Consider the following 57,671-nt stretch of genomic DNA (forward strand, 5'->3'; position numbering starts at 1 on the left):
AGATGCAATAGATATTCAAATTGTTCAGAGAGTTCTACCGAAACTACGTGGGTCAGAGGAAGTTATGAAATCTTTAATAGGTAGCTATGAACCTGAAATAGATGAAATTATTCATTCCCAAATTGTTGAAATTTTAACTAAATATTCATTAGTGTCTGAGTTTTCTCGTACAAGACATGAGTTACTGAATAAATCCAAGGAGCTTTCAAGACATGGATACACAATTTAGTGTGAAGTTTATTGAGAATAATAGGAAAGAGATTGTTTGTGAGTATTTTTATGAACAATCAAATCCTAACTATTTGAAAGATGCAATGACACTAATAGAGAATATGAATCTAATGATTTCTTTTGAGGCTCCAGAAGGTTATAAGTTATATATGGATGGTATTGATCATTTACCTGATTACAGAGTGTTTGATGATTTGAAAGGTAGTTTTGTAAAACCATCTACTACTCCTTATGTTTTATATGATTTTGATGCAAAAAATTCTCAATATCCTTATATACCGGGCACATACTTTTTAACAGTAGTAAGCCCTAATGGTGAAGAATATAATGCAAGACTAAACGTTTTATCAAAACAAGTTGACGAAGATCAGCATCAATTAATGGTTTCAGACATTGAACTTTTTTTGAAAGGTTTGTCAATGGACTTTTCGGAGAGACGAAGTATCTATTATCACCAAGCACTTGAACTTTTTGGGTCCAAGATGGCGGATAAATATACATATATCCTGAGTAATAAAAATAAAATCATAAACGGATTACTTACCATTTCTAAAAACCGAAGGTATACAGTAAAAAAAACATACCCTGTCGTTCACAGAGCAAAAGCAAAAAGAATCGATCATCGATCGATGAAATATTTAATTACACATCCTGAACAGCAGTCAACGATTCAAGCTCCCCAGTCTATGATTACTTATCAAACGAATGAAAATAGCTGGTTGAAGTATTTTATCTCTACAATTTTAAAATATGTAATAGAAATGAAAAAAATATGCGAAATTCAAAGAGAAGAAAAGTATATTGAATTAATAAAAGAAGTTAATGATTTACATTTTTACGTTCAACAATTTTTAAATGAAAAATGGATGCTAGGGTTAAAAAAAGAATTCTCCAATCCTGTTCCAATGGTCTTTTTAACAATAGGTAGTTATAATGTTTTTTATAAGGTTTATCGATATTTAAGAAATGAAGAAGCAGAAATATACACGGGCTCTTCTATGCAATTTCATTACAAACGTACAGATGTATTATATGAAATATGGGGTTATTTAAAGTTAATAGAGTCGCTAATGAAAACCGAAAGTTTTCTTTTAATAAAAAATTGGTTTAAGTTAAATCGAAAAAAATTAGATGATATTATCGTTCCTAAGTCTGGCGAGCACGATTTTATAGAACTGCAAAAAGAGAACATTATTTTACGGATTTATTATGATGAAATATTACCGAAAGCAAAGGAAAACGTTGGTGCTAATCGCACATTATATAATCTTAATCACAATAGACCAGATTGCAGAATAGATGTTTGGAAAGATGGTTCATACAAGGGTTCTTTAGTCATCGATTTCAAATACAGAAAAAGATATGCGCTCTGGGATGATCAACTTCTAAGTGAGGACAAAGAAGCAACGAAGGTTATGAAACAATTGGTTTCCTACGCCGAAGGAATGAAAACAAACACGCTTGTTCTAAATGGGAAATATAGTAGAGAAATAGATAGATATCCCGTATTGGAGGCATGGGCAGTCTATCCTCAAAACTATGATCAAAGCAGCCAACAATATGAATTAAATGATTATGACATCCGTTTAATCGATTTAACGCCAGGAAAAGATAGAGGTCATTTTGAAAAGTTATTGATTAAGAGAATAAATGAATTGATTGAAAGATAAATAAGACAATATATTAAAAAGATAACGTTAGGTCATGCTCTCTGTTTAAGCCTAGACTACAAAGCCAGAAACAGTTTTAAAAGGTTTCTGGCTTTTAATCTGCCCTTGTTAAAAATAATAAAAACGTGTGATTTTGCATTCTCCATGTACCTTTATATATGTAGGTGAAATAAAAATGGAATTTTTTGCGACATTAAAGCGGAACAGTATTCTGAATAGGAGGAATTAAAATGTTGAAATTCATACAAGAAATTATTAATGCAGAAGGATTAAAGGTGGGATTGGACTATGAAATCGTATCTTATCTGACAATGGATGACGATTTAGAGTTCTTTTCAATAGATGAATGGTACAAAATAGATAGTTTAAATTATTTTCAAATTGCGCGAATCAAAGAAAATCACTTTCAAGAAATGAAAAAGTTACTGAGAGATTTGGAACCATATCCACTAGACATTAGTCCGACTCCAGATGTAGAGAACCCAACATTCTACTTACTAAAAGATAAAATTAACGTATCAGTAGCCATTCTATTCGGCCTTGGTGTCGTTCAAATATTAAGAGGACAATATAAAGGTCAATTCATGCTTTACAACTCAACGAAAATGAACGAATCCGATTTAATAACAGAAGATACTTTCGACGAAATGCTCAAGCTTAAACTCTATTTTCAATACATAAGCCCAATAGGTTACCACGATCAAGGAATTGAATATTTATTAAATAATAATTGGAATAACGCCAAGTTCCTATTCTATTCCCGTCCAGATGAAGTACGAAAGAAATTTAAAGAAATTTTTGATACTACCAAACAAAGGAAAGAAGTAATTGAGGTTATAAATGCGTCAAATACCCCCGAGTGGATAAATAGTGAGCAAATGTATCAATTATTGACCTATATAAGTGGATCTTCAACAAAGTTAAAGGCAATTAAAGAGTTAAAAAAAATAGAAGGTTGTTATCAGCAAGATACAACTAAAAAGAATTCTCCTTATTTTGCACCATCAGATAAAGTGTTTACAAATTTATGGGATAATGAAAAGAATAAACGCTTTTTAAAGGCTCGCCATATTACAAATATGAGGCAGTTACTTGAACATCAAGAGAGATATTTGCAAAAATGGAGTCAAATAGGTATGCATGATAATTTAAGTGGTTTGGATGCAGATGGATATAAATATAATGAGGAAGAATGGTAAGGAAGACGTGTAAATAGTAAGTGAAGCCAGAGGATAACATTCCCCGAAATCCATTAGGTATTTCCATTCTTAATAAAAATATTTTATTTTACTATTTACAATACTAACTTTGTGTATTACACTTACATAAAGAATAAGTTAGTCATACACAAACGAAACTGAACTCAAAGGAGAGGGTATTAATGAGTTATGTAAATCTTAAAGTAATGTCAGCAACAAGTAAGGTTGTGGAAGCATTAAAAGCTCGTGGATTTTTTGTGGAAGAAGTAAATGGTGCGATTGCCTTTACAAAAGCTAGTGCAAGAGGGGATCAGGCACAGGTATCACAAATATTAAATCGACTTGGGATTCCGTTCATGGTGATGTCTGATTGTTCAGTAGAAATTTTAGTCAACAAATTGCCTGTTAGCATTTTTAATAAAATCTTCAATTTCGGTGGAGCACCGTTTCGTGTAAGATTTGAAGAGCGACATGCAACATGGAGATACTTTACTTCTAAGCGATATGGTATGAGAGTTGATGCACTGGACTTAGAGTACAATATGGCACGATTTGTGAAAGCAGCAAACTTAGCGGGGATTAAAACATTTTCAGGTTGTAATGGACATTCGAAAAATTCACCAAGATTCCAATTGTCAGGTGCATTTTATGGTGCATGGTTTAAAGTAATACAGCAAAAGTACATGAGTGATTTAAAGCTAAACTATACTTGGAAAGTTGTATATCAAGGTTTTACTCAAGCTGAACTTCGTGCGACAGATAATTTAGAGTGGAACCAATCATTGATTCATCAAGACACACTGAAAATGGCTGAAGTATTAGAGAAGTACGCAGTAGAAATTCGAAAAATGAAAAAGCTTACTTTCTCAAAACACCATTTAGAATCAAGAAAACTCGTGCAGAATGGACAATACGAACTGCTTGAATCTTGGATGTATGATCAAGCAGTGAAAACGAAATAATTAGAGGCAAATCAATTCGAAAAAGATTGATTTATTTTTTAAAAACTCTCAAGTTAGTATTTGTTATACTAGTTTATAATATCGGAAATTATATAAATTAGAGGGGGATTTAATGTGGTTGCAGAAAAATTAGTGTGGAAAATATTGAATTTTGGAAGAAACTCTATGACGACTGAACAAACTCGTGATTTGTCTGTTGGAATTTTAGCAATTAGTAAGGGGCATGCATCTAAGTTACGGTTGTTAGCTGAGAAGATGAATTTGAAAGACGTTCTGCTAAAAGAAGCCTCACAACTTCCTTTAACCGAGGAGACCAAAAACGAGTTAACAAGCTCATTAGGATTTGCAATGAACCAACTTTCTTTTGGAGAATTAACAGACTTCTTCATGTTGCATGCAGAAGCCCTAGAGGAAACATCACAAGTAACGCTAGTTGATCAACTTATTTCACATGTAAATCAAACACCAAAAGGAACGATCACTGTTCCACATCAAGTGACAGAAATTGTTTCACATTATTTCAATATGCCGGCAAACAGTACACTCCACAGCCCCGCAATGGTTTTAGGATTGGCTACAACAGATTTGATGGAATTGAACGAGGATGTCATATTCTACGGTCAAGGACTAGATAACCATTCATTTATGCTAGCAGAATTACGCTTTTACATGCGTAACATAAATGTGCAATTAGCATATGGTGACGTAATTAGTAAGCCACGGTTCACCGAAGGAAATCAACTTAAGCAATTCAATTTTATTTATATGACACCGCCATTTGGAGCTAAAATTAATGAAGAGCAAGAGAAAGCAATCGAGTCCGACTCATTTGGCCGATTTAACTACTTTGGAAAGCCATCAAAAGCAAATTTAGACTTTGGTTATGTAATTAGCGGGTTGAATGCATTAAAAGATGATGGAAAGGCAGCTTTCCTCGTCCCGACAGGTGTCTTATACCGTGGTGGAGCTGATCAAAAAATTCGTGAACGATTCCTTTATGCGGACATCATTGAAGCAGTTATTGAATTGCCGGCTGGGTTACTTGCACCGTATACAGGTATTAGTACAGCACTTGTTCTATTTAATAAGAACAAACCAGGCAACCTTCAAAAGCAAATTATGATGATTAATGCAGAAAACTTAACAGAGATAGGACCCGCACGAACAAAAGTCCTAACAGAGGCAGCAATGAAATTAATTAAACGAGGATTAACATCAGGTGAAGAAGTAGCGCAAATTAGTCGCTTAATTGCAAATTCCGATTTAAAGGATGCTCAGGTCCTACCCAGTTATTATATATTTGAAACACAGATGGATTTTAAAGAATATGGTAAGGTCAAATTTAATTTGTCTGCCTTTGATGAGTTGAACGCTGTGCCATTGAAAAAACTTGCTACCCTATATAGAGGATATAATGCGTTGCCACGTAATATCGAAGAAAATGGTCCATATGCAGTTCTGAAAATAGCGGATGTCGAAAAAGATGAAATCGATTATGACGGACTTACATATTACAAAGTAGAAGAACGTACAAAAGTCGATAATTACCGTATACAAAAAGGCGATGTCATACTTTCCATCCGTGGGCAAAGTTTGAAAATAGCAGTATTTGAGCAAGAACGTGATGACGTATTATTATCGCAAAATTTCGTAGGTATTCGTTGCGGTCGTGATTTAGATCCAGATTTTTTAAAGATGTACTTTGAATCACCAACTGTTCAATTCATCTTTAACTCAAAACTGACTGGCTCAACTGTTATGAACTTACCGATTAAAGAAGTTGAGGCTTTAGCTGTTCCAGTGTTATCAGTTGAAAAGCAATCTGAGATTGTTGAGTTATATAAAGTTCAACAAAAAGAAATTCAATTGGAAATAGAATCATTACAAACGCGTTTAAAACGGTTGAAATTAGATAGTTTTAATGAAATGGGCTTAGTGAATACTTATTCATTATATAAACAGGGGGAAGATTAAATGCAAATTCAATTAGATCAACTTAAATTAACAGGAACTTTTTACAATAGTTTGAAGTCGAAAAATAACTATGATTTAGATACACAAAAAACAATTAACAATACAGTGCGTAAATTAATGGAAGTTTCAACTACATCGAACAAACCAGGAATGCTTTTAGGAAAGATTCAATCAGGTAAAACAAGAACATTTATTGGTATAATGTCATTGGCTTTTGATAACGGTTATGATTTAGTAATTGTACTAACTAAAAACTCAAATGCATTAACAAAACAAACTTATGAACGTCTTGAAAACGAGTTTGAAGAAGTTATCGAGAATGATGAAATGGCCGTGTATGATATCATGTTTATGCCTGGAAATCTTCGGAACTATGAACTTAATAAAAAGATGGTTATTGTATTAAAAAAGGAAAAGAAAAATATGGAACGTCTTGAGAAGGCATTATTTAATACATATCCAATGTTAAGTGAACGAAAAATTCTATTTGTTGATGATGAAGCAGACTTTGCTTCAGTAGCATATGAAAATAATAAAGAAAAAAACATCATTGACTTGAAAGTAATAGCAGGGCAAATTGATCATTTACGCACTGAAATTAGGGATACATCTTACTTGCAGGTAACTGCTACACCATATTCTCTGTATCTACAACCAGAAGATATGACAGTAAATGAACATAAATTTTATCAACCTAAACGCCCTGCTTTTACTGAATTAGTTCCAGTGCATGATAAATATGTTGGTGGTGAAATGTACTTTGAAAAATCACAAATTGAAGGTCATATGGCAAGCTTTTTATATCATGAGATTGATGAAAATGAATTAGATATTTTGAAAAAAAGTGATAAAAGACGTGTAAAATCTGAGACACTTTTAACGAGTAATAGATATGAAGGTATACGCTCTGCTTTAGTCAATTTTATTGTAGGTGGGTGTATTCGTAACCTACAACGAGTTGAAAATGGGGAAAAACAAGATAAGTATGCATTTATTATGCACACAATGACTTCAAAAATAGCTCATCAATGGCAAGAGGATATTGTACTTGAGATTGAAGCTAAACTTGTAGAGGCGATGAATAATAATGATCCTATTTTTCAGGAACTGCTAGAAACAGCTTATGAAGACATCTCACGTTCCCAAGTTGAAGGAGCTTATTTCCCTGAATTTGAAGAATTATTTAACAAAGTGTGTGAGTCATTAGTGCAACAAGAATTACTAATTGAGGTTGTGAATTCAGAAAAAGATGTGAATAATCTATTAGATAAATCGGGTCAATTAAAACTTAGAACACCCCTTAATATATTTATTGGCGGCCAAATTTTAGATCGTGGTATTACAATTGGTAATTTAATTGGGTTTTATTATGGGCGAAACCCACAAAAGTTCCAGCAAGATACGGTTTTACAACACTCTCGAATGTACGGTGCTAGACCATTAGAGGATGTAGCTGTCACACGATTCTATACAACTCAAAAAATTTATAATGTGATGCATCGTATGCATGAGTTTGATACAGAATTACGAAATGCATTTGAGAAGGGTGCCAACGACGGAGAAGTGGTATTTATCCAAAAAGATCCAGAAAATCAGATTCTACCATGTAGTCCAAATAAGATTATGCTCTCAAGTGTTAATATGCTAAAGCCCTTTAAGCGATTAGTACCAGTTGGTTTCAATACACTGTCTAAAACAAAGATGGAACCTAAAATTAAGAAAATTGATGCACAGGTTGCATCTTTACTAGCAGATGCTACAGAATTCCATGAAAATGACAAGCTCTGTTTCTTAACAGATATGAGCAAATGTATTACTCTTCTAGGGGAGATTTATGAAACACTAGTGATGGAAGAAGGTTATGAGTGGGACTTAGATATGTATAAATCTTTAATTAACTACATGTCAAAAGAGAACAAAACGAGGTTTAATGGGAAGGCATGGCTAATTATTAGGGAAAATCGTGACATTGCTCGTTTTAGACGTTCTACAGGTCGTTTTGAAGATGCCCCTGATACAGCATCTGGAGCAAAGAATGAACTTAATATAGCGAAATCAATTGCATATGATTGCCCAGCACTTATTTTAACGAAACAGCAGGGGAATGAGGAAAAAGGATGGAGAGGCACACCTTTCTATTGGCCAGTGTTAGTAGCACCTGGAAATACAGTTCCAACAGTTTTTGCAAATCGTTCAATTAAATAAATACTAAATAGAAGATTTACAATTGGATATAATTAATTAAAGTGTTTTAATATATATTTTAATCATTTTTACACAGTTTTATTAGCGGTCGTTGTCAATATAGTTGTCGCATTTAGCTAGTCTAGTATTTTAAAAATACATGTTCTTATTATCTTTTAACCCCTCATTCAGTCAAAGCTACCGCGCTGCGCTTGCTGGCCTGTTGATTGGAATGGAAAGGAAGAGCGTTCTTTCCATTCCAACCAACAGAGTAAAGGGGCGATTACGGTTTAACCAAAACCTCTTTTTGAGCTCCTTCTCGCATGGGATTGAGCGCTACTTGTTCATGCGGTGCCCAGTTTCTAGTTTCGCGTGTCCATCGCTCTGGATGCTTCTCTTTAGCTGTTTCGTACACATCTTTTCGATTTTCTAGTATCGCGACGTGCGCTCCCGTATGACATTGCACGGGGGTTACATAATTGAGCCCACTGTGTAAATGAACTTCATTGTACCAATGGACGAATTGCGCGGACCACTTCCTTGCTTCCTCTAGCGTTCCAAACCCCTGATGTGGGAAGTCAGGGCGATATTTGAGCGTTCGAAACATCGCTTCTGAATATGGATTATCATTACTCACACGTGGTCTTGAAAAGGAACTTTGAATCCCCAGTTTTTCCAGTAACACGAGGAATGTCGCAGCTTTCATCGGGCTACCATTGTCGGAATGTAAGACAAGTGGTGCGCCTTTAATTTTTTCCTGGATTACGGCTTTTTGCACGAGTGCTTCCGCATATTTTGCTTCTTCTGTTTCCCATACTTCCCACCCGACTACCTTTCTACTAAACAAGTCTAGGATCAGATAGAGTCGATAAAATAAACCTTTTACAGGCCCACCAAGCCAGGTAATATCCCATGTCCATACTTGATTGGGAGCCATTGCTAGATGACTTTCTGGGATTCTTCGCTGTGGCTTTGCACTACGTCCTCGGTGATCTTGCATTTTTTCTTCTTTTAATACTCGACTCGATAGATAGTTGATTCGGAGGCCAGATAGATTCCTTTATCCGCCAGCTTCGGGACGATTTGTGTGGGCGGTAAATCCACGTACTCTGTTTGCTTTACACCGGTGATAATTTAGTCCCTTTCTTCCGGTGACAGTTTATTTTTAGGAACGGGACGTTTCGTCAGTGGACGCTGATCCACCTTCACACCACCATCCGCCACCCAGCGTTCATAGGTACGAACGCTTATATGGAGCTCCTGACAAGCCTTCGCTAATCGTGCCCCATTTTGATTGGCTTCTTGTATTAATTTAACGGCTAGTTCGCGATTTGCCGGGTCAATCATTCGTCCTCGTCGTCCCCCAAAATCGCTTGGGCCTTTTTTTTCCTTCTTCTTTGGAGATTTTCGCCACCGCTTCATTATTTGGTGGCATCATGCGCTTAATGATTTCTGCTTTTTGTTCTTCCGTATAACGTGTTCCTTTTTTTCTTGTCATCTCGATCGACCTCCGTGTAATTTACTTTATCATACCACGTCAGCCTCGTACGACATCTATCCTAACAGAGGGGGGAATTGACGGATGGATAACAAAGCAAGCTTTTTGATGCACCAATCATAATAGGTGTCGATAATGAGGATAGGGATTATGGTCTCTAATAACCCTTGTGCGAGTAGTCGTATATACTCAAAACATTTATACCCTTCTCTAATATTTTAATGTATAATTTACAGGGATTGGTGGTTTTATTAGGGTGAAGGTTATGGATAATTCAGGTTCACTTTCTTTCAGTATAAGAATGAATATATATAAAGTGCTGTTTTTATGAGATGGAAATGAAAAAAGTTTTCATACAATATTAATCATTTAAAACTTCTCTTTGGTCAAAAGAAAATCATGTTATATTGAGGGGGAATATGACTTTATTTGATAAAGGAGTAATTTTTATGATGCAACACTAATGGATGGAATATTATTCAGTTTGGTTGAGTTTTATAGATCAGTAACTACAAGTGATTGAGTAAAGTTCTATTGAGATAGAGGGAGGATATAATGGGATTAAAAGTACACCAACTGGCTTATCAATTAAAGATATCAGACTCTCAATTAATTTTTTTAATAGAGAATTTATTTATAAATAAAAAGTATGAATCTGGCACTGATTTAACAGAAAATGAATTGAAGGTTATTTATGAATGGACGAAAAAGAACAATGAATTCTCTAAACCACCATCGCCTCCTCCTAAAAAGGAAAAAGAAGATAAATCTAAAGGGTATATGGATTTTGTCGTTAAGAATACAGAGGTTATCTTGATTGATACAAGCTCATTGCTACAACAATCGAGTATAAATTTTTTGAAAAATTTGAAGGATGCATTATTAAAATATAATCAAAAAATAATTTTACCTCTTAAAGCCTATGAAGAATTACAAAAGCATCAAAAAAATATTAACAATCCAGAACTTTCTGCAAGGTCGATTGATGTGTTAAAATTCTTGGTTAAATTACAAAAACAAAATTTATTAGAGCTTTTTGGGGACGATAAACTCGATAATTTTGCAGATAATGTTTTCCAAATGCAAATTACCCGCCTGCGTGTAAATAAATCCGTTTTACTTATTACAAATGATATTAATTTAGGGAAAGATATTTTACAGTTGAATGAATCTAAATCTGTAAATGGAAAGAAAGTATTTGTACAAAAAGTGAATCGATTTGGCTATTTTCAACGAATTCGTACAGAATATGAACAAAAGGAGAAGGATGATGGCTCAAAGTCCAATAGATCGCCGAGGCATTCTATGGAAAAAAAATTTAATTTAGCAACTAAAGTAGTTTCCTACTCTAATGAAGTGATGAGTTATTCGACAAACATAGTGGAAAATACGGTTGTTTATGATGTGCGGAAACGACCTGTAAAGTTAATAAAAGAAATTGGTAAAGGTGGAGAAGGTAGCGTTTATTCCACTAGTGAATTGGGGATTGTTGCTAAAATCTATAAGAAAGAAAAAATTACAAAAGAAAAATTTGATAAATTAGAACTAATGATTAGTAACAAAATAGAATATGAGGGGGTATGTTATCCTAAAACGCTTTTGTTTAATGATAAAAATGAATTTGTTGGTTATACAATGCCACAAGCAGAAGGAAAAGAATTGCGTCACTTCTTATTCGTTCCTAAAAAAGTTTTTGAAATGCGTAATCCAGAATGGAAGCGAAAAGATTTAGTTGAGCTATGCTTAACTATTCTTGATAAAATAGTGTATTTACATAGCCGAAATATTATTTTAGGGGATATTAATCCATTTAATATATTGGTAGTTTCTTCGAAGAAAGTTTATTTTGTAGATGTTGATAGTTTTCAAGTAGAGGGATTTCCTTGTCCTGTAGGTACTGATAATTTTACCGCTCCAGAAATTCAAGGGAAGAACTATAAAGATTTTTTAAGGACATTTGGGAATGAACACTTTGCTGTTGCAACGCTAATGTTTAGCATTTTATTTTTAGGTAAGTCTCCTTACAGTCAGACTGGTGGAGAAACGAATGCGAATAATATTAGAGGTATGGACTTTCCTTACACTTTTAAGGAAGAACGTGCGGATAATACACCTAAAGGACAATGGAGATATATTTGGAGCAATCTATCATACAGTACGAAAAAAGCGTTTTACGAGACGTTTCAAAAAGGAGAGCTACATTCCGAGGAAAAAACAAGACTGACTGCAACTGATTGGCAAAAGGTAATGAGAAAATATTATCAGGAATTAAACTCTGGAAAGTTAATCGAACAAGATGAGATTGCGAATGAAATTTATCCGAACCGCTTTAAAGTAATTGGTGATGCAAAAGATAAATTAAAAGAATGTAAAATTTGTCGACAGTCGTTTTACAAAGGAACCTTAAATCAGGGCATTTGCCGCAGTTGTTTAAATAAAGGGGAAGAATATTATTGTGCGCGCTGTGATAAGGAACTAGTATTTACAAATTTCGAGAAACATGTTCGAAATTTAAATAATCGTTTTAAATATTGTCGGGATTGTAATTCGTATATGAATAGTACATTTAAACGTATTACATGTACTTCATGCTATGTTGAATTTTCATTAACATACAAGGATAAAGAATTTACGATAATAAAGGCTATGATTATCCGAAGCGTTGTCAATGTTGTCGTAAAAATAACCAAAATGGATATACGTTTAATAAGCCGACGTTTACTCCACCACCATATACTGTACCAAAAAGTTCGACACCATCAACCCCTAAAAAATCAACTTGGTGCTTCTTAACGACAGTAGCTTGTGAGTACTATGATTTACCAGATAATTGTCATGAACTTGTAACGTTGCGAAGTTATCGAGACCAATGGCTAGCGAAGCAACCAGATGGAGAAACACTAATCGCACATTATTATGATATTGCACCAACAATTGTTGAAAAGTTAAAATTGAGTGTAAGATACGCTGAAATTTGTGAATGGTTAATGCATGAGGTAATAGAGCCATGTATAAGACTAATTGAGCGTAATGAAATGGAACCGTGTAAGCGACTGTACATGGATATGATAGAAACATTACAACTACTTATAGGAGATGATATTCAATGGAAAAAAATCAATTAATGCGCATGGAAGATTTATTAGATAATCCTTCTCCAAGAATTCCAATTTGCTTATGTTTAGATACAAGTTCTTCAATGTTACGTGTTGTTGGTGGAACAACAATCGATACAGGTCGCAAAGTTTACCAGGATGGTAAGCAATGGAATATTGTAGAAGGTGGTATTTCAGCATTACAAGAGCTTCAAGAGGGAGTCAACCATTTCTATGAAGCGATTGCAGAAGATGAAGTTGCACGTTTTGGTGCTGAAATTTGTGTTGTTACATTTGATTCAAGTGTTCGTACATTAACAGACTATGCGACAATTGATGTGCAACCAGCCCCCCCAGAATTAGAGGCGGATGGTATTACGCAACTAGGTGAAGGTGTTAACTTAGCACTAGATTTATTAGAAGAACGAAAAAATGAATATAAAGAAGCAGGGGTAGATTATTTTCAGCCTTGGCTTGTTCTGATGACAGATGGAGAGCCAAATGGAGATGATTATGAGTTGCAACGAGCAATTAATCGTGCAACGGAATTAGTAAATAACCGTAAGCTTACTGTATTTCCAATTGGTATTGGTAATGAAGCAGATATGGATGTTTTAGCAAGTTTCTCCCCAACAAGACCACCACTACGATTGAAAGGAACGAACTTTAAAGAATTCTTCGAATGGTTAAGCCAATCTGTATCAACGGTTTCACAATCAATGCCTGGTGATAAAATTCAACTTAATGTTGAGGGAATTAAAACTTGGGGAGAAATTTAATTTTTTGGGGGGCACACTATGTGGAAAATGATTGGTACTGCGGTTCAAGGTAGAAGCCATTTAAAACATGATATTCCTGTTCAAGATAAAGTGTTTCACTTAAGTGACAAGGTGAATGTGATCGCTCTTGCAGATGGTGCTGGGAGTGCGAAATTATCTCATTTTGGTGCGCAAACGGTTGTTGAAACGATTTGTCATGCATTAAATGAGCATTTTGATTATTTGTTTGCTTTAGAGCAAATTACAGATGCACAAACTTTTATTATTGAGCAATTATTAGATGTGTTACATCAGCTTGCCGATTTTCATAATGAAGAAGTGAATGAGTTTGCTTCAACTTTATTATGTGTAGCGATTAAAAATGAAAAAGTGTTGATTTTCCATCTAGGAGATGGCGAGATTGGCGCGATGAAGGATGGAGAGTTGGTATCCATTTCTTCAGCTTCAAATGGCGAATATGCGAATGCAACTTATTTTGTGACGTCTTCGCAAGCATCTAGTCGCTTGAAAATTTTTAAAAGTAGTAATAGCAAAAAGTTTACCTCGTACTTTTTACTTTCTGACGGAACGGCAGCGAGTTTTTATTCCAAACAACAAAATAAATTTTCGGATATTATAAAGAAGATTTGCTTACAGTCAAAATTTACGTCTGAAACAGAGATGAATGCGATGCTTGAAGAAAGCTTCGAACAATTTGTAAAGCAAAGAACATCTGATGATTGCTCGTTTGTTGCAATGACTGCAGTAAATAATAATGAGAATGTCTATATCAGCTTAAGTGAAGAGGAGCGAAAGTATTTACTTTCATCTTTTTCGGAGCTAAAGCATTGTTCGATAAAAAAGCTAGATAGCATTGTTTTTCATTTAGCTAAGCCGCTTACTTTAAAGCAACTAGGAAAAATAATGTACATAAAACCAAAATATATAAAGCAAGCTATAAACCTATTGAAGTCACTAGGAATAGTTGTGCTAAAAAAACAAAAGTATCATTTAACTTTCGAGGGTACATATGATGAGTATAACAAGTAAAAAAATAACTAATCCAAGGTTCCAGCATATTCAATTACTAGGTACGGTAGTACAAATAACTTTAAATGATGTCAAAGTATATATAATTGGAAGTGAAGTATTCCATTTTAAATATGGTGAACAAATCATTACTGTTGAATTTAATAAAACCGATAATTATTTCATGAAAGTGAATATGCATCTTGATAATATAGAGTTTGAAGTTACAAACATTCGAACTCTGACAGATTGTTTACGACTTGTTGAACAGCTACGTGTAAGTAATTATTGGGAAAATGAACAAATGCAACTTTATATTTTTATGTTTTTACGTGTTTTAGTTGCAACGATAACAGCTCAAAAATCATGGGGATATAAATTAAGTGAATTTATAGTATTTAAAGAGGAATATTGGATTGAAAGTCAAAAAAAGCTATCTAAACTGATGCTCGGAGTTTTTGAAGCAACAAATATTCCAACATCAGGATTTGTTGTAACGAAAAGAGCAGAATATTTATTAATGCTGGGTCTTAATCCAAAAGAACAATATTCTACAAGTCAGATACGACAAACTTGTAGACCACTCTTGAAGCTTATTCATCCTGATGCTCCATTAGGGAATACGGAACTATTCAAATGTATAAATGAAGCCCAACAGTATCTGAAATAATATGCTTGTTTAAGAGACTACAGTATTTTGTTTGCTGCGCTACGATAAACACTGAGAAGTGTGATGTTTATAGAATAGAAAGGAAGCAGCTATTATAGCTGCTTTCTTTTCAATTCATCTAATGTTCTCCCGCTTTTATCTTTCCAATCTGTCCAACCGTTTGAAGCACTTTGCAGTACAAAGCTAGAAGCAGCGGATGGAGTTTTAAATGGTTGATCCTTTAGAAATATATACCTGTCGTTTTCTTTTCCCAATACTCCGTCATTTAAAAGTTGTTGAATCATTTCATTATCTTATCTAATCTTGATTCAAATCCAGGAGATGATTCACTAGACATTTTAGAACCTTGATATACTATAAAACCGTCTTCTGTCCATTTACCAAAAGCTTCTGAATCACGACGAGAACAGTAAAATAGTTCGTCCGTCATTAGTCTCAAGTGTTCTATCCTTTTGAGTACCTCTATAACTCTCAAATAGGGGATATCCGACTGTACCCAGCAACAGACTAATGGTTTCAAAGATATCAAATAAGTCTTCCCTTCTCCATTCTGGAATAAAAGGATTTGTAGGGATGGTTTGATTAATAGCATTTCGGCCAGCAACCATCGCTTCAGTAAAAGCCAAATGCTCTAAAAGTTTCACGTCCGATTTTGTGAATGAATTTTGACTATTGTTGGTCACGACTAGTACCGCAACATCCCAAAAGTCTTTTCCTACATTATGTTGTTTTAATCTATCGTAACCAACTTCGGCTTCCCCTATGTATGCCTCGGTTCTAGTATCTTCATCATTGTTACCGAATAAAAAATAAAGTGCGACATTTTGAACTTCTGGTCTATTTTTTACCGTACTTAATAAACTACGTGGTATTAAAATAGCTTGAACAGTTCTATTCGTTACTTCTACAAATTTAACTCCTCCTGGATTTCCATCGGGAAGAAAAATTTGAATTGTTTTTGCTCTACTTCTTTTCATTGTCGTGCCTCCTAATCCAGTCATTTTAGTGTTTGTAAAATTCTGTTGTTAACTGCGAGCAACAGATGAATTAGAAGTAGGACAAGCTAGTTCTGTTAATACTTTCTCTGCTTTTTTCTCAAAATACCAATGCAATCTAAACCCACAAATCTCCTTCGTCCATTCAAAAACAATCTTATTAAGAGATTCCACAACATCAAAATTCAAAGAAAACTCTCCATCTACAAAAGCATTCTTCCCCTTTGATGATCTACTCCACTTGGTCATAGGCATCCGCTCAATAAGAGAAGCAACCTTTTTCAAATCAGTATCAATGACATCAACCTTCCGTCTGTATTCCTTAGCAGTTAAGTACTCAATAAAGAAGGGAGCAACTTCCTCCGCTTTCACTGGTTCAAACCAATAATCTTCACCCCGAGACAGCATATATTTCAGCAACACCATTTTATAGCTTTTCGTCATAGCTGTTTTTTCAACTTCTTCGATCCAATCCTTATACAAATCAAAAGCTTCTACTTCCTGAACATTCAATTCTCCAGCCTCTTTCAACATTCCCACATAGGAACCAAATTCCTTTCTGACATTGGAAGCGATGATTCCTGATTTCAAATGATAGTCGAGGTAGGTTGGTCGTGTTCCCATTTCTTCTTTCAATCTGAAGTATTCATAAATAATTCGCTGTTTATGGGACGCTGCTTTCCTAGCTATTTCTTTCATTAAGTCGATAATTTCTGTCTCTAGATGAAATGTACAGATACTAGGTAAGGTAGTTTGAATTGTTTTTAAGGCGACTTTTTCAGTTGAATCTGGAGTGAATACTGTTAGTTTCGTATCTGCATTTCGATAGTTACCAATTAAGTCAATGATGACGCAGTGTGATTTCCCTTCAGCTAGTCGCAATCCTCGTCCAATTTGTTGCGTGAATACTGCAATCGATTCAGTAGGACGTGCAAATAGGAGGGTGTCGACAGTCGGAATGTCTACTCCTTCATTGAATAGATCTACAGTAAAGATGATATCGAGTTGGCCGGATTCTAAACGTTTTCTAGCATTCATTCGTTCATTTCTTGGTGTAGTTCCACTCAAAGCTATAGAACGATAGCCAGCATTTGCAAAGTAATTACTTAGAAAGTTAGCTTGTCTTACAGTGGAACAGAAGCCGATTGTTCTTGTTTGTTTCCGCTCTATCCAAGCTTGTAATATTTTCTCGGCCATTTCTTCTCTTAATTGAACACGAGATAATTCTTCTTCGTCGTAGCCAGTCCCAATCCAACGAATTTGCGAGTAATCAGTGTCATCATAGATTCCATAATAGTGGAAGGGAGCAAGCCAGTTCCGTTGAATAGCATCGATAAAGTGAATGCGGATTGCTACATTTCCATCACAGATGCTAAAGACGTCTTTGTTATCTAAACGGTCAGGTGTTGCGGTAATACCTAATAGAAAATTAGGAGTAAAATAGTCTATTACTCGTTCATAGCTTGGAGCAGCTGCATGATGAAACTCATCAATTACTATTAGATCAAAGGCTTCTGAGTTAAATTGCTCTAAGTGATATTTTTGAGAAAGCGTATGAATAGATGCAAAAACAAAGTCGGCATCCTTATTTTTCTCAATAGCATTGTATAGGCCTGCTGTTTTAGTAGGGTGCACATGCAGGAAAGAAGCTTTGGCTTGGTTTAGTATTTCTTCTCGGTGCGCAACAAATAATACTCGTTTAAATTGCTCAGCGAAAAAAGCTGCTAAATAGGTCTTACCAAGCCCAGTCGCTAGAACGACGAGTGCTTTGTCATATTCATCTTGCATTGTTTCCTGCAATGCCTCTAACGCCAAAACCTGTGCTGGACGTGGAGTGAGCTTGGTCGTTTCTGTAATGTAGGGTTCTGCTTGTTCATGGATAGTAGATTCGGAAGAAGTAGGACCAAACATCACTTCCTGTTCCTCTGATTCAGACCATTTCTCACTTAATGGAACTGTTAGGTTTGCCGTTTTATAGGCGTTAGCATAGGATTCAAGTGTTTCTTTATTCAACGGAATGGTATTTTTCGCATAAAACAGCTTCATAAATTCATCCGTTGCTTCCTCGAACACAGTGCCGCTCACTTCTGCAGGTGCGTATAGATTCCATTCAATACCTCTTTGCAGTGCAGAAGCAGATAGGTTGGACGACCCTACGATTAAATGGTTGTTTATTTCTGAGCGGAACAAATAAGCCTTCGGGTGGAAGGAGATACCGCTGCTTTTATGTAATCGGATTTCTGCCCCAGGTAGCTCTTGTAGTAGCAATTCTAATGCTTGGGGTTGCGTGATATATAAGTAATCACCGACTAATATTTTTAGTTCTGTATTTCTATTTAGTGCTTCCTTTAATGTAGGAAGCACTAGCTTAACGCCAGAATTCATAGCAAAAGCAGTTACCCAGTAAATACTTGTTGCATCGGCGGAAAGCTTGGTTAAGTCCTGAATGAGATTCGACGTAATAAGCCGTAACTTATTCATCCTCAACCTCTATCAAATAAATCCCTTCCTCAAATCCACCACGCTTTTCTTTCTTAGCAATGCGGATTCTCTCTAAATCTCCATAAGTTGCCTCATGAATAGGAAGTGCTGCATGAATTAGTTCCAAAATGTCGGCTAGTTCCTCTAGTGCATCTTGGTTATTCGCCGTTTCTTGGAATTCCTGTACTTCTTCATAAAGCTTTCTCTTTATTTCCGTTAAGTGTTCGGAAGGATCGAGTGTGCGGGTAGTGAATTTGCTACCTGATTTTTCGATGACTTGTGGTATTAGATCGCGTACTAGTTTATTGTAAACTGGCATTGGACATCCTCCTTTTTCTATTATTATAGAGAAAATTAGGATTATTTGAAAGGAGAGCTCTGTGCAAGCTGTTTGTTATATTTAATACAGAAAAAATTGCATATCTTGTATAATGTAGGTACTAATCCAAAGGGGTGTTTTCATGCAGATCCAACGTGGGCAAAAGGTTAAATTAGAAAATGTAACGCAACTAGAATGTTTTGTGCGGTGGTCGACACCGAAAAAGCAATTGGAGCTCGATATTTCTTCTTTCTTATTGAAGGCTGACAATCGCTGTGAGAAAGATGAACACTTTATCTTTTATGGACAACCAAATAGTCCAGATCAATCAGTTAGTTATGCAAAACAAACACCTTTAGATGGTTCGATTTTTGTTCAATTGAATGCAGTGCCAGAAACAATTGAAAAAATAGCTATTTCCTTGTCTGTTCATGAAGGGGACGCACAAAATTTACGTTTTCAGGAAGTAGACAAATTAGAGCTTCTTATAAGAGACGCTGGTACAGGGGCTACTCTATACACTTATGCTTTTGGTGATGATTTACGACAAGAGACGGCAATCGTTGTCGGGGAGCTGTATAGGCATCAAGGACAGTGGAAGTTTAGTGTAATTAGTAGTGGATTTAATGGGGGATTGGAGGCATTATGCTTAAACTATGGTTTAGAGATGGAAGATAGCACGAGTGATATACAAAATGATGTTATTCCTCCTGTAGAAGCACCGATTGAAGAAAAGCCAAAGCCAAACCTTCAGAAAATGAATATAAATTTGAAGAAAAAGGAATCCGTATCAATCGCTAAGTCCAATAAAATTGTGGCGACTTTAGAGTGGGCGAAAGCTAAAAAAGACTTAGATTTATATTGCTTTTATGTATTGAAGAACGGTAAAAGCGGGAAAGTTTACTATCGTTCGATGGGCAATGCTAGTAGTGAGCCATATATTACGTTAGATGGAGACAGTAGGGCGGCTGGGAAAGAAACCATTGTGATTCATGATCCTTCCAAGTTAAAATATGTGTTGTTTGCATCTTATAGTGCAGTTAGCAATGGTTTTGGCAGTTTTAAAAGTATGAAGGCACAGGCTGTTGTGGACAATCAAATGGGTCAACGGATAACTAGTCCATTATATGAGAAAAATCATTTTGCCTATTGGGTGGCGATTGCGCATATTGATTTTACAGATGCTAATAATATTAGCGTCAGTCACGTAGAGCGGTATTCAAAATCTGGTTCCGAACGCTCGCCTGAGCTATATGCAGATGGCTTATTTGAGATGGACCGGGGAGTAATTGAGTTCAAATAATATTTTAATAACCTAATAGAAATATAAAAGCTGGTAGAATGAATGCTCCTTGAGCACTTGTTCTATCAGCTTTTTTACCTGGTTTAAGTAAAAAACATTTTTGTTTTATTGATAAATGCATGGATGGCCGGTGAAACATAGCGGTTTTTTAAATAAGTCAAATAGACAGTTCTTTCTAGGGAAGGTGAATCGATGCGCTTTTTTACAAGTGTACGATCTGGTAGAGCCTGTAGATAGTTTTCGGGAATTAGCGAGATGCCGAGCCCTTCTCGGACTAGGCTTAATGCTGTTTCAAAACGCTCAATCTCATATTTTATCGTAGGAATTACGCTTTCATTTTCAAAGGCATTCAACACATCTTCTCTCGTTTGAAACCCCTCACTGCTTATAATAAAGGGCTCTCCTATTAGGTCTTTAAATGTAATGGTTGCATTATTTGTTAACGGATTGCTTTCATGAAGTACTAATACTAGTTTTTCATGATATAAGGGAATTGTTTCGATATCATCCTCTTGTATAAATTGGTTAGTGATAATGGCATGTGTCTTGTAATTTCGTAACGAATTTTTTACATCATTTCCACTTAGTACTTCGGTTAGTTTGATGCGCATATTCGGAAAATCATCATTGTATTGAAGAATCACTTTGGGAATCCAATGCTTTACCGATTCAATCATGCCGAGCTGTATCTCTCCGCTTCCTATGTTCTTAACATCCTCCATCTCTTTTTTAACGCTCTCCATCTCCAATAAAAGACGAGATGCCTTTTTATATAAAATAGTTCCAGCTTCCGTTAACTCAATATTCCTCGTATTTCGATCAAGAATTTGAAAACCTAATTCACTCTCTAAGCTTTTTACCGCATTACTTAGTGACGGCTGCGAAATATGTAGTTTTTCCGCCGCTTTAGAAAAGCTCCTATGATCCACTATTGAGACAAAATAATTAAGTTGTTTTAAATCCATCTAGAACACCTCCATTATTTATAGTTACAAGCTATATATTTATAGTAATTATATATTAGAATTTATAAATAAGTTAATTTATAATTGATAAAAATGTAAATTCTTCAGTTTAAGAAAGGATGGATAGATTTGCTAAAAAAAGTGAAGAAGGATATTTGGTCGGGACGTACAGATCATCTGGAAGATAGAACAAGTTTCCGGTATCACCAAGTTATTGAGCTTGAAAAAATGGAAGCGCTTCAATCTTTAGAAAAGACCTGTGTAATTATAGGTTTTGAAAGTGAAGAAGGAGTTCGTAGAAACAAAGGGCAGCTAGGAGCGGCAAAAGCACCGGATGCATTACGATCCGAACTAGCTAAGCTACCATGGAGGCTAACTGCAGATAAACATCTAGCGGATATAGGGACAATTGAGTGTGTTGGAAATGATCTAGAAAAAGCTCAACAACAGTTAGGGGAAGCAGTAAATAGTGTGCTGAGTAAAAAAATGATTCCAATTATTCTTGGGGGCGGACATGAAACCGCTTACGGACATTATCTCGGGGTTCGAGAAAATATTGGGAAAGAAGCGAAGCTAGGAATTATCAATATTGACGCTCACTTCGATTTGCGACCATACGATGAACAGACTTCTTCGGGTACGATGTTCAGACAGATACTGGAACAGGATGAGAAGAGTAGTTATTTCGTGCTTGGTATTCAGCGCTACGGAAACACACAAGAATTATACAACAGGGCAGATGAACTAAACGTCCAATATATTTTAGAAGAGGATATGCACGATGGTCAGATGACCCAAGTGAAAACAGAGATAGAGAAGTTCATCCAAGAATATGATTGGATCATGCTTACATTATGTACGGATGTGCTAAATGCTGCATTTGCACCTGGTGTAAGTGCTCCATCACCATTTGGCTTGGATCCCTCCATTGTTCGTGCCATTATCAAAACGGTAACTTCCCATGAAAAAGCATTGTCTTTTGATATTTCGGAAGTAAATCCAATTTTGGATGAAAATAATCGAACCGTAAAGCTTGGAGCATATTTGACAAATGAAGCAATTACATCATTTTTAGGAGGAAGAAAGTATGACACTAGCACTTGATCAAACAACCACAATCTTTCTTTCCATCGCATTATTGGTTTTAGGTACATACCTAGTGAAGAAGGTTGGATTCTTAAATAAGTTCTGTATTCCCGCTCCCGTAGTAGGAGGATTATTATTTGCATTGCTCGCTACAATAGCCAAATCTCTTGATTTGTTTGAAATTACATTAGATACATCGTTACAGGGATTGTTCATGCTTACCTTTTTTACTACAGTTGGCCTGGGCGCAAGTTTTAAGCTTGTAAAATTGGGTGGTAAGCTACTCGTCATTTACTGGCTGGCTTGTGGATTTTTAGCGCTTGCACAAAACACGATCGGTGTGTCTATGGCATATTTATTTGACCTTCATCCTTTAATAGGGATGATGGCTGGAGCTGTTTCCATGGAAGGTGGGCACGGTGCAGCAACTGCCTTTGGACAAACAGTTGAAGACTTGGGTATTAATTCGGCACTATCTATCGGTGTAGCAGCTGCTACGTTTGGGCTTGTTGCAGGGGGACTTATTGGAGGACCGGTTGTTAAATATTTAATAACAAAGTATGATTTGAAATCAACGGAAACGGATGAAGTTACAGAGGTTGATATTGAAGAGGAAGGGAAAGCAATTACAACGAATACCTTTTTCACTCAACTACTCCTCATAACTTTCTGTATGGCCCTTGGAACTTACTTAGGAGGTTTGTTCTCCTCTGCAACAGGATTTGTTCTCCCAGGATACGTGGGGGCTATGTTCGTAGCGGTTATCGTGAGAAATATTGTAGATAAATTTAACCCTAAAACAGTAGATATGAAAAGTATCGGCTTAGTAAGTGACATTTCTTTAGGCATCTTCTTATCCATGGCATTAATGAGCATTAAGCTTTGGGAAATAGCAGATTTGGCGCTTCCATTAATCGCAATTGTTGTGGTCCAAGTTATTTTTATCGTTCTTTTTGGCATCCTTGTGCTGTTCCGTCTATTAGGAAAAAATTACGATGCGGCTGTAATGGTAGCTGGTTTTACGGGCCATGGTTTAGGTGCAACGCCAAATGCAATGGCAAATATGGCTGCAGTAACAGAAAGATTTGGACCATCGAAAAAAGCATATTTAGTAGTACCAATTGTTGGTGCATTCCTCATCGATGTTTTTGCAATGCCTATAATTATTGCGACAATTAACTTATTCCAATAACTAATATATCCCTTGATCTTGTAAGTTGGTGAAGGGATTTATTATCGTCTCTTTGTAAGCATTTCACTCTGAACGAGTAGTGGATAGGCAAACAAATCATCTTTTGATTAGTCATAGATATAGTTAAAAGAACCTGTGTCAGGCTCAAATGTCCCCTAATTCTTGGCTTGCAAATTGTGCAGGTTGAATAAAATGGTGGACAAATATAAAAAGCCGTTGTATACTTAGGACAATAATTAAATTGCTTACAGAAACAATGAATTCACATATTACAAAAAGTAATCGTGTTTGTTCGGTACTTTTTGTAATATGTGAATTTTTTTATTCAATATAATTTTTGGAGGTCATCTAAATGACACAAGGTACAGTAAAATGGTTTAACGCAGAAAAAGGTTTTGGATTTATCGAAGTTGAAGGTGGAAACGACGTATTCGCTCACTTCTCAGCTATCCAAGGCGAAGGTTTCAAATCACTTGACGAAGGTCAAAAAGTGGAATTTGATATCGAAGACGGTCAACGTGGACCACAAGCAGTTAACATCGTAAAACTTTAATTCTTAGGAATTAAATCAAAAAAGAGACACTCTTAATGGGTGTCTCTTTTTTATATTAAATATGGATGGACAAAGTTTCACCTATGTAAACAAAGTGATACCATAAGGATAAATAGATCTATCAGATTGGAAGGATTCCATATGAGCAATACACATATATTTTCTAAGCGGGAAGAGATTGCGAATGCAATTATTCATGGAATTGGAGCACTATTAAGTATTGCGGCTCTTGTCATTTTGATTGTATCTTCTGTTACACGAGGGACGGCATGGCATGTGGTCAGTTTTACGTTATTTGGAGCGACGATGGTTCTGTTATATGCTTCATCCACACTCGTTCATGGATTTCCGGCGGGGCGAGCGAAAGATTTCTTTGAGATCATGGATCATTCTGCTATTTACTTTTTTATAGCAGGGACCTACACTCCTTTTTTATTTATTGCGGTGAAAGGGACACTTGGCTGGACTTTGTTTGGAATTGTATGGGGGCTTGCGATTGCAGGTACGGTGTTTAAAGCATTTTTTGTGAAGCGCTTTTTGCACACATCGACGTTATTGTATGTGGTCATGGGCTGGCTGATGGTATTTGCATGGAAACCACTTTTAGCAAACGTCTCGACTGAAGGGCTTATTTATCTTGCTATAGGTGGTGTACTCTACACAGTAGGGGCCGTTTTTTATGTGTGGCGCGGATTTACTTATCATCACGCCGTATGGCATGTTTTTGTACTAGCAGCATCCATATTGCATTTCTTTGCAGTGATGACTTTATTGGCGTAAACTTAGTAATACAATGAGTGTGTGGAAGGAGATTTTATTAATATGATAAAAACAACTGTATTTGAACAATTAAAACGTGCGATGAAAGAGAAGGATGTATTAGCAAAAGGAGTATTAACACTTTTAAAATCAGCACTGGATAGCGCCGAAAAAGAAAAAGGTTCGAGCCTTTCACCGGAAGAAGAAATTGCTATTGTGAATCGCGAAGTGAAACAAACGAACCAAGCTTTAGAAGGAGCTCAAAATGCAAATCGAGAAGACTTAATAGAAAAAGAGGAAGCAAAACTAGTACTACTAAAAAGCTTCTTACCAAAACAATTAAGCGAAGAAGAAGTTGCTGCGTTATTAACTGAGGCTGGAATCGTAAAAGGTATGAATATGGGCGATGCAATGAAAATTGCAAAACCATTACTTACTGGAAAAGCAGATGGGTCAACTATGTCTAAAGTTGTGAAAAGTTTAATATAACTAGGTTCGCTTCTTTTTGTATTTAGTATAAAGTAATCTGTCTATTATTGAACTTCATTAGAATTCTGTATATAATGAAATTAGAATCATACAATAAAAAAGACTGGATACGCTAATATCCAGCCTCACAACTGCTGACCGCAGAAAGAGCGGTTGGTCCGGGTTGACAAAGAATAATCGTCCACGCCTACCATCGGGGGACGGTTATTTCTTTTTTACAAAGAAAATGATTAATGTGACCACGATCGTAAAAGCAGCTAACATTACAGCACATAACTGTATTAGCAAACTTAAAGTTTCATAAGTCGACACCATAGATCACCTCCTTTAACAGAAGTGACCAACCGCCCACCCTACTATGCAATTGTGTCTTTATTATATCACGAGTACAGAATAGATGTTCTTTTTTGTGATGATTATTAATTAAATCATCCAAAAATAGAAAGTGACTTCTTTTCCTTTTTCATCAATCAAATATTGCCTAAAGCATCCCTTTAACATAGAATAACATTTATTAGGAACATCCCCTTGCCTAAGGAGGATTGTTCCTTTTTTATATTCTTTCATGCTGCTCCTCTTTCTTTTCCCGCGCTCTTTTATCCTACTGCAAACTATAGAGCAAAATTAGATTCAATTTCCATTTTTATTGAAACAAATATAGTTTACATACGTATAGAGATTAATGGTATTAAAGGAGGTCTATTGATGTTTCAAAAAATTATCCCAATTACATTACTCGCATTACTTGTTTCAGGTTGTAGCGATAGTGATGGAGCAGAGGTTACGAAGCAGGTCAAGGAGACAGCGGTAGTAGAAAAACAAACTGTGGAGAAAACTGGTCCGGACCTTAGTACAATCAACCAACTAGTAATTCCTACAACGTTAGAAGAGTGGAAGAATGTGGAGCCTGGAGTGTTCACACTTGACTACACTTTAGAGCATGAAACTTCTAGCTGGCCACAGGAAACTAGGGAGCTAAACGCAGAGGAAAAGAATGAGCTGGAAAGTGCAATATCAGCAGCTGATGATACTGATACAATGTTCAAGGCTTTACGTTATTATTTCGGAAGTAAAGTATATAATGATTTGCTGGATCAGCAGATTAACTATGCGGCAGTTATGAACGAGCCATACTTACCGACGCCGACAAAGGAGTTTGGTGCTGATGAGAACGGTGAGGCAGTACCGACAAAAGCGTTTCTATTGTTAGATGCTAGTTCAAGCATGTTACTTCCTGTAGACGGAAAACAAAAAATGGGAATTGCTAAAATTGCGGTGAAGCGATTTGCGAAAACACTTGGAGAGCAAAACGAAGTATCACTCTATGTCTATGGACACGCTGGTACCCAGGAAAACAAGGATAAAGAGTTATCATGCACGAAAATAGATGAAGTATATCCCCTACAAAACTATAACGAAGAAAAATTCGATAGTACGGTAGATGAGGTAACTGCCAAAGGGTGGACGCCACTTGCTGCCGCTATTCAGGCGGCTCATGAAGCTAGCAAGAATGTAGAGGGACCAATAACGGTTTATATCGTTAGCGATGGAGCAGAAACTTGTGATGGAGACCCGGTTAAAGCGGCAGAAGAATTTGCAAAGGATAACGAAAATCGTAAAGTCAATATTATTGGATTTAATGTGGATCAAAAAGGAGAAGACCAGTTAAAGGCGGTAGCTGAAGCAGGGAATGGAGAGTATATTTCTGCTGATAACAGTGAAGAATTAAATAATAGTATTGCAGAAAAGTGGGTTATTCCGAGTATGTTAGATACATTTTATATTCGGCTATCAGGACCAAATGGTTTTACAGTTTCCAATGCAAAATATTCGATAGGACAGGTGTCCATGAAAATTAGTAATGCCGTCAACATAGAAAGTAGCCGTTTTAGGGAAATGATTAAAGTTTTATTATCGGAAGAGCTGATTACCCCAGAGCAGGAAGAGGAGCTTACTGAAAAGGTCAAACAGCATGCAGATCAACTAAAGGCTATCAACACACAACTAAGAGAGGAAAAAAACAAAGAGGTCGATGATGAATATGAACGCATACATCAAAACATTGACGCTTGGGCGCAGGAAATAGAAAAAATTAGAGCAGAGCAATAAAGTGAAACTTCAATCAGTGGGGGGGTTCTTCCCCCTACTGATTGTTAGTTAAACCAATCGGGCTTTTTCGGGCAGTTGATCTCCCACTTATCTTTTCGCTTTTCTTCAATCTTGAAGTGGGAGTCTTACTGCCCGTTAATGCGGGATAAATAAATCCCTATGTTGCATACTATCGTTGAATAGTGTGTAGCATAGGGATTTTTTATGTGGCAGATTGTTGGAAGATTCTAGCCAACTTCTGTAGTATTAAATAGAGAAAACATATTGGCCTTCTCAGGATTGGCTAAAAAGGAGTTAAAATAATGAAGCAAAAATACGAAAAGATCTTTGAAAAATTTACTTTCCCATCTGGAGTAGAAGTAAAAAATCGAATAATGATTGCTCCGATGACGAACTATTCGTCCGAAGAAAGTGGGGAAGTTTCAGAAAGAGAACTAGCCTATTATAAAGAACGATCTGGTGGGGTAGGAACTTTCATCACTGCCTGTGCGTATGTGAGTAAGGTTGGCAAAGGGTTTCCCGGACAATTTAGTATAGATGATGATAAATTCCTTCTAGGATTGAAAAAATTAGCACAGACTATTCAGTCGAACGGCACAAAAGCGATTATCCAGATTTATCATGGAGGCAGACAGTCGCCACCACAATTACTGCCAGACCAGCAACCTGTTTCAGCGAGTGCTATTGCTGCGGAAAATAAAGGGGCAATCGTGCCGAGAGAAATGACAGAGGATGAAATAAATCATACAATCGAAGCTTTTGGTGAGGCAACAAGAAGAGCTATTGAAGCGGGTTTTGATGGAGTTGAAATCCATGGAGCAAATACGTATTTATTGCAGCAATTCTTCTCACCCCATTCAAATAGAAGAGAAGATGGGTGGGGCGGATCCCTTGAAAAACGAATGAAGTTTCCTTTAGCTATTGTAAATTCTGTACAAAAAGCAGTTAAGGAACACGCAAGCGCACCATTTATCGTTGGTTACCGAATATCTCCAGAAGAAGGCAGCAACCCAGGGATTCAATTGGATGACACCCTTCAATTTGTAGATAAGCTGGCAGATCAAGGACTAGACTATTTACATGTGTCTGTTAATCATTTCTGGAATGGCTCCTTCCGAGAAAAAGATAAAACCCAGTCAAGAATTATTAAGATACATGAAAAAATAGGAGACCGTGTTCCTGTAGTTGGAGTAGGTTCTTTGCATACACCGGATGAAGTGGTAGAAGCACTTGAAACTGGTGTCCCATTCATTGCGTTAGGTCGAGAGTTACTAATGGAGCCGAAGTGGATCGAGAAAGTCCAGGCAGGTGAGGAAGATCAAATACGTACAACGCTTTCTAGAAAAGCTCAAGAAGAATTAGTCATTCCAGATCCATTGTGGGACAGACTGATGAATGTAAAAGGCTGGTTGCCGGTAGAAGATTAAAAAACGCAAGGGATTCGTAATTTAGCGCTATCTAATTTATCATGGTAATATCGAGGCAACGAATTATCAGGAAGATTTGAAGAAAGAGGCTAAAATCTATGGAGTGTAGAGTGATTGGTATGTGGGGAGGATTTCCTAAAAAGAATGGTCCTTGTTCAGGATACTTAATACAGCATGAGGACTTTTCATTGTTAATTGACTGTGGCAGCGGTGTTTTAACGGAATTACAAAATTATACTGATTTAAATAATATTAATCATGTCATACTAACTCATTATCATTATGATCATTTCAGTGATATTGGAGCCTATTTATTTTCTAGACTGGTGAATACACATTTAGGTCGAGCAGATGAAGAATTATGTGTTTATGGGCCCAAGGACGAAGACATGAAAAAGCAGGTAGAGGATGTTGCATATTCTAGATTTACTTCATTTAACGAGAAGAGTAGATTTGAAATCGGGCCATTCACCTGTACATTTATGAAAAACATTCACCCAGTAGAAACGTATAGTATAAAAATTGAATGTGACAGTAAAAGTATTATCTTTACATCTGATACTAGCTTTACGCCTGACTTAATTTCCTTTGCAGCTAATAGCGATCTTCTTATCACAGAATGTAGCTTGTATGAAGGTATGGACGGAACAGCATCCGGTCATATGACGTCCGAGCATGCAGGAATACTAGCATATCAATCAAATGCAAAAAAGGTGTTATTGACCCATCTTCCACACTATGGCGATTTAAACGATTTAGTAGTTAGTGCAAAAAAACAAGGCAACGAAAATATTGTTTTGGCAGAGTCAGGGATGTTAATACAATTATAAAAGCTGATAGAATGAATGCTCTTTGGGGCATTTATTTTATCAGCTTTTTTATAAATTAAAGGGACCTAACTAGCTGTTCATCACCTTAAGATCAGTCATACTTAATTCTTTAATATAAGTAGACAATTCATCTCGAAGATCCTCTTGCTGAAGTGCAAATTCAATTGTCGTTTTTACAAAACCAATCTTATCTCCCACATCATATCTTTTTCCTTCAAAATCATAGGCGAACACTCTTTGAATTTGATTTAATTTCTGGATGGCATCTGTTAACTGAATTTCTCCACCAGCTCCAATTTCCTGCTTTTTTAGAAACATGAAAATTTCCGGTGTCAGAATATAGCGTCCCATAATCGCGAGGTTTGAAGGAGCTGTTCCTGGAGTTGGTTTTTCAACAAAATTTAGTACTTGGTATAGTTTCTCCACTTGTGAAGCAGGGTCAATTATTCCATATCGATGTGTTTCTTTGCTCGGGACAGTTTGAACGCCAATCACAGAGGAATGAGTTTCTTCATATATATTAATTAGTTGTCTTAAACATGGTGTTTCACTCTGAACAATATCATCGCCTAGAAGAACTGCAAATGGTTCCTTACCGACAAAATTACGTGCACACCAAATAGCATGCCCGAGTCCTTTTGGCTCCTTTTGACGAATATAGTGAATTTCTGCAAGGTTTGAAGAGTAACGAACTTTATCTAATAAGTCCAATTTCCCCGTTTTTAATAGGTTTTGCTCCAGTTCAGGCGCAAAATCAAAATGGTCTTCAATAGAGCGTTTTCCTTTACCCGTAACGATAATAATTTCTTCAATTCCGGAAGCTATTGCTTCTTCCACAATATATTGGATGGTAGGCTTATCGACTATCGGTAGCATTTCTTTTGGTTGAGCTTTCGTAGCAGGTAAAAATCTAGTGCCAAATCCAGCTGCAGGAATGATTGCTTTTTTTATCTTCATAAAACTCTCCTTCCATTTTAAGTAATTTAGTATAGTGAGTGAGCAATTGGACAATCTCCGCGAAGAGTTGGACAATTCCTCTAGAAAGTTGGACAATCTTTCTCAAAAGTTGGACAAACTCCCTCGAAAATTGGACAATCTAGGGTCAAAGTTGGACAATCCTATCGTAATTGGACAATCTCTTTCAAAAGTTGGACAATCTAGGGTCGAAGCTGGACAATCCTTTAGTAGTCTCTTTCGAAGGTTGGACAATCACCTCAAAGAGTTGGACAATCTTTCTCAAAAGTTGGACAAACTCCCTCGAAAGTTGGACAATCTAGGGTCAAAGCTGGACAATCCTTATTAATTGGACAATCTTCTCAAAGAGTTGGACAATCTTTCTCAAAAGTTGGACAATCCAGGGTCGAAGCTGGACAATCCTTTAGTAGTTGGACAATCTCTTTCGAAGGTTGGACAATCACCTCAAAGAGTTGGACAATCTTTCTCAAAAGTTGGACAAACCCTCTCGAAAGTTGGACAATCTAGGGTCAAAGCTGGACAATCCTTTAGTAGTTGGACAATCTCTTTCGAAGGTTGGACAATTACCTTAAAGAGTTGGACAAACCCTCTCGAAAGCTGGACAATCTCTTCCAATAATTGGACAATCGACTTGACCAACTCTAGAAACGATCAGGCTCTATGACGAACTCTTAGTTTCCAAATTTGATATACCATTGCAAGAGAAGAGTAAATGGTTAAATAAGTGAGCACTACCCAGCCAGTTTCTAGATAAGGCTGGACTGCGGTCTGAACAGTTTCGCTTGTTAAAAAAGCTCTTTGATCAAGACAGAAATACGTTCCTAGTGCAATCAAAAGGAAAATAACGATAATGCCTTCTGTAAGTTTGCTTCTGGTCGTTCCTCTCTCTGCGTTATACTGGATTGCCCAACCATCTTTTTTCACAGCGGATAATTTTCCTAGCCATACATTTCCAAAGGTTATTAAATTGACCCATAAATAGATTTCGGGGCTAATCAGCAGTGCTGCTAAAATGACATCTATAGGTCTGTGCATGGGGGTTTTTATCGCTAGTATAGTATTTAATATAGATGCAATGACAACAGGCGTTAGCCAAATCCATGACCAGAAAAATTGGTCTGTTGCAAGGGCAAGAACTACTAGTAAGATTAATAATACGCGTATCGTTAAATTGATAAATGATTTAATTTGGGAACGCCATATTCTTCCCCGGTGTTTTGATTTAACTCCGATATCACTGTTTGTGAGTAATTCAACAGTACCTGATTGCCATTTGTTTCGTTGCTGACGAAACGTATGATAAGATCTCATCGCATCCACAAAACAACGGGCAGTGGGACTGATTAGTGTTTTCCATTTCTTCTGGATTTGCCAAGTTAAAAGCATGTCTTCTACGTCACTCTCATCCTGCCAAGGTCCATCCAACTTGTTTTCATCTATCACATCCTGCAAAGCTTCTGGCCTAAATAAAGTTGCTTGGCCCCCGAGGACATATGTACTACCGCCACTATATTGGAGATCTAGTAGCCAGCTTGCCATATCTTGTTTTTGCTGATGTGTCCACCACCGTGAAATTGGACCCCCGTACTCACCAGATGCAATTTTTTCTTCATAGTGAACATCATCTTTTGAAATAAGACCTTTCTTTTTAGGCATCCTCATCGTGTACTTAGCCATTACTCCACCAATATTACGAGAACTCATAAGACCTTCCCATAATTGAGATAATGCGTCGGGTGCGAGTCGACTATCTGCATCCATACCAAGTATTGCTTTGATGGAATGCTTGTAGTATTCCTCTTGTATGTTTAATTTTTTATCATATAAGTCGAGTGGATCTCCATAAATACTTTTCCAAGCTGAGTTTAAGGCTCCTACCTTTCGTTGTTTATTATTTTTTGTGGTGAGCACTCGGAGCCTTAGATTGAATTCAAGTCCTGCTTCTAATGCTATTTCCTCTGTCCGATCTGAACAGTTGTCAGCAATCACAATCACATCAAGTTCCACGTCTTTTGGCAAAGTTTGATCTCCTAAACCAGCTAAACAGTCCCGAATTGATTTCTCTTCATTATGAGCGGGAATAAATGCAACAATTCTTGGCTTCATATACGTATTCCTAACTCTTGCTACAGTAGATCCATTGTGAACAGTCATAACAGCGGAATCCATCATACTTCACCAATCACTCCTTTATCTTCAACTTGTTATGATAAATGTATTAATTTTAAATCATTACAGAACTAAATTATGTTGTACGATAGGCAAGTAGTACTAGTTTTAGTCATCTACTCATATATTTTTTCGTGTTCGTTGAATAACCAATATTCACCAATAAAACATCTCAATAAATGCGGTAAGGTTATATGGATTGCTCATATGCTTTCTAATCGTATAGTAATAAGTAACTATTTATATGAACTCTTGGATTGATAAACTCTTTTCTTAATTTATGGGAATTATATCCTTCCTTTAAATTTCTGTGATAGCTTGAGAGAAGTTTTAAATAAATATGTTAGAAACGAATATTTTAGGGAAAAGAAATAGTGAATAGAATATTAGGAAGGTGAATGTGATGAAAAAAGAGTCGAATCATGAAAACGAATCCTCCAATCCAAAAGATCAAACAGTGGAACAAGGAAAGCCTAATGAGTTAAGTGACCAACAGAAAGAAGAACTTCAGGTGAAAGAAGGACAAAATAACCATCATGTTGATGAACGTGGTGGAAATTAAGTTTCCAAAGTTAATAAGATGAAATCCGTGACTCCGAGTAGGGTTACGGATTTTTTTAGAAGACAGGAAATTCTACATTTTTTACTCAGTATAAATTTAGCTTCAGCGCTTTGCCTCTCGGTATCAAATGTAAAAAAGCTGCTCCTGCGCAAGCACGTCCCAAACAAAATCGCTTGAAGTAGCTGAGGAACTACCTCCTTGGCCTGTATGATGAAATTCACGCAGTTGTGGACACACCATGTCATGACCTTAGACTGTATTCCTCTAACATAGAAGCTCGCTCCTTTCTTAAAGAGCGCTCATGGACAGCTTCCATTAACCTTTACATAGTATGGAGAAAAGAATGGATACTATATTGGTAAGCCAAAAGGAGTGATATGTATGGCGATATGTCCTTTATGTAACTCATTAAAAAAACTAGAAGTTTCTTGTCCCGATTGTGATAACCAGTTAGATGACTCGGGGAAGGTATCTGATTTTTTAGATCCATATGGTCATTATAACGATGAAGAGACGGTGAAAATGGGGGATGGTTATCCAAATACAGCAAAAGATCAGATTTGTCCTCATTTAATGGTTTGTAATAATTGTGGATACGATGAAGTGAAGTTCATACAAGAAGAATAGATTATTGAAAGGCAACACCCACTTGAATGGAAGTTGCCTTTTCCACTACTTTAATTGAGGTTCTTCTCTTTTATCTAGATTCCCGAACTCAGTATATAGGATGATTCCCTTGCTTAATGCCTTATCAAAAAATCAAATACTCCTATTTTTATTGTAACGTGTCCTTTTGACTGGTATAATTTTTTACTAAAAACAACGAAGGGCCTATCTTTAATATATATTTTATTACTAATTAGCTAAAGGTGAGGTGAATGTAATGGAAGTTTACTATAATGAAAGTTCAACTTTAAATTCAAAGTTTAATAAAAATGATTTTGTTCGTTTTATTGAAAATTTTCCTGAACCGATATGTATATTGACTTTGAGAGAGAGACAATATCCAGATCGTTTTATATATGCTAACGAGGCTGCTGTTAAATTGACAGGTATGGAAATGGAAGATATCTGTTCATATAGTTGGGAAGATATGTTTGAGTTTCCTAGTGATTCAGCCTTGGAAGCTTTAGATGGTGAGGATCAATCCGAGGTGCATAAGGCGGATACTACCACGCCATTAAAAAGAAATCTTGAAGGCAAAGCATTAAAAGTGGATGGACACGCAATTGAACTTGAAGATGGAGCACGCTATTTAATATTGACTATTATCGATGTAACTGAACATCAGGATACTCGAAATAAGCTAAAAAAATCAAAGAAAGAGTTTGAATCATTATTCTATTATAATCCTAATTTAGTTTTTACGATTAGTCCCGAGGGGAATATCACTAACTTCAATGAAGCAGGATTAAAGATCCTAAAATATTCATTAGAGGAAATAATTGGGATGGGATTTCGAGAATTGATTGTTCCTGAAGATCTTCCGCTTACAAGGGATTATTTTTTCCAAGTTCTAAAAGGAAAGACAGCAGAGTTTCAAATTTCGATTTTCGACAGTGAAGGTACAGTTTTACAGATTGATGTTACGGCAGTTCCTACAATATTAGATGGTGAAGTGGTGGAGGTTATAGGAATTGCTCGTGATATTACTGAACAGATTTGTATAGAGTCCCTTTTGAAGGAAAGTGAGCAAAGATATAGGGCATTATTTGATCACAACATCGATCCTGTTATCACCTTTGATTTGGAAGGGAAATTTCTGGTCGTAAACAAGGCTACAGAGAAAATTCTTGGTGTTCCTGCTGAAGAATTGATTGGAAAACCTTTTCTTCCCTTTATAGATAAACATAAACAACAAGAAACAATAGCTAACTTTCAAAAGGTTCAGAGTGGCCTTCCACATCAGTATGAGACTTCCTTGCATAACCCAAATGGTGAACAGGTTTTGCTACATATTACAGTCATCCCTTTATTTACCGAAAGAAAACTTACTGCAGTTCATTGTATAGGGAAAGACATTACGGACATTAAGCGTAATGAGGAAAAAGCAAATTACATGGCATACCATGATATGTTGACTGGAATAGGGAATCAGCGCTTATTCCGAGAGGACCTGCGAAGAATAATAGAAAGTCAAATCTCAGAAAAGCTTACCTCAGCTGTTATACTAGTAGACCTTGATCGCTTTAAGTTTATCAATGATTATCTTGGGCATGAAATGGGTGATGCCCTATTACGACAGGTTTCGGAGCGTCTAGTAAAAATAATGGGGTCAGATGGTAACGTTTACAGATATGCTGGAGATGAATTTACTATTATCATGCAAGACATTGACGAAAATAAAGTCCATCTGAAAGCTCAAGCATTAGTTTCAGAAATAGGAGCACCTTTCGATATAGACGGATTTGAAGCAATTCTAACTGCGAGTATAGGAATTAGCTTGTTTCCGAAACATGCAACAGATATAAAAGGCCTAATGAGGGCTTCTGATCATGCAATGTATTACGCCAAGCGACAGGGGCGCAACAATTATCAAATTTACAATACCCAAATAGAAGGACTCTCCAAGACAGATCTTCGCATGGAGACACTACTTCATAAAGCAATAGATAAAAAGGAATTTGTTCTCTACTACCAGCCTCAATACGATGCAATTACACATAAAATTTCAGGGCTTGAAGCATTATTGCGTTGGAATAGCAAAGATTTAGGGATGGTTTCACCTATCGACTTTATCCCACTTGCAGAGGAAACTGGTATGATTGTACCGATTGGTGAATGGGTCATTCGAGAAGCTTGCAACCAAAACAAAGAATGGCAAAGACAAGGCTTGCCGCCAGTACCTGTATCGGTAAACCTTTCTTTACGGCAGTTTTATCAAACGGATCTAGTAGAAAAGATAGAGTTAATTTTAAAAGAAACAAAACTTCATCCCAAGTATTTGGAACTAGAAATTACGGAAACGATTGCGTTGCAACCCGATATCGCTATTCGGGTGTTAAATGAGCTCAAATCAATCGGCGTATTGATAGCAATGGATGACTTTGGCACAGGATATAGTTCCTTGAACTATATTCGGCGTTTTCCAATCGATCATCTCAAAATTGATAAAGCCTTTGTACAAGGAATACAACAGGATGAGGAAGACCGTAGTATTATTGCAACGATTATCTCACTTGGTCATAACTTAAATATGAGGGTTATAGCTGAAGGAGTAGAAACAGAAGAGCAAGCAGATTTATTAAAAAACTATAATTGTGACATGTTCCAAGGATATTTGTTTAGTCGACCACTTTCTGCAGAAATGATTCCAGCTATGTTCGAATAGTTGTTTAACCCGTTAATACATCGTCACAGTGGCCAACAATGGCAGTGAACAAAATTATAATCATATACTTTCGAATCGAGAAGAAAATGCGAATGCAATTATTTTACCCTAAAAGCCATTTAAGAAAGTAATAGCAAAAGAAGTGGGAAAATTAGATTTAATTTTCACCACTTCTTTTTACATCCATTTATACACTTTTTAAAAGCAAATAAATAAAATAAGGTGCTCCTAAAATGGAAACGACAATCCCTACTGGTAATTCCATTGGGGCAAAAATTATGCGACCTAATGTATCTGCTAACAGTAATAGCAATGCACCAAGTAAAGCAGTTAATGGTAATACCTTCGCATGTCTGGCACCAACTAAGCGTCTAGCGATATGAGGGGCGATCAATCCTAAAAAAGTGATGCCGCCTCCTACTGATACACAGGCACCAGCCAATGCCACAGAAATAAATAGAAGAAATCGTCTCTCTCTTTCAATATTTGCACCAACTGCTATAGCAATAGAATCTCCTAATTTCAATACGTCTAACACGCGAGATTTATAAATAGCTATTGGTATAAGTACGACGAGCCATAATAGTAAAGTCCACACAAAAGTCCAGTTCGTACCCCAAATAGTTCCGGAAAGCCAGATGATTGCTTTCATAAAATTGATAGGCTCCATCTTCATCTGGAATATGATTAGACCTGCTCCAAATGCCGCATTAATACCAATACCAACAAGCAGTAACCGTGTTGGTGTTACTCGTCCATTTTTCCAAGACAAAGTATAAATAAGAAATGCGGCTAAAAATGCACCACATAATGCGGCAATAGGCATTATGAATATAGACAACCAACCAGTAAAAAATGCTGTTCCTTGAAAGAAAAACATATACAGGACAATGGCAAATCCTGCACCCGCATTAATACCCAATATTCCCGGATCCGCTAAAGGATTTTGTGAAATACCTTGTAAAATGGCTCCTGATATAGCAATTCCCATTCCTACTAATAAAGCCATGAAAATTCTTGGTAAACGAAAATCAAATATTGTTAGTTCATTTGAAGGCGTTCCATTTCCTAATAATGTTGAGACAACCTCACTTAAAGGGATCTTAATATAACCTGCATTTATACTTATGAGAATAGAGAATATAATTAAGATGAATAGCATAATAAAGAGAGATTTATATTTTTTTTCGTTTGTTGATAATAAGTTCGGCATTATAATCCTCTCCCTTCTTTACGTGCTAGGTAGAGAAAGAATGGGACCCCGATGATGGCAGTGATAGCCCCTACCGGTGTTTCAAAAGGAGCATTGATCATCCGGCCAATCATATCCGCTACGATCAGCAATAGGCCTCCTAAAACTGCAGAACAGGGAATAATCCACCTATAATCGACGCCCACAATGAACCTCGTAATATGAGGTATTACCAACCCAACAAACCCGATCATGCCCGCTATAGACACTGCGGCACCGGTTAATAGTAAAACAACAATCGTTCCTAAAAAACGAATAACTCCAGTACGTTGACCAAGACCTTTTGCAATTTCCTCCCCTAAACTTAGAACGGAAATAGATCGAGAAAGAACTAAAGCCAATATAATCCCAGCGATGATAAAGGGTAATGCAAACTTAATATGCTGGGGCTGAACGCTTGATACCCCGCCTGCATACCAATAACTTATATCTTTTGACACATTAAATTTAATCCCAATAGCAGTGGACAATGAACTAAGTAGTGACGTAATAGCAGAACCGGCTAGCGCCAGTTTTACAGTCGTCATTCCACCTTTCGCCATTGCAGTAATACCGAATACTAAAGCAGCACCTAAACCTGCACCGACAAATGAAAACATCATTAATCCCAAATACGTTACACTTGGTACAACTGCCAAAGCAATGGCGATTAAGAAAGAAGACCCCGCTGTAACTCCCATGATAGAAGGGGAGGCAAGTGGGTTTCTTGTCATTCCTTGCATAATAGCACCAGATATAGCGAGCGCTGCACCTACGAAAATCGCTGCAATTGCACGTGGTATTCTTAATTCCCGAATAATGATATGAGATGAATTTTCTTTATCAAAATGAAAAAGTGCATCCCAAATAATGTGAGCACTTTGATTCGTAGCGCCAAGATTGATCGACAAGAAAACACTTAATATCAATAAAGCAATACCAATAATAATGATGGTCATGCTTATATAAGGATGTTTATTGTTCTGAAAGGGTTCCTTCTCTACCTTTGTATTCATATGTACGTTAATCTCCAGTTTTATAAATAGTAGTTGACAAATTCTAATTTATGTATTCTAATTGAAACCGAGAATCATTATCAACGAAAATAGTATAGCATACTTTTAGGAGGATTTATATGTTCAGTATATTAAATAAAAAGAGATCTTTACAATTAGTGGGAGTAGGAATGTTAGCGCTAACACTTGCTGCTTGTGGGGAAGAAAAAGCAAGTGAAGAACCGACTTCAACAGAACAACAGTCAACTGACACAGGGGAAGGGGAAGTGTCTACACGTACAGTGACGGACGCAATGGGTAACGAAGTAGTTATACCGTCTAATCCTGAACGTGTACTTGCTACATATTTAGAAGATAACTTAGTTGCACTTGGTATTAAACCGGTTGCACAGTGGAGTGTAAAAGATGGAGCTAGTATACAAGGGTATTTACAAGGAGAATTAGATGGAATCCCTACTATCCCATATGATTTACCATTCGAAGCTGTCCAAGAAGTAGCACCGGACTTGATCATTATGGATTCTGCAAGCATGGTGGAAGGTGGAAAATACGAGCAATATAGTAAAATCGCACCGACCTATGTAATTGGAACAGAAGTGAATAATGATTGGCGTGACGAATTACTACGTGTTGGAGAAGTATTTGATAAAAAAGAGGAAGCACAAAAAGCGCTCGATACCTATGATGCAAAAGCTACAGAAGCAAAGGAAACGATTGAAAAGGAAGTTGGTAATCCTTCCGTAGCTGCCATTTGGTTGGTAGGTGGCAAGTTCTTTATCGTAAGTGAAACACTTTCTAGTGGAGCGGTAATGTATGGCGATTTAGGATTAAAAGTGCCTGATGTAGTAAAAGAAATATCAGCAAGTGCTACTGGTAACTGGAGCGAGATTTCTTTAGAGAAACTAGTAGAGTTAGATGCGGAACATTTATTCCTCATTGATAGTGATAAGGACAGTGGTTCGGCAGCATTGAGCGACGCTTTATGGAATAGTGTACCTGCTGTAAAAGCTGGCAATGTATATGAGTTTTCACCGGATGAAAGTTGGTTGTACACAGGTGCAATTGCAAATAGTCAAATGATCGATAATATTTTAAAAAGCCTAGTTAAATAAATAACAATAAAAGCTGCTCCCCATTTAAATTGGGAGCAGCTTTTATATTTGTATCCCCCTAAGTATAGCTTTCGTAAATTTTCTACTCTCTTCTAAAAGTTCGTAGCCATCTTCGAATAATTGCCAGTCATATAAAGTCCCACGCATGCAACGGGTAATAAGCATTGTCACTTCATTGGAAGTAAGATCTATAGTTACTTCCTTATTTTTTTGTGCTTCTGTAACTAATGACTGAATAATTTTGTATAGCTTTCGATCGGTATTTGTGAAAAAGTTATTTTCAGCTTGAATAAGGCCGCTCATATAGACTGTCCGCATGAGATCTTTACCTAATTCATCTCGTAAGTAAATCATTTGAGATTCGATTAGACAGAGAATTTTTTCTTGGAAAGTTAACTCTTGCGAGAGTGTTTCAAAAAAATCCGCATAGAAATCGTCTATTTCTTTAAATTTCTCCAGAAACACATCATATTTAGAAGGGAAGTATACATAAAAAGCCCCTTTAGATACGCCGGACTTTTTTACAATTTCATCGACTGTGACACGGTCAAATCCTTTTTTACTGAATAGTTCCAGTGCAGTTTCTAATATTTTTTTCTTCGTTTGTAATGCTTGTTTTTGCCTGGGGGTTAATTGTTCCGTTAACAATTTATTCTTCACATCCTTAGTTACTAGTATAAATTAATTACAACATTCTTAAAATACAGAAAATTCATTGACATAAGAAAAAGGTTAATTTAATATAATGACTATAGTCAATGACTGTAGTCATCTAGTTCTATTATAACTAAATGTAAGCGTTTTATAAATGAATATATAAAGGAAGTGGAAACTGATGGATATAATAGGAAATAAAACATTACGTGATTTATTGGACGAAAAAGTAGGTATGCATCGCGATAAGACCTTTCTATTATTTGAAGATAAAGAGGAGAAAAGAATGGAGTTGACGTACGGAGAGTTTGCTTCCCAAGTGAACCGACTAAGTCAGGTTTTCCTCAAGTTTGGTGTAAAGAAGGGTACCCATGTCACACTGCATCTTCCCAATAATCTGGAGTTCATTGTTTCATGGTTCGCATTAGCTAATATTGGAGCAATTATGGTGCCGACCAATATATTATCAACCGCCAATGAAATGGAATATATATTAAATCATTCAGAATCTGTATTACTCATAACAGAAGAAGAATATGTAGAAAAGTTTGAGAAGGTTCGCAATCAGTTGCCTTATTTACAGCAAATCTTACTAGCAAGATATAACGGAGAAAAGTATAAAGAACAAAGTTTAAGTCGGTTAATAAATGCGGCAAAAGACGAAGCTCCAACTATTCCACTAGATTCAGAGGATGTTGCAGCGATGCTTTATACATCAGGCACCACCTCAAAACCTAAAGGTGTTCAAATTACCCATGCAAACTACATTTTTACTGGGGAAGTAATGTCGAAATCGATACGCTTGAGTCCGGAAGATCGTCAATTCCTTGTCCTTCCTCTATTTCATGGGAATGCGCAGTACTACTCGACCATGTCAGCTTTAGTAGTAGGAGCGAGTGTTGCATTAACAGAGAAATTTAGTGCTTCTAGATATTTCAAACAAGCCATAAGACTCGGTGTTACGGTAGGCTCCTTATTTGCAGCACCGATTCGCATGATACTCGCACAAAAGTATGATCCCTTAGACAAGAATCATTCTCTCCGTATAATTTGGTTTGCCCAGATGGTATCTGAGAATCAGTTGGAGCAATTTGAAGAAAAGTTTGGTGTTTCTTTGCTTCAAATGTATGGAATGACGGAAACAGTTGGAGTACCGCTAATGAATCCACTGGATGGTATTCGTAAAAACTTGAGTATTGGTAAGCCGACTATTGGGTATGAGGTATTAGTTGTTGATGAGAACGGTAATGCAGTAGCGAATGGTCAAGTAGGTCAAATTATTGTAAAAGGGGTTCCCGGGCGTACGCTTATGAAAGGCTATTTTAAAAATGAAGAAGCCACAAAAGAGACGCTTCAAAATGGATGGTTGCATACTGGGGACAATGCAAGAATTGGGGAAGACGGCTATTTCTATTTTGTAGACCGAATAAAAGATATGATCAAACGTTCTGGAGAAAACGTTGCCGCAAATGAAGTAGAAAGTGTTCTAGCAATGCATCCAAGTGTGTATGAAACGGCTGTAATTGGAATTCCGGATGATATGCGCGATGAAGCGATTAAGGCATACGTTATTTTACACCAGGATAAACACGTAACAGAGGAGGAACTACTTACATTTTGTCGCGAGCGTTTAGCGAAGTTTAAAGTTCCAGATTCAATCGAATTTACGAATGAGTTTCCGCGAACATCTGTAGGAAAGATTCAAAAACATATTCTTAGACTGGGGACATCAAAAGTGAATATTTAAGTAGAAGGAGGAGATTTAATGAAGAAAAATCGAGTTCTATTTGCAAGTTTGGCAGGATCGGTAATTGAATGGTATGACTTCTATTTGTATGGTACTGCAACTGCTTTAGTATTTTCTACTCTCTTTTTTCCGAATCATGACCCAACCGTTTCTGTTCTAATTGCATTCGCAACGTTTGGAGCAGGGTATGCCGCAAGACCAATAGGAAGTATTATTTTTGGACATATGGGAGATAAAATTGGTCGAAAGGCGACCTTAATGATCACGTTAATTGGGATGGGAGGAAGTTCCTTCTTAATCGGTTTGCTGCCTACGTATGCGCAAATCGGGATTTGGGCGCCTGTTATTCTCGTTGTACTTAGACTCCTACAAGGAATTGCCCTGGGAGGGGAGTGGGGAGGAGCAGTCCTTTTGGCAACAGAAAGTGCACCTAAAGGTGTTAGGGGACTTTACGGATCTATCCCACAATTAGGTGTGCCGCTTGGTTTAGTTGCAGGTACATTCAGTTTTACGATAATTAGTTCACTTACAACGAATGCACAGTTTTTAGCATGGGGCTGGAGAATTCCTTTCTTATTCAGTATTGTACTAATCGGATTGGCTCTTTGGATTCGTAGTGGTATAGATGAAACACCTGCTTTCCAAAAGCAAAAGGATAGCGGAGAAATTGTGAAAATTCCAATTGTGCAAACGTTTAAAACGAATTGGAGAAACTTATTACAAATAATTGGATTGAAAATTGGAGATGGGTTCTTTAATGTATTTCTCATGTCCTATGTTCTTGTTTTTGCTACGACGTATTTAGGTTACTCAAGAGATACTGCATTACTTGCATTAACTATTAGCTGTGCGACGATGCTCTTAACCATCCCAATAATGGGGTATCTTTCAGACTTTATAGGACGAAAAGTAATCTACATTGGTGGAGTAGTGCTAATGTTATTACTATCTGTTCCTTATTTTGTATTGGTAGGGCAAAGTGTTACATTGTTCTTTATCATGCAAGTTGCACTTCTAGGTGTAATTTGGGCTGCTATTTTTGCTACACAAGGAACATTTTTCTCAGAGCTATTCCCAGCTAATATCCGGTATACAGGTTTGTCATTCGGATATCAATTTGCCGCTGCAATCGTTGGATTTGGACCGATGATATGGACAGCGATGGCTGCGAAATACGGTGCAAACTCCTGGGTATTCGGTGGATTTATGATGGGCGGACTAGCTATTTCACTAATTATTGCTTTGTTTACCGCTGACACTAGAAAAGTAACACAGTATGAAGAATTAGAGGAATTAGAAATAGAACAGGCTACTTCGTCTAAATTAGTAGATTCATTAACTTTGAATAAAACGGTGAAGGAATAGTAAAAAAAAATGAAAGAAAAATTCCAGGTTAGCATTATGCCATCCTGGAATTTATTTTGCATGGAGTAATATTTAAGTTTTACACATACCTCGAACTATTCGTAATGGCCATCGCTTGGCTAATCTTCTCACCAGTTTCTTGTAAAAGCGGTAAAAACTCATCACGTAGTACTTCTTTAGAAACACGCCCTGCGTGAACAGAGCAGTTAAAGGCAGCGAAGACTTTGCCAGTTCCATCACGTAGAGGAACGGCAATAGAACGAAGCCCCTCTTCTAGTTGTTGGTCGACGCCACCCCAACTTTGCTTCCGTACATCCTCTAATATAGTTAGTAATTGTTCTTTATCCACAATTGTTTTGTCCGTAAACTTCTCGAAGTCCATTGAATCTAAGTACTTTTCTAGCTTCTCCTGTGGTAAATATGCTAAAAGAACATGCCCCATAGATGTTGCGTAAGCTGGTAGGCGCGAACCAACGTCTAAATTGATGGACATAATTCGTTTAGTAGAGACGCGTGCCACGTAAATAATATCTGTGCCATCCAAGATTGAAATGGAGCATGATTCTCCTGTTTGATTGACAAAGTCACGCATAAATGAGTGCGCGATACTCCAACTATTATTGGATGATAAGTAAGCGTAACCCAAAGAAAGTGTACGAGCTGTCAATGTAAATACACTGTTGTTGGATTCTGCAAAACCAAGATGCTCAAGCGTCAGTAATATCCTGCGAGCGGTAGGTCTGCTAAGTCCAGTTAGTTTAGAAACATCACTTATTGTAAGTGCTTGGTTCTCCTGTGAGAAAGCCTGTACTACTTGTAGACCACGTTCTAATGATTGTATGTAGTCTCCTGACTGTTTGAAATTATCTAATTTTTCTATTGACAAGTATATTACCCCTTATGATAAAATGAATTTGTACGAATAAGGTATTACTGTACGTATATCGTACATAATTTAAACGTTTTTTGCAAGTATTCTTTGAATAGTTTTTAATTTTTTTAATGAAAATGAATGCGCTTACAAAGAAGATGGGGAAATTAATCAAATTTGAGGGGGAAATTAAAATGGCAGAAGTAGCGGTAAAAAATGCAAGAGTATTAGAGGCTTATGAAGGATTCGTAAAACATATGAAAGCGTTTTTAGATGAGCAACAGTTTAATCATGAGGAATATACAAACTTCGTAAAATGGGCAGATCGTTTAGGTAGAAGTGGTGAAATTCCATTGTTCTTAGATGTTTTTGTAGAGACATACGTATTGGAAGCAAAATATAAAAATTCTCCAGGAACAGAGCCATCTTTACTTGGACCTTACTATGAAGAAAACTCACCTGTACTAGAAGGTTCTAAAGTCGTTATTCCGCAGCGTCCTAATGAGCCAGGAGACAAATTGAAATTTTTCGGAAACGTTAGCTCTGTAAATGGACCGATTGGAAAAACGAAAGTTGAATGGTGGCAAGACGATGCAGATGGATTATATTCTAACTATGATTCTACTGCACCAGAGTTCAATTTAAGAGGACAGTTCTTCACAGATGAGAATGGAGATTTTGAAGTAGAGTCGATCGTTCCAATTCCATATCAAATTCCAACAAATGGTCCTACTGGCGAATTTACTTTTGCTGCAGGATATCATGCATACCGTCCTGCGCATATTCATATCAAGTTCGAGCATGAAGGACATGAAACGTTAATAACACAAGTGTTCTTTGAGGGAGATCAATGGTTAGAAACAGATGTTGCTGGTGGTGTTCGTTCATCCCTTACAACTAAGCTGATTGATAAAGGTGACCATAAAGAAGCTAGCTTAAACTTTGTTATGCGAACTGAATAAACCAATAATTCTATAGCTATCGAGTATATCTTGATAGCTATTTTTATTAGACTTTTTAAAATATTTTGGTATGATAAAAATATAAATGTACGTATAAGGTAAAGTTGTACGCATTACGTACCGTATGAGGGGTGAGAAAATGGAGTTTTACAAAGTAAATATTAATGGAAATTCTATTCAAGTCGCTGATTATCCAGGGGAAAAAGGACCGATTATTGCAATCCATGGGCTAACTGGCACGCATAAGAGCATGCATTACTATGCAGAAAAGTTAAAAGGGGAGTATCGTTTTATTTCTGTTGATTTGCGTGGTCGTGGAAATAGTGATGAGACAGATGCAGAACCTTCTATTTTCAAACATGCAGAAGATATGATCGGTTTAATTAATGAGTTAAAAATTGAAAATCCAATTCTATTAGGATATTCAATGGGGGCTTTTATATCGGCAATTGTTGCGAGTCGTTTGAAGTCAGTACAAGGTCTAATATTACTAGATGGTGCTGCAAAAGCTACAGAACATCAACGAGCGATTGTACAACCTTCCTTAGGAAGAATTAGCAGAGAATTTACGTCAAAGGAACATTACGTAGAAGAAATAAAAAAAATATATACAAACTTAGGCGTCGAGTGGAATGAAGTATTACAAGAAGCAGTCGAATACGAGGTAGGACCAGTAAATGATCACTGGGAAAATAAATCGACAGAAGCACGAATCGTTGCTGATTTTAATAGCTTCTATACTTTTAGTCCAAAAGAGATTTGTTCACAAATTGAATGTCCAGTATTGCTCGTTTATGCAAAAGGCAATATTGGCTCGATGCCACCGCTCTTTTACATAACAGATTATGAAGAAACTAAGGAGTATACAAAGCAAATCGAAACAGTTGTCTCGGAATGTAACCATTACACAATGGTGTTTGAAAAACGGGAGGATATAAATAGCTATATAGAAACATTCTTAGCGAAAATTAAATAGGGGTGGAAATGATGAGTAAAGGGTTGGCCTATTTTAAAGAGGTATACGATGAAGTTCCAGGATGGGTGCAGAAAATGCATGACTATAGCCCGGTTGTACTGGATCATTATACGGGCTTACGTGGAGAAATCATGCAAGACGGTGCATTATCTAGAAAAGAAAAGGATGTTCTCTTAGCGAGTATGAACGCAGCTAGATTGTATGCACGGAGCATGGGATATCACACGAAAGGCGCGATCGATTTTGGTTCGACGATACCTGAGTTAGTGGAATACTTTTTAGTTTCCTACCTATATGGAGGAACAGCTGCATTGAAAGTGTCACTTGAGGGACTGGCCTATGCTTTGGAGTTAAAAGGAGTAAAGGTAACCAAACCGCAGGAGAATCCTGATTCACTTGAAGAAATATTTGAGACGATTATTAAGTGGTTAGGTAGTGAGGAAACTAGCTTTGTAGTAGATTCCCTTGCAATCATTCAAAGTGGTGACAATGAAAAAATAGAAGAAAAGCTTCTTGGAGAAGGCCATGTGTCTACGCGTATGAAGCATTTAAATATGGTTGGAAATTATATTACACAATTACGTGGAGCGGATGCAGTTCCTTGGATAGAAAAAGCAAGAGCAGTAGGCGTAACGGAAGCAGAGCTTGCGGATGTTGGTTATATTTGCGTGTTAACGGCAGGCATTCCGGCATGGTTTGAAATAAGTGATTCATTAAAGTTGGCTACTAAGTAAGGAGAGTTCAATATGTCAAAGGTTATCAGTGATGTTCAGGATGCTTTAGCTTGTGTAGAAAGCGGTCATACAATTTTAGTAGGCGGTTTTGGTTTAGTGGGGGCGCCTCTTTCATTAATAGAAGGACTAACAGCAAAAGATGTAACGGATTTAACGATTGTTAGTAATAACTTGGGTGAATCAGGAAAGGGTCTTGGTATTTTACTAAATCAAAATAAGATAAAAAAAGGAATTGGCTCTTATTTTACGAGTAACAGAGATGTCGGTGATAAGTATCAAAAAGGAGAAATCGAGTTAGAATTGCTGCCTCAAGGGACATTAGCCGAATCTTTACGTGCAGGTGGCGCTGGTCTAGGTGGTTACTACACAACAACTGGTGTTGGAACGGATCTAGCAAAGGGAAAAGAAGAGCGAGAGATTGATGGAGTGAATTATATTTTCGAAAAGGCTATTCGTGCAGATGTTGCACTTATTCGTGCACATAAAGCAGATACGCTTGGCAATCTCGTTTATTACAAAACAGCGCGTAACTTTAACCCGCTAATGGCAACTGCTGCGAAGAAAGTAATTGTGGAAGTGGATGAAATTGTAGAACCTGGGGCGTTAAATCCAGAAGAAATCGTCACACCATTTTTGTATGTCGATACAATCATTCAAGCGCAGCAAGTATTGACGAAGGAAGGGGTTGTGAACAGATGACTACATTGAGTAAAACAGATATGCAACATTTAATCGCAAAGCGTGTAGCGGCCGAACTCGAAGGACCTTGCGTTGTGAATTTAGGAATTGGTATTCCTACGCTTGTTGCGGAATATATGGATGCAGAGGATATTTATATGCATACGGAAAACGGTTTGCTCGGAGTAACAGACGTGGAAGAAGCTGATATCGATCCAAACCTTGTAAATGCAGGAAAGTTACCGGTTGGGGAAGCAATTGGTTCTTCTTTCTTTAATAGCTCTGATTCCTTTGCGATGATTCGCGGGGGGCATGTGGATGTAGCAATTTTAGGTGCACTTCAAGTCGATCAGACAGGTGTTATTGCAAACTGGGCGGTTCCAGGAAAGAATATTATGGGCGTTGGCGGGGCGATGGATTTATTGGTCGGTGCAAAGAAAGTGTTTGTAACGATGAGCCATACATCTAAGGATGGTAGCAGCAAATTGTTAAAAGAGTGTACATATCCAATTACCTCGACAAGAAGCGTTGATATGATTTTTACGGAACTTGCGGTATTTGAAGTAGTGAATAAGCAATTGAAGCTTGTTGAGCTAATGCCAGGTGTCACGATCGAAGAAGTACGAGCAAAAACGGAAGCTGAATTTATACATTAAATCGAAGAGGGGTGGTTGTAAATGAAAATACGTTCTTTTGATGTTTATATAGTAGATTTACCAACTATTCGCCCGCACCAATTGGCCATGCATACGATTGTTTCTCAATCGATTGTTGTAGGTCATGTTACAGATGAGGAAGGCCGTGAAGGATGGTCTGAAGTGGCGACTATAGGAGGAGCTTCTTATGGAGAGTCGACACCTGAAGCGATTAAAGCAAATATTGATACGTATATTGCACCACTAGTAATTGGGAAGGATCCAGTTCATTTTGACAAGATCATGTATGAAGTTTCACAGCAAGTAAGAGGCAATAATTTTGCCAAAACGGTTGTAGAAACAGCAATTATCGACTTAGCCGCGCGTAGTAAAGATGTGGCAGCTTTTGAATTATTCGGTGGCCAGATTCATACTTCATTGCCAATTGCTTGGACGCTAGCAAGTGGAGAAACAGCAAAAGATATTGAAGAAGCGAAAGAATTTTTACATCAAAAACGCCATAATATTTTCAAATTGAAAATAGGAAAGGGCGATCCATTTAAAAACGTCGAGCATGTTCGGAAGATTAAACAAGCAGTAGGAGACGAGGCGCGAATTACGGTCGACATTAATCAAGCGTGGGATGAGGATACAGCAAATTATTGTATCGCTGCTTTAGAAGATGGCGGTGTTTCGATGGTGGAACAGCCGCTACCAACATGGAATTATGAAGGAATGGCAAGATTGACAGCTCGTTTCAAAGTACCGATTATGGCAGATGAAGCTGCAAATAGCGTACAGGATGTGTTCCAAATTTCGAAACACCGTGCAGGAAATTGCATCGCTTTGAAGCCTTGTAAAGCAGGGGGGCTAACCCAAACGAAGAAAGTAGCTGGAATAGCGGAAGCAGCAGGAATTGGATTATATGGTGGCACAATGATCGAGTCTAGTTTAGGAACAGCGATTTGTGCGCAACTTTATGCGACAATTCCAGAGATGAAATTCGGAACAGAAATATTCGGTCCTTTATTATTTCAAGATGACCTTACGTTAGAGCCTATTAAGTTTGAAAACTTTCAAGTCATTATACCGAATGGACCCGGTTTCGGAGTAGAAATTGATCGCGAAAAAGTAAAACATTATGCGAGAAGTCTTTAAGGTGGAGAGGATTATATGAAGAGTGTTGTAATCGTAGACGCAGTTCGTACGGCAATAGGAAAACTTGGTGGTAGTATTGGCAATGAAACAGTAGATTTCTTAGGATCACACGTAATAGACGAATTAATTCGTCGCACAGAATTAGATAAGACTGCCGTAGAAGAAGTGATATTAGGTCAAGCAAAACAAAGTGCAGATGTATCCAACTTAGCAAGAGTAGCGATGCTTCGAGCTGGGCTTCCTGTAGAAATTCCTGGATATACAATTCATCGTCAATGTGGTTCAGGCGTGCAAGCAGTAAACTCTGCGGCACAACAAATTCAAACAGGACTAAGTGATATTATCATTGCTGGTGGAGCGGAATCAATGAGTACTGCACCGTATTATGTGAACAGTGTACGCTTTGGTACTAAGTCCGGTGACGTCTCCTTAAAAGATCCGAATACCGCAAGTCAACCAGGCTCTCAGCCAAGAGAAACTTATGGCGATTTAAATATGGGAATCACAGCAGAAAATGTTGCAGAGAAATATGGTATTTCCCGAGAAGCACAAGATGAATTTGCATTAAGCAGTCAAGAAAAAACAAAAAACGCGATTGAAAAAGGCTATTTTGAAAAAGAGATAGCACCTTACCCTGTGAAAACACGTAAAGGAATTGTAGAGTTTAAAGTCGATGAGCATCCAAGGGAAACAACCTTAGAGAAATTGGCAACACTTAAACCAGTGTTTAAAGAAGGTGGCACGGTAACTGCAGGTAATGCCAGTGGTCGTAATGACGGAGCGGCAGCATTGCTAGTAATGTCGGAAGAGGAAGCGTTGAAACGCGGATATAAACCAAAAGCACGTATAATTGCCCAAGCTTCTGTAGGATGTGCACCGGAGTTAATGGGGATGGGACCTGTATATGCGATGCAAAAAGCATTGAAGCAAACTAATTTATCGATGGCGGATCTAGATGTAGTAGAGTTGAATGAAGCTTTCGCTGCCCAAGCCGTTGCATGTGTGAATGAGTTAGGACTAGATTACGATAAAGTGAATCCAAATGGTGGAGCCATCGCAATGGGCCATCCAATTGGCGCAACGGGTGCAATATTATTGACGAAGTTAGTGCACGAACTAGAACGTACTGGTAAGAAATATGGTGCGGTGACGCTCTGTATCGCTGGCGGTATGGGTATTGCAACTATTATTGAGAATATGCAAGTTTAAAGGAGGGCTGCTTAGGCAGCTCTTTTGTTTTGGGAGAGAATTGATTTCCCTTAGCCATTATTTCTATTAAATTTATACATTCTTATACTGGAATTGTTCCAAAAATTAAGCCATTTTTCAAAACAGATTTTAATTGTTTTGGAAGGTGGCTTCTTTTTATTTAATTAGAATGTTTGTTTTTCGAAGTTTTTGGGCAAGACTGTGACGAATTAAAATGTTTAACAGTTTACTTGCAAAGGAGGAGTTTTATTTTGATGTTTAGAACATTTTTGTTCATTGTGCTTATAACTTTTTCGACGAACACAGTAGCACAAGCAGCGGAACTTATGCCTATGGGCGCAGGTGGAGACAATATGGAAGTTTTCTATAATTTTCCGATAGAAAATGATGTACCATTTCAATATGCTTTAGATCTTGGATTAGTTAACTATCCACCAGTGGATCTGCAAGTAGAGCCTAAAGTATATCAGGTGATGCAAGGTGATAATTTGTTTCGAATTGCACTAAAGCATAATATTCCATTAGAGTCTCTAGTTGAGTGGAATAACTTGGCAGGAGATACAATACATCCTGGTGATGAATTGATTGTGAGCGGGGGTGGCGTGGAAGTGGAAACTGTTCATGAGAAGCCTGATAGGAAGGTGGCGGCTGTATCCACTCCAATTGTGTTACCCCCACCAGTTGAAAAAACGGAAGTAGTGGAAGTGAAGGAAGAAAAAGTAGAAGCTGCAGAGGAACAAGTAGTAGATGAAATGACCGTTACAGCTACTGCTTACACTGCATACTGTCCAGGCTGTTCCGGAACGACTGCATATGGAATTGACTTGCGTTCCAATCCAAATCAGAAAGTGATTGCCGTAGACCCGAGAATTATTCCACTTGGGACAAAGGTTTGGGTGGAAGGCTACGGAGAGGCCATTGCCGGTGATACAGGTGGAGCTATTAAAGGTCATAAAATTGATGTATTCATCCCATCTTATGATAGTGCGATGGAATGGGGAGTCAAAAAAGTAAAACTTAAAGTACTCAATTAATAAGTAAAACCTATGCGGTGTGCATAGGTTTTTTTATATGGTAATTGTATTGAGAATATTATAATTATAGTGCATAATGAGAAAATTAATGAGTTAGCGAGGAGATGTGCTTATATGTCTATTAATACGGAAGTTAAAGTGAGATTGAACCAACAACATAAACAACTTGAAAACAGAGGTTGTTTGTTAGTGAAATGTCCAGATAAACCAGGGATTGTATCTATACTATCTACATTTTTACATAATCATGAATCTAATATTATTGAGTCAAGCCAATACTCAAGTGATCCGGAGAACGGAATCTTTTTTATACGGATCGAGTACCATCGTGATAATTTGCAAAAAGAGAAGAAAAGAATGGAAACGGAATTCCGAGATATTGCGGCAGCTCATCATATGGATTATAACTTTTCCTATCGAATTGAGCGAAAACGATCCGCGATATTTGTTTCCAAAGAAATACACTGCTTGATGGAGCTTTTGTGGGAATGGCAAAATGGAGATTTAGAGACTGATATCGTCGTGGTTATTAGTAATCATGAAGACGCACGTCCTATCGTAGAGTCGTTAGGAATCCCGTTTCATTACATACCGGCAAATAAAGATATTAGGAAACAGGTGGAAGAAGAACAAATACGCTTGATGGACAAGTATGAAGTCGACTTGTTAATCTTGGCGCGGTATATGCAAATCTTAACTCCAGACTTTGTTCGCCACTTTGAGAGCCGAATCATTAATATCCACCATTCCTTTTTGCCTGCATTTATTGGAGCGGGGCCATATGAGCGAGCGTACGAGCGTGGTGTAAAGTTAATCGGTGCGACTTCGCATTATGTAACGAATAATCTTGACGAAGGCCCGATTATCGAGCAGGATGTTGAACGAGTTGATCATCGGGATGATGTCACCAATCTAAAGAAAATTGGACGCCAAATTGAGCGACGGGTACTTGCTAAAGCGGTGAGATGGCATTTAGAGAATCGCATCATTGTAGAGGGAAATAAAACGATTGTGTTTCATTAAAAATAGATCCAGGTTGGGGACGATTATTACTCGTTTCAAACCTGGATTTTTTTGTCCGAAAAGATGGAAGATTTGTTTAGTTGGAATTTTGAGGTGGTTAGTTGGAAAATTCACTAGTTTAGTTGGAATTTTGGTGAATTTAGTTGGAATAATCGTGATGTTAGTTGGAAAAGGATAATTTCATCACCAAAAGCCGATAATCTTTTCATTCTGTTCATCGTTCACCCTCGACACCGTATTCCATCCATATTCTCTCTAAGGAAGAAACTAACCTTAACAAAAGCTCAACAATATTTACTTAACATTATTAACTCCTCCATACCTACTTAATGTTTGTTTCGTAACATAAGCCTTGTAAGCAAATTAAAACAAACATAAACAAACGGAGGTTTTCAACAATGTCTTTTAAGCGTGTTTGGAAGAAAAGTTTAATCGGTGTATTAGCAGTATCTATTTTGGCGGCTTGTTCAGATGGTTCAGCTAAAACAACCGTTAATGGCAACGATTTATCAGTAGATGAAATTATAGCAAAAGCAAAAGAAGAAGGTACAGTAAACTCGGTAGGTATGCCTGATACTTGGGCAAACTGGGTAGAAACTTGGGAAGAGCTTGGAACGGAGTATAGCTTAAACCATGCAGACACAGATATGTCGAGTGCAGAGGAGCTTGCAAAGTTTGAGGCAGAGAAGGAAGATGCAACGGCTGATATCGGGGATGTTGGTATTGCATTTGGACCGATTGCAAAAGACAAGGGTTTAACATTACCTTATAAAACTTCTTATTGGGATGATATTCCGGAGTGGGCTAAAGATGAAGAAGGTCACTGGGTTGTTGGATATACAGGAACTATGTCGTTCTTAACAGATACAAACAATGTGAAAAATCCACCTAAATCCTGGGATGATATTAAAAACGGTGATTTTAATGTAAGTATTGGTGATGCATTAACTGCAAACCAAGCACAGTTTGCTATTTTAGCAGCGGCGATGGCTTATGGTGGGGACGAGAAAAATTTACAGCCAGGAATTGATTTCTTCGCAGAGCTTGCAAAACAAGGTCGTCTACAAGGGGATGCAACAGTTGCGAACTTAGAAAAAGGAGAAATCGATGTAGCAATTATGTGGGATTTCAACTCGTTAGGCTATCGCAACCAAATTGATGAGTCACGCTTTGAAGTAGTAATTCCAGAAGAAGGTTCTGTTATTTCTGGATATGCAACCGTTATTAATAAATACGCAAAAAATCCACATGCTGCAATGTTAACACGTGAGTATATATTATCGGACGCTGGACAAGAGAATCTGGCAAAAGGATATGCTCGACCAATTCGTGAGAACGTGGAGCTTTCTGCAGAAGTAGAAGATTTATTATTACCAGCGGAAATGTATGAAAATGCAAAACCAGTTGGCGATCAAAAAGCATGGGAAGAAACAACGAAACAAATTCCACAAATGTACCAAGAAAAGGTGTTAATCCATGTTAAATAATCGTGTGGTTCTTATAGTCATAGACGCACTTAGATACGATACTGCCTGTACACATATGGGCTACATGCAACATTTAGTGGAAAGAGGTACTGCTGCGCGCTATGAAGTACGCTCAGAAGTACCCTCATTATCACGCCCATTATATGAGACGATTTTAACCGGGACACCTCCAATTATCCATGGAGTCACAAGCAATGCCACGGTACGTTTATCCAATCAAACGAGCTTATTCCATTTAGTACAAGAGAGTGGGAAAACAACAGCTGCTACTGCTTACTACTGGGTAAGTGAACTCTATAATAGCGCTCCTTTTAATCATTTTACGGATCGTATTCAATTGGATACCAATCATCCGATTGAAAATGGCTTATTCTATTTTGAAGATCATTATCCAGATAGTCATTTATTCGCTGAAGCAGCTTGGTTAATGGATGAAAAGCAACCAGACTTTTTATATATTCACCCCATGAATGTGGATGATGATGGGCATAAGTTTACGGCAGATTCGAAGGAATATCGTAATCGAGTATTAGCAGTAGATGCGATTCTTTCGTTGTTCATCCCTAAATGTTTGGAGCTAGGATACGATGTAGTAGTGACTGCGGATCATGGCATGACGAGTGATGGAAACCATGGTGGTAATACAATAGAAGATCGTCATGTTCCGATGTTTGTATTATCAAAGCAAGTAAAGCCAGGTATTAAAGAAGGGATTGTTTCACAGTTACAGGTGGCACCTTTAGTTTGTCAGTTACTAGAAATAGAGCCTTCAGAAGAAATGGTTCCTCTTCTTCTGAACGGTGTACGTACAAAAAAAGAGGCCTAGTGCCTCTTTTCTATTGAACTTCATTCATCAGAAGTTTGTGAACTACTGATGAATGAAGTTCAAGCTTCAGGCGGATGTCACAGATTTTTCTCGTGTTAGCTCGAGAAAAATCTGGACGCAAAATCGCCGAGTCGAATTTGATAAAGGAAGTAGTGATTTTGTTTTGACTTCTAAAAAGCAATTGTTCGTTTGGATATTGCCGTTTTTAGTCTTAATTTTATTATTTTTCATCGTACCATTGCTATATATGGTCATTTCAAGTTTTAGTAATGGCGATGGCTTTACGCTCGGTCATTATCAAGAGGTATTGACGAGTAGTTATATATTACAAGGTTTTAAAAATAGCATTACTTTGTCTGCGGTTTCGGCAGTTATTGCACTCATTGTAACGTTGTTTGCGGTATATGCGATGATGCGATTTTCAGAGCCGGTGCGTGAGCGTATTTTAATGATTTCGAATTTGACTTCGAACTTCTCGGGTATACCACTGGCATTTGCTTTTATTGTTTTGTTAGGGAATAGTGGTTTGTTTACACTGTTATTCGAAAAATGGGGAATCGAGTCGTTAACCTCGTTCTCTTTATATAGCTGGGGTGGATTACTGCTCGTCTATATTTACTTCCAGTTACCACTTTCACTAATGCTTTTATATCCTATCTACTACGGAATTCAGCAGCAATGGAAGGATGCAGCAGCATTACTTGGGGCATCTACATTTCAGTTTTGGCGTAAAATTGGTGTTCCAATTATGCTTCCGGGAATTGTTGGTACGTTTAGTGTGCTTTTTGCGAATGCGATGGGAGCATATGCATCGGCCTACGCTCTGACAGGAAGTAATAATAATTTAGTCGCAATTCAAATTGGAGCATTATTAAGTGGTGATATTTTTGCACAGCCAGAGCTAGCAAGTGCCATTGCAGTGTTACTCGGTGTAACGATGATTATTGCGATGCTATTAAGCGAGTGGAGTATTAAGAAAACAAGGAGGAATTTAAAGTGAAAAAGAAAGGTTTCGCGGATTTATTCTTTGTCTTCCTTCTTTTATATTTATTCCTCCCAATTTTAGCAACGATGCTTTATGCATTTGCAACTAATTGGAACAAAACAGTGTTACCAGAAGGACTTACGATTAAATGGATTGCCACGTTATTTCAGGATAGTAGTTTTATCGAGGCATTTGGACGATCCGTATTACTTTCTGGAGGAGCGGTACTGCTTGCTTTGCTTTTCATCGTTCCAGCAATTTTTGTTATCGTGCTTTATTTTCCAAAGTATGAGAAATGGATTCAAGCTGCAGTTGTGATGGTATATGCATTTCCAGGAGTAATACTAGCAGTTGGATTGATCCGCGCGTATGCGCATATTGGAGTACCGATGATTGTAGCTGTTTTAGGGGCATATGTAATCAGTATTTTACCTTATATTTATCAAGGAACGCGCAATAGTCTGCGTAACGTGAATGCAAGACAGTTATTGGATGCTGCTGAGCTGTTGGGTGCATCGAAAGCTCAGGCTTTTTTAAAAGTATTGTTGCCTGCTGTGTATCCAGGACTGTTTGCTGGTGCGTTATTATCATTTTCTGTGTTATTCGGTGAATTTGTTTTGATAAATCTAGTAGTTGGTTCTCGATTTGAAACAGTTCAAATCTACTTGATGAAAAAGCTAAGTACGAGCGGCCATATTGCGAGTAGCGTTGTGTTTGTTTACTTAGTATTGATGGGTATTTTAACGTTTATCATATCCATGTTAACCAAACGATCAAAAGGGGCTGCCAAAGTATGAGTTACGTTGTAATAGAAGGTCTTCATAAAATGTATGGCAATAATGCGGTGTTATCCAATATTGATATGACGATTGAAGAAGGTAAATTTGTTACATTACTCGGTCCGAGTGGGTGCGGAAAAAGTACCATTTTACGTATAGTTGCTGGTTTGACAGACGCAACTTCTGGTGCGGTGAAAATCGAAGGAAAAAATATGAACAACATCCAACCGAAAAATCGTGAAGTAGGAATGGTGTTTCAGTCCTATGCATTATTTCCAAATATGACGGTAAAAGAAAACGTCGCATTCGGCCTGAAAATGAAAAAAATGAACGAGAGTGAAATAGAGCAAAAAGCAAAAGAAGCTTTAGCAATA

53 protein-coding genes and 2 pseudogenes (2 of these 55 cut by a window edge) are annotated in these 57,671 nt (G+C 37.2%); 40 read left to right on the forward strand and 15 right to left on the reverse strand.

Translation table 11 applies throughout. The features are described 5' to 3' along the window. The 6 genes from ACIP9W_RS13210 to ACIP9W_RS13235 form a co-directional block, all read left to right on the forward strand. A protein-coding gene (locus tag ACIP9W_RS13210) for an McrB family protein (RefSeq protein WP_400790122.1) crosses the window boundary here: on the forward strand, positions 1–229 show its end. Its footprint begins 1,721 nt before the window's first position; the window shows 229 of its 1,950 coding nt (coding positions 1,722–1,950); its start codon lies beyond the left edge, outside the window; it ends in the stop codon at positions 227–229. After that, entirely contained in the window at positions 213–1,901 is a 1,689-nt protein-coding gene (locus ACIP9W_RS13215) for a DUF2357 domain-containing protein (protein WP_400790124.1), read from the forward strand. The genes ACIP9W_RS13210 and ACIP9W_RS13215 overlap by 17 nt, the downstream gene beginning before the upstream one ends. Positions 1,902–2,131: 230 nt before the next feature. Continuing rightward, entirely contained in the window at positions 2,132–3,100 is a 969-nt protein-coding gene (locus ACIP9W_RS13220) for a hypothetical protein (RefSeq protein ID WP_400790127.1), read from the forward strand. Positions 3,101–3,282: 182 nt separating this feature from the next. Continuing rightward, a complete protein-coding gene (locus ACIP9W_RS13225) occupies positions 3,283–4,062 on the forward strand; it encodes a hypothetical protein (RefSeq protein ID WP_400790129.1) in 780 nt (259 codons plus the stop codon). Positions 4,063–4,176: 114 nt separating this feature from the next. Further along, on the forward strand, positions 4,177–6,036 hold the full coding sequence (locus ACIP9W_RS13230) for an N-6 DNA methylase (RefSeq protein WP_400790131.1): 1,860 nt from the start codon (positions 4,177–4,179) through the stop codon (positions 6,034–6,036). Then, the gene (locus tag ACIP9W_RS13235) at positions 6,037–8,241 is read left to right on the forward strand and encodes a Z1 domain-containing protein (protein ID WP_400790133.1); all 2,205 of its coding nucleotides are present in this window, start codon (positions 6,037–6,039) and stop codon (positions 8,239–8,241) included. It abuts the gene before it with no gap. Between the two features lie 262 nt (positions 8,242–8,503). Here ACIP9W_RS13235 and ACIP9W_RS13240 read toward each other — a convergent pair whose 3' ends face one another. The 3 genes from ACIP9W_RS13240 to ACIP9W_RS13250 all read right to left on the reverse strand — a co-directional run bounded on the left by ACIP9W_RS13240 (position 8,504) and on the right by ACIP9W_RS13250 (position 9,718). Next, on the reverse strand, positions 8,504–9,259 hold the full coding sequence (locus ACIP9W_RS13240; RefSeq protein ID WP_400790521.1) for an IS3 family transposase: 756 nt from the start codon (positions 9,257–9,259) through the stop codon (positions 8,504–8,506). Positions 9,260–9,354: 95 nt separating this feature from the next. Then, positions 9,355–9,567, reverse strand: coding sequence for a hypothetical protein (locus ACIP9W_RS13245; RefSeq protein WP_400790136.1), 213 nt, complete (start codon positions 9,565–9,567; stop codon positions 9,355–9,357). Next, entirely contained in the window at positions 9,560–9,718 is a 159-nt protein-coding gene (locus tag ACIP9W_RS13250) for a hypothetical protein (protein WP_400790138.1), read from the reverse strand. The genes ACIP9W_RS13245 and ACIP9W_RS13250 overlap by 8 nt, the downstream gene beginning before the upstream one ends. Positions 9,719–10,273: 555 nt before the next feature. On the opposite strand from ACIP9W_RS13250, the gene ACIP9W_RS13255 reads away from it, so the two are divergent. The 5 genes and pseudogenes from ACIP9W_RS13255 to ACIP9W_RS13275 all read left to right on the forward strand — a co-directional run bounded on the left by ACIP9W_RS13255 (position 10,274) and on the right by ACIP9W_RS13275 (position 15,270). Then, complete coding sequence (locus tag ACIP9W_RS13255) at positions 10,274–12,511, forward strand: protein kinase domain-containing protein (RefSeq protein WP_400790141.1); 2,238 nt, start codon at positions 10,274–10,276, stop codon at positions 12,509–12,511. Between the two features lie 50 nt (positions 12,512–12,561). Then, a pseudogene (locus tag ACIP9W_RS13260) lies at positions 12,562–12,843 on the forward strand (CFI-box-CTERM domain-containing protein); the annotation flags it as partial. Beyond that, complete coding sequence (locus ACIP9W_RS13265) at positions 12,825–13,592, forward strand: vWA domain-containing protein (RefSeq protein ID WP_400790143.1); 768 nt, start codon at positions 12,825–12,827, stop codon at positions 13,590–13,592. The pseudogene ACIP9W_RS13260 and the gene ACIP9W_RS13265, both read left to right, overlap by 19 nt. Positions 13,593–13,610: 18 nt before the next feature. Then, positions 13,611–14,621, forward strand: coding sequence for a PP2C family serine/threonine-protein phosphatase (locus ACIP9W_RS13270; RefSeq protein WP_400790145.1), 1,011 nt, complete (start codon positions 13,611–13,613; stop codon positions 14,619–14,621). Then, positions 14,602–15,270: a hypothetical protein gene (locus ACIP9W_RS13275; RefSeq protein WP_400790148.1), complete on the forward strand. Its 669-nt coding sequence runs from the start codon at positions 14,602–14,604 to the stop codon at positions 15,268–15,270. Before ACIP9W_RS13270 ends, ACIP9W_RS13275 begins: the two co-directional genes overlap by 20 nt. A gap of 92 nt (positions 15,271–15,362) precedes the next feature. Here ACIP9W_RS13275 and ACIP9W_RS13280 read toward each other — a convergent pair whose 3' ends face one another. From ACIP9W_RS13280 to ACIP9W_RS13295, 4 genes are all read right to left on the reverse strand, one after another. Further along, on the reverse strand, positions 15,363–15,554 hold the full coding sequence (locus ACIP9W_RS13280) for a DUF4357 domain-containing protein (protein ID WP_400790150.1): 192 nt from the start codon (positions 15,552–15,554) through the stop codon (positions 15,363–15,365). Between the two features lie 111 nt (positions 15,555–15,665). Beyond that, complete coding sequence (locus ACIP9W_RS13285; protein WP_400790152.1) at positions 15,666–16,247, reverse strand: GIY-YIG nuclease family protein; 582 nt, start codon at positions 16,245–16,247, stop codon at positions 15,666–15,668. Positions 16,248–16,295: 48 nt separating this feature from the next. Then, on the reverse strand, positions 16,296–18,746 hold the full coding sequence (locus ACIP9W_RS13290) for a DEAD/DEAH box helicase family protein (protein WP_400790155.1): 2,451 nt from the start codon (positions 18,744–18,746) through the stop codon (positions 16,296–16,298). Further along, positions 18,739–19,065: a phosphoribosyl-ATP pyrophosphohydrolase gene (locus ACIP9W_RS13295; protein WP_400790157.1), complete on the reverse strand. Its 327-nt coding sequence runs from the start codon at positions 19,063–19,065 to the stop codon at positions 18,739–18,741. The genes ACIP9W_RS13290 and ACIP9W_RS13295 overlap by 8 nt, the downstream gene beginning before the upstream one ends. 142 nt (positions 19,066–19,207) lie before the next feature. Between ACIP9W_RS13295 and ACIP9W_RS13300 the strand changes: the two genes are divergently transcribed. After that, positions 19,208–20,368, forward strand: a complete 1,161-nt coding sequence (locus ACIP9W_RS13300) for a TerD family protein (protein WP_400790159.1) — start codon at positions 19,208–19,210, stop codon at positions 20,366–20,368. 83 nt (positions 20,369–20,451) lie between these two features. Here the strand turns inward: ACIP9W_RS13300 and ACIP9W_RS13305 are convergent, their stop codons facing one another. Beyond that, the gene (locus ACIP9W_RS13305; protein WP_400790161.1) at positions 20,452–21,333 is read right to left on the reverse strand and encodes a LysR family transcriptional regulator; all 882 of its coding nucleotides are present in this window, start codon (positions 21,331–21,333) and stop codon (positions 20,452–20,454) included. 129 nt (positions 21,334–21,462) lie between these two features. Between ACIP9W_RS13305 and hutG the strand changes: the two genes are divergently transcribed. The 5 genes from hutG to ACIP9W_RS13330 all read left to right on the forward strand — a co-directional run bounded on the left by hutG (position 21,463) and on the right by ACIP9W_RS13330 (position 25,412). Further along, on the forward strand, positions 21,463–22,437 hold the full coding sequence (gene hutG / locus ACIP9W_RS13310) for a formimidoylglutamase (protein WP_400790164.1): 975 nt from the start codon (positions 21,463–21,465) through the stop codon (positions 22,435–22,437). Next, positions 22,421–23,611 carry a sodium/glutamate symporter gene (gene gltS / locus ACIP9W_RS13315; protein ID WP_400790166.1) on the forward strand — a complete coding sequence of 397 codons (1,191 nt, stop codon included), beginning with the start codon at positions 22,421–22,423 and terminating at the stop codon, positions 23,609–23,611. The genes hutG and gltS overlap by 17 nt, the downstream gene beginning before the upstream one ends. Positions 23,612–23,963: 352 nt before the next feature. After that, positions 23,964–24,164 carry a cold-shock protein gene (locus tag ACIP9W_RS13320; protein ID WP_142539751.1) on the forward strand — a complete coding sequence of 67 codons (201 nt, stop codon included), beginning with the start codon at positions 23,964–23,966 and terminating at the stop codon, positions 24,162–24,164. A 141-nt stretch (positions 24,165–24,305) separates the two neighbouring features. Continuing rightward, the gene (gene trhA, locus ACIP9W_RS13325; RefSeq protein WP_282240885.1) at positions 24,306–24,944 is read left to right on the forward strand and encodes a PAQR family membrane homeostasis protein TrhA; all 639 of its coding nucleotides are present in this window, start codon (positions 24,306–24,308) and stop codon (positions 24,942–24,944) included. Between the two features lie 42 nt (positions 24,945–24,986). After that, the gene (locus ACIP9W_RS13330) at positions 24,987–25,412 is read left to right on the forward strand and encodes a GatB/YqeY domain-containing protein (protein ID WP_142539753.1); all 426 of its coding nucleotides are present in this window, start codon (positions 24,987–24,989) and stop codon (positions 25,410–25,412) included. A gap of 432 nt (positions 25,413–25,844) precedes the next feature. On the opposite strand, the pseudogene ACIP9W_RS13335 reads toward ACIP9W_RS13330, so the two are convergent. Then, positions 25,845–25,979 (reverse strand): annotated as a pseudogene (locus tag ACIP9W_RS13335) (cyclic nucleotide-binding domain-containing protein); the annotation flags it as partial. Between the two features lie 138 nt (positions 25,980–26,117). Between ACIP9W_RS13335 and ACIP9W_RS13340 the strand changes: the two are divergent. From ACIP9W_RS13340 to ACIP9W_RS13350, 3 genes are all read left to right on the forward strand, one after another. After that, on the forward strand, positions 26,118–27,521 hold the full coding sequence (locus tag ACIP9W_RS13340; RefSeq protein ID WP_400790170.1) for a VWA domain-containing protein: 1,404 nt from the start codon (positions 26,118–26,120) through the stop codon (positions 27,519–27,521). A gap of 302 nt (positions 27,522–27,823) precedes the next feature. Continuing rightward, positions 27,824–28,948 carry an NADH-dependent flavin oxidoreductase gene (locus ACIP9W_RS13345; RefSeq protein ID WP_400790173.1) on the forward strand — a complete coding sequence of 375 codons (1,125 nt, stop codon included), beginning with the start codon at positions 27,824–27,826 and terminating at the stop codon, positions 28,946–28,948. Between the two features lie 98 nt (positions 28,949–29,046). Further along, positions 29,047–29,778, forward strand: a complete 732-nt coding sequence (locus ACIP9W_RS13350; RefSeq protein ID WP_400790175.1) for an MBL fold metallo-hydrolase — start codon at positions 29,047–29,049, stop codon at positions 29,776–29,778. A gap of 69 nt (positions 29,779–29,847) precedes the next feature. On the opposite strand, the gene galU is transcribed toward ACIP9W_RS13350, so the two are convergent. Continuing rightward, positions 29,848–30,735 (reverse strand): UTP--glucose-1-phosphate uridylyltransferase GalU, encoded by an 888-nt coding sequence (gene galU, locus ACIP9W_RS13355; RefSeq protein ID WP_400790176.1) that lies wholly within the window; start codon positions 30,733–30,735, stop codon positions 29,848–29,850. 669 nt (positions 30,736–31,404) lie between these two features. Beyond that, the gene (locus ACIP9W_RS13360) at positions 31,405–32,925 is read right to left on the reverse strand and encodes a glycosyltransferase family 2 protein (protein ID WP_400790179.1); all 1,521 of its coding nucleotides are present in this window, start codon (positions 32,923–32,925) and stop codon (positions 31,405–31,407) included. A 400-nt stretch (positions 32,926–33,325) separates the two neighbouring features. Here ACIP9W_RS13360 and ACIP9W_RS13365 point away from each other — a divergent pair, with 400 nt between their 5' ends. The 3 genes from ACIP9W_RS13365 (at position 33,326) to ACIP9W_RS13375 (ending at position 36,815) form a co-directional block, all read left to right on the forward strand. Next, positions 33,326–33,484 (forward strand): hypothetical protein, encoded by a 159-nt coding sequence (locus ACIP9W_RS13365; protein WP_400790181.1) that lies wholly within the window; start codon positions 33,326–33,328, stop codon positions 33,482–33,484. Positions 33,485–33,865: 381 nt separating this feature from the next. Beyond that, on the forward strand, positions 33,866–34,111 hold the full coding sequence (locus tag ACIP9W_RS13370; protein ID WP_400790183.1) for a hypothetical protein: 246 nt from the start codon (positions 33,866–33,868) through the stop codon (positions 34,109–34,111). A gap of 256 nt (positions 34,112–34,367) precedes the next feature. Then, positions 34,368–36,815 carry a sensor domain-containing protein gene (locus tag ACIP9W_RS13375; RefSeq protein WP_400790184.1) on the forward strand — a complete coding sequence of 816 codons (2,448 nt, stop codon included), beginning with the start codon at positions 34,368–34,370 and terminating at the stop codon, positions 36,813–36,815. Between the two features lie 187 nt (positions 36,816–37,002). On the opposite strand, the gene ACIP9W_RS13380 is transcribed toward ACIP9W_RS13375, so the two are convergent. Continuing rightward, complete coding sequence (locus tag ACIP9W_RS13380; protein WP_400790186.1) at positions 37,003–38,028, reverse strand: FecCD family ABC transporter permease; 1,026 nt, start codon at positions 38,026–38,028, stop codon at positions 37,003–37,005. Beyond that, entirely contained in the window at positions 38,028–39,062 is a 1,035-nt protein-coding gene (locus tag ACIP9W_RS13385) for a FecCD family ABC transporter permease (protein ID WP_400790188.1), read from the reverse strand. The genes ACIP9W_RS13380 and ACIP9W_RS13385 overlap by 1 nt, the downstream gene beginning before the upstream one ends. 119 nt (positions 39,063–39,181) lie before the next feature. Here ACIP9W_RS13385 and ACIP9W_RS13390 point away from each other — a divergent pair, with 119 nt between their 5' ends. Further along, positions 39,182–40,174: an ABC transporter substrate-binding protein gene (locus tag ACIP9W_RS13390; protein ID WP_400790191.1), complete on the forward strand. Its 993-nt coding sequence runs from the start codon at positions 39,182–39,184 to the stop codon at positions 40,172–40,174. Between the two features lie 42 nt (positions 40,175–40,216). Here ACIP9W_RS13390 and ACIP9W_RS13395 read toward each other — a convergent pair whose 3' ends face one another. After that, positions 40,217–40,822 (reverse strand): TetR/AcrR family transcriptional regulator, encoded by a 606-nt coding sequence (locus ACIP9W_RS13395; protein WP_400790193.1) that lies wholly within the window; start codon positions 40,820–40,822, stop codon positions 40,217–40,219. A gap of 187 nt (positions 40,823–41,009) precedes the next feature. Between ACIP9W_RS13395 and ACIP9W_RS13400 the strand changes: the two genes are divergently transcribed. Both ACIP9W_RS13400 and ACIP9W_RS13405 read left to right on the forward strand, forming a co-directional pair. Next, the gene (locus ACIP9W_RS13400) at positions 41,010–42,575 is read left to right on the forward strand and encodes an AMP-binding protein (RefSeq protein WP_400790196.1); all 1,566 of its coding nucleotides are present in this window, start codon (positions 41,010–41,012) and stop codon (positions 42,573–42,575) included. An 18-nt stretch (positions 42,576–42,593) separates the two neighbouring features. After that, the gene (locus ACIP9W_RS13405) at positions 42,594–43,940 is read left to right on the forward strand and encodes an MFS transporter (protein WP_400790199.1); all 1,347 of its coding nucleotides are present in this window, start codon (positions 42,594–42,596) and stop codon (positions 43,938–43,940) included. Between the two features lie 79 nt (positions 43,941–44,019). On the opposite strand, the gene ACIP9W_RS13410 is transcribed toward ACIP9W_RS13405, so the two are convergent. Beyond that, positions 44,020–44,826: an IclR family transcriptional regulator gene (locus ACIP9W_RS13410; RefSeq protein ID WP_400790202.1), complete on the reverse strand. Its 807-nt coding sequence runs from the start codon at positions 44,824–44,826 to the stop codon at positions 44,020–44,022. 179 nt (positions 44,827–45,005) lie between these two features. Between ACIP9W_RS13410 and ACIP9W_RS13415 the strand changes: the two genes are divergently transcribed. The 14 genes from ACIP9W_RS13415 to ACIP9W_RS13480 form a co-directional block, all read left to right on the forward strand. Then, the gene (locus ACIP9W_RS13415) at positions 45,006–45,773 is read left to right on the forward strand and encodes a dioxygenase family protein (protein WP_400790204.1); all 768 of its coding nucleotides are present in this window, start codon (positions 45,006–45,008) and stop codon (positions 45,771–45,773) included. A 112-nt stretch (positions 45,774–45,885) separates the two neighbouring features. Then, the gene (locus ACIP9W_RS13420) at positions 45,886–46,749 is read left to right on the forward strand and encodes an alpha/beta fold hydrolase (RefSeq protein WP_400790525.1); all 864 of its coding nucleotides are present in this window, start codon (positions 45,886–45,888) and stop codon (positions 46,747–46,749) included. An 8-nt stretch (positions 46,750–46,757) separates the two neighbouring features. Further along, complete coding sequence (locus ACIP9W_RS13425; RefSeq protein ID WP_400790207.1) at positions 46,758–47,483, forward strand: carboxymuconolactone decarboxylase family protein; 726 nt, start codon at positions 46,758–46,760, stop codon at positions 47,481–47,483. Positions 47,484–47,495: 12 nt separating this feature from the next. Continuing rightward, positions 47,496–48,182 carry a CoA transferase subunit A gene (locus ACIP9W_RS13430; protein ID WP_400790210.1) on the forward strand — a complete coding sequence of 229 codons (687 nt, stop codon included), beginning with the start codon at positions 47,496–47,498 and terminating at the stop codon, positions 48,180–48,182. Then, the gene (locus ACIP9W_RS13435) at positions 48,179–48,817 is read left to right on the forward strand and encodes a 3-oxoacid CoA-transferase subunit B (RefSeq protein ID WP_400790213.1); all 639 of its coding nucleotides are present in this window, start codon (positions 48,179–48,181) and stop codon (positions 48,815–48,817) included. Before ACIP9W_RS13430 ends, ACIP9W_RS13435 begins: the two co-directional genes overlap by 4 nt. Positions 48,818–48,838: 21 nt before the next feature. After that, positions 48,839–49,954, forward strand: a complete 1,116-nt coding sequence (locus ACIP9W_RS13440; protein WP_400790215.1) for a muconate cycloisomerase family protein — start codon at positions 48,839–48,841, stop codon at positions 49,952–49,954. Positions 49,955–49,969: 15 nt separating this feature from the next. After that, positions 49,970–51,163: a thiolase family protein gene (locus ACIP9W_RS13445; protein WP_400790218.1), complete on the forward strand. Its 1,194-nt coding sequence runs from the start codon at positions 49,970–49,972 to the stop codon at positions 51,161–51,163. A 254-nt stretch (positions 51,164–51,417) separates the two neighbouring features. Then, on the forward strand, positions 51,418–52,197 hold the full coding sequence (locus ACIP9W_RS13450; RefSeq protein ID WP_400790528.1) for a 3D domain-containing protein: 780 nt from the start codon (positions 51,418–51,420) through the stop codon (positions 52,195–52,197). Between the two features lie 114 nt (positions 52,198–52,311). Then, positions 52,312–53,220 carry a formyltetrahydrofolate deformylase gene (gene purU, locus ACIP9W_RS13455; RefSeq protein WP_400790220.1) on the forward strand — a complete coding sequence of 303 codons (909 nt, stop codon included), beginning with the start codon at positions 52,312–52,314 and terminating at the stop codon, positions 53,218–53,220. Positions 53,221–53,618: 398 nt separating this feature from the next. Next, positions 53,619–54,707, forward strand: coding sequence for an ABC transporter substrate-binding protein (locus tag ACIP9W_RS13460; protein WP_400790223.1), 1,089 nt, complete (start codon positions 53,619–53,621; stop codon positions 54,705–54,707). After that, a complete protein-coding gene (locus tag ACIP9W_RS13465; protein WP_400790225.1) occupies positions 54,697–55,533 on the forward strand; it encodes an alkaline phosphatase family protein in 837 nt (278 codons plus the stop codon). Before ACIP9W_RS13460 ends, ACIP9W_RS13465 begins: the two co-directional genes overlap by 11 nt. A 163-nt stretch (positions 55,534–55,696) precedes the next feature. Continuing rightward, positions 55,697–56,533, forward strand: a complete 837-nt coding sequence (locus tag ACIP9W_RS13470; protein ID WP_400790531.1) for an ABC transporter permease — start codon at positions 55,697–55,699, stop codon at positions 56,531–56,533. Next, positions 56,530–57,315 (forward strand): ABC transporter permease, encoded by a 786-nt coding sequence (locus ACIP9W_RS13475; protein WP_400790227.1) that lies wholly within the window; start codon positions 56,530–56,532, stop codon positions 57,313–57,315. Before ACIP9W_RS13470 ends, ACIP9W_RS13475 begins: the two co-directional genes overlap by 4 nt. After that, on the forward strand, positions 57,312–57,671 hold the beginning of the coding sequence (locus tag ACIP9W_RS13480) for an ABC transporter ATP-binding protein (protein ID WP_400790230.1). Its footprint extends 645 nt past the window's final position; the window shows 360 of its 1,005 coding nt (coding positions 1–360); the start codon lies at positions 57,312–57,314; its stop codon lies off the right edge, out of view. The genes ACIP9W_RS13475 and ACIP9W_RS13480 overlap by 4 nt, the downstream gene beginning before the upstream one ends.

The organism is Psychrobacillus sp. NPDC093180, from assembly GCF_044754065.1.
GTDB lineage: Bacteria > Bacillota > Bacilli > Bacillales_A > Planococcaceae > Psychrobacillus.

Bases quoted from the DNA above. Each gene is read 5' to 3' on its own strand.
- ACIP9W_RS13215 (WP_400790124.1), top strand. From the start codon at position 213: ATGGATACACAATTTAGTGTGAAGTTTATTGAGAATAATAGGAAAGAG.
- ACIP9W_RS13220 (WP_400790127.1), top strand. From the start codon at position 2,132: ATGTTGAAATTCATACAAGAAATTATTAATGCAGAAGGATTAAAGGTG.
- ACIP9W_RS13225 (WP_400790129.1), top strand. From the start codon at position 3,283: ATGAGTTATGTAAATCTTAAAGTAATGTCAGCAACAAGTAAGGTTGTG.
- ACIP9W_RS13235 (WP_400790133.1), top strand. From the start codon at position 6,037: ATGCAAATTCAATTAGATCAACTTAAATTAACAGGAACTTTTTACAAT.
- ACIP9W_RS13245 (WP_400790136.1), bottom strand. From the start codon at position 9,567: ATGATTGACCCGGCAAATCGCGAACTAGCCGTTAAATTAATACAAGAA.
- ACIP9W_RS13250 (WP_400790138.1), bottom strand. From the start codon at position 9,718: ATGACAAGAAAAAAAGGAACACGTTATACGGAAGAACAAAAAGCAGAA.
- ACIP9W_RS13255 (WP_400790141.1), top strand. From the start codon at position 10,274: ATGGGATTAAAAGTACACCAACTGGCTTATCAATTAAAGATATCAGAC.
- ACIP9W_RS13265 (WP_400790143.1), top strand. From the start codon at position 12,825: ATGGAAAAAAATCAATTAATGCGCATGGAAGATTTATTAGATAATCCT.
- ACIP9W_RS13270 (WP_400790145.1), top strand. From the start codon at position 13,611: ATGTGGAAAATGATTGGTACTGCGGTTCAAGGTAGAAGCCATTTAAAA.
- ACIP9W_RS13275 (WP_400790148.1), top strand. From the start codon at position 14,602: ATGATGAGTATAACAAGTAAAAAAATAACTAATCCAAGGTTCCAGCAT.
- ACIP9W_RS13280 (WP_400790150.1), bottom strand. From the start codon at position 15,554: ATGATTCAACAACTTTTAAATGACGGAGTATTGGGAAAAGAAAACGAC.
- ACIP9W_RS13285 (WP_400790152.1), bottom strand. From the start codon at position 16,247: ATGAAAAGAAGTAGAGCAAAAACAATTCAAATTTTTCTTCCCGATGGA.
- ACIP9W_RS13290 (WP_400790155.1), bottom strand. From the start codon at position 18,746: ATGAATAAGTTACGGCTTATTACGTCGAATCTCATTCAGGACTTAACC.
- ACIP9W_RS13295 (WP_400790157.1), bottom strand. From the start codon at position 19,065: ATGCCAGTTTACAATAAACTAGTACGCGATCTAATACCACAAGTCATC.
- ACIP9W_RS13300 (WP_400790159.1), top strand. From the start codon at position 19,208: ATGCAGATCCAACGTGGGCAAAAGGTTAAATTAGAAAATGTAACGCAA.
- ACIP9W_RS13305 (WP_400790161.1), bottom strand. From the start codon at position 21,333: ATGGATTTAAAACAACTTAATTATTTTGTCTCAATAGTGGATCATAGG.
- gltS (WP_400790166.1), top strand. From the start codon at position 22,421: ATGACACTAGCACTTGATCAAACAACCACAATCTTTCTTTCCATCGCA.
- ACIP9W_RS13320 (WP_142539751.1), top strand. From the start codon at position 23,964: ATGACACAAGGTACAGTAAAATGGTTTAACGCAGAAAAAGGTTTTGGA.
- trhA (WP_282240885.1), top strand. From the start codon at position 24,306: ATGAGCAATACACATATATTTTCTAAGCGGGAAGAGATTGCGAATGCA.
- ACIP9W_RS13330 (WP_142539753.1), top strand. From the start codon at position 24,987: ATGATAAAAACAACTGTATTTGAACAATTAAAACGTGCGATGAAAGAG.
- ACIP9W_RS13340 (WP_400790170.1), top strand. From the start codon at position 26,118: ATGTTTCAAAAAATTATCCCAATTACATTACTCGCATTACTTGTTTCA.
- ACIP9W_RS13345 (WP_400790173.1), top strand. From the start codon at position 27,824: ATGAAGCAAAAATACGAAAAGATCTTTGAAAAATTTACTTTCCCATCT.
- ACIP9W_RS13350 (WP_400790175.1), top strand. From the start codon at position 29,047: ATGGAGTGTAGAGTGATTGGTATGTGGGGAGGATTTCCTAAAAAGAAT.
- galU (WP_400790176.1), bottom strand. From the start codon at position 30,735: ATGAAGATAAAAAAAGCAATCATTCCTGCAGCTGGATTTGGCACTAGA.
- ACIP9W_RS13360 (WP_400790179.1), bottom strand. From the start codon at position 32,925: ATGATGGATTCCGCTGTTATGACTGTTCACAATGGATCTACTGTAGCA.
- ACIP9W_RS13365 (WP_400790181.1), top strand. From the start codon at position 33,326: ATGAAAAAAGAGTCGAATCATGAAAACGAATCCTCCAATCCAAAAGAT.
- ACIP9W_RS13370 (WP_400790183.1), top strand. From the start codon at position 33,866: ATGGCGATATGTCCTTTATGTAACTCATTAAAAAAACTAGAAGTTTCT.
- ACIP9W_RS13375 (WP_400790184.1), top strand. From the start codon at position 34,368: ATGGAAGTTTACTATAATGAAAGTTCAACTTTAAATTCAAAGTTTAAT.
- ACIP9W_RS13380 (WP_400790186.1), bottom strand. From the start codon at position 38,028: ATGCCGAACTTATTATCAACAAACGAAAAAAAATATAAATCTCTCTTT.
- ACIP9W_RS13385 (WP_400790188.1), bottom strand. From the start codon at position 39,062: ATGAATACAAAGGTAGAGAAGGAACCCTTTCAGAACAATAAACATCCT.
- ACIP9W_RS13390 (WP_400790191.1), top strand. From the start codon at position 39,182: ATGTTCAGTATATTAAATAAAAAGAGATCTTTACAATTAGTGGGAGTA.
- ACIP9W_RS13400 (WP_400790196.1), top strand. From the start codon at position 41,010: ATGGATATAATAGGAAATAAAACATTACGTGATTTATTGGACGAAAAA.
- ACIP9W_RS13405 (WP_400790199.1), top strand. From the start codon at position 42,594: ATGAAGAAAAATCGAGTTCTATTTGCAAGTTTGGCAGGATCGGTAATT.
- ACIP9W_RS13415 (WP_400790204.1), top strand. From the start codon at position 45,006: ATGGCAGAAGTAGCGGTAAAAAATGCAAGAGTATTAGAGGCTTATGAA.
- ACIP9W_RS13425 (WP_400790207.1), top strand. From the start codon at position 46,758: ATGATGAGTAAAGGGTTGGCCTATTTTAAAGAGGTATACGATGAAGTT.
- ACIP9W_RS13430 (WP_400790210.1), top strand. From the start codon at position 47,496: ATGTCAAAGGTTATCAGTGATGTTCAGGATGCTTTAGCTTGTGTAGAA.
- ACIP9W_RS13435 (WP_400790213.1), top strand. From the start codon at position 48,179: ATGACTACATTGAGTAAAACAGATATGCAACATTTAATCGCAAAGCGT.
- ACIP9W_RS13440 (WP_400790215.1), top strand. From the start codon at position 48,839: ATGAAAATACGTTCTTTTGATGTTTATATAGTAGATTTACCAACTATT.
- ACIP9W_RS13445 (WP_400790218.1), top strand. From the start codon at position 49,970: ATGAAGAGTGTTGTAATCGTAGACGCAGTTCGTACGGCAATAGGAAAA.
- ACIP9W_RS13450 (WP_400790528.1), top strand. From the start codon at position 51,418: ATGTTTAGAACATTTTTGTTCATTGTGCTTATAACTTTTTCGACGAAC.
- purU (WP_400790220.1), top strand. From the start codon at position 52,312: ATGTCTATTAATACGGAAGTTAAAGTGAGATTGAACCAACAACATAAA.
- ACIP9W_RS13460 (WP_400790223.1), top strand. From the start codon at position 53,619: ATGTCTTTTAAGCGTGTTTGGAAGAAAAGTTTAATCGGTGTATTAGCA.
- ACIP9W_RS13465 (WP_400790225.1), top strand. From the start codon at position 54,697: ATGTTAAATAATCGTGTGGTTCTTATAGTCATAGACGCACTTAGATAC.